Below are 42,543 nucleotides of genomic sequence, written 5' to 3' on the forward strand. Positions count from 1 at the left end.
GCGTTTGCGCATGGAAAAAATAGCGCGCAGCTCGGTCGTTGTGAGTTGTTTGGGATCGATGTGTTCGTTATTGATCACGAGCTGAACATCGTCAGCGAAGACAGGGTACGGTGCGACAAGCCCGAGGGATAGCAACATGCACACGAGTGCAGGGGCGGCGCGTCTTGTCAGCATATGTGCGTCATCCTTATGCGCTCCGTAATCCATGCCCACCATAGCCTTCACTGAAGCCCAATGTTCGGCCGATTGCAACCGCAGTCAAAGCGGGAGGGCAGCCGCATTGCTCCTCACTATAGACGGCATAGCCCTTGTCTGCATGCTAGTTCAGCGATTGCCGGTAGTGTGTCAGGAAGCGCTGGATGCGTCGGGCATTGGCGCCGAGGTCGCCTTTTCCTACGCGGGAGGCCGATCGCAGATCGATGGTGCTCGATTGCGAATCCGCCTCAATGCGAATCACGACGTCGTCAATAAAGCCAAACCAGAAGCTTTGATCCGTTGCCTCGATGTGTCCCGGGCTTGAGGCCGTAACGGTCCAGCCGAGTTCCTCGACGGTGCGAAGGGCAAGCGTCTGAGCCTCTGCCAGTGGACGTGGCACCGTCAGTGACTGCAGAGCCGGGTAGGCCAGGCGCTGTTGTTCTGCGATGGAGTCGGTGTAGGCAAGTATATTGTGGTAATCGCTGCGAAGCTGACGTGCCTGAACAAACTGCGGCGGGTCTTCGGTGTCTGTGCTGATGTCGTGAATCATCGGACTGCCGCTGCCCAGATACAGGCTGAAGGCAAAAAAGCCGATAGCGGGGGTCGACAGCACTGCAGCCCGACTCAATCGTCGGCGGTGGGCGTTGTCTGATTGGCGGCGGGTGAATACGGCGGATATACCGATAGCGATGAGCGCCAGCAAGGCCGAGAGTGCGAAGCAGAGTAGCGCAGCGGAATATTGCGCGGGTGCAAGCCGAACGAATAGCACACTGCCCGGCAGCAGGATCAGGGATAAGTACGCCAGACACTCGGCCAGATAGACGATGCGCAAAATAACGCTCCTGTTGGACACTTGTTTATCGTTAATAGTGTTGCCATAGAAACTATAACAAAGGCCAATCGTCATTACCTGCCATAGATGCGGGCGGGCTTCAGAGTATTGATCGATAACGACAGTTCCGTGATCGGCTGGGCACTTTGTCTTTCTCGTGCGCCGTGATTAACTGCAAGAAGGTTACGGGTTTGTAACTGGGCGGTGTCGGTGAATCGACTTGCCCATCATGCTCTCAAGGCATTTTCTTTAATCATAATGAGGTGTTGAAGCAATGGGCAGAGTTGCCGGAAAGGTTTGTATTGTCACGGGTGCCGCCAGCGGCATGGGGAAAGCGGATGCTATCCGCCTGGCTGCAGAAGGCGCGAGCGTCGTTTTGACCGATCTTAATGAAAAAGACGGGCAGGATGTTGCAGCCCAAATCGGTGAGAAGGCGATATTCCTCAAGCACGATGTGAGCAACGAGGCCGATTGGCAGCGCGTTGTTGATGCCGCAGTGGAAAAGTTCGGTGGTGTCGATGTGCTGGTGAACAACGCGGGCATGATGACCATGGGGAGCGTGGTTGACTGTACGCTGGAAGATTACAAGCGTGTGAATGCGGTGAACAGCGAAGGTGTCTTTCTGGGCTGTAAAGCGGTCATCCCCGTGATGGAAGCGGCCGGTAAGGGAGGTTCTATCATCAACATGTCCTCCGTTGCGGCGCTGCACGGCATGTCATTTGTTGCGGCATACAGTGCCAGTAAGGGGGCCGTGGCGGCATTGACCAAGTCGGTCGCTCTGTACTGTCGCGAGCGAGGTAATGGTATTCGCTGTAACTCGGTACATCCTGATGGTGTGAAGACACCGATGGTCTTCAAGGTGGCGACAGGCGCTGAATCGGCAACGCGCGAGGAGATTGAATCGCTGTCCACGGAAAAGAACCCCATGTGCGAGCCTGAAGATATCGCGGCCTTGATTGTTTACCTGGCCTCGGATGAGTCGCGTTTCGTCAATGCCGCTGAGATGCTGATCGACAATGCTGCGACGGCAACGCCGCCGGTGATCGTTTGATAGAGAGGGTTGGTGAATGCGTAAATTTCAGGTACTCATCTGGGCGCAGGACGCCAGCCCAGCTTTTTTTGCGCGCCTGCGGGAGCAGGCGCTCGCACTTTCTTCGACTGATGGGGTCAGCGCGGTTCAGTTAAACCTGGCGGATAGCGATGTTGAACCGGCTGCGGACAAGCGCATGGCAAATGGCGATTCGCCATTGTTCGACGCACTCTGCAGCTTCTGTTGGCAGGCGCAGTCTCAGCCCGATACCGTCCTCAGTATGTTGGCGTCGGTGGGCGGCCGTCTTGCCTGTTATGAGGTCGATGCCGCAGAGCCGCTGCCGAATTCGGCATGCCCCGCTGCGCCCGGCGAGCGCACCGAGGGCTTCAGTCAGGTTGCGCTGCTGCGTTGTCCGTCGTTTCTCTCTTACGAAGATTGGCTGAGTTACTGGAAAACGACGCACACGGGTGTGGCGATTGAAACCCAGTCGACGTTCCGTTACGTGCAGAATCGCGTTGTGGCCAGACCGGCTGAAGCCCTGCCTTATGATGCGATTGTCGAGGAGTGCTTTCCCACTGCGGCGATGACCAGCGCTGAAGCGTTTTATGACGCAGAAGGGCAGGCGGAATTGTTCCAGCAGCGCTTGCAGGCAATGATGGAGAGCTGTGGGAAGTTTATCGATTTCAGCGAAATCGAGGTGGTCCCCACCAGCGAGTACTGCTTCTGATGAACCGCTGAAGGAGGCTTACTCCTTCGGCAGCTGCTTGAGAATAGATTCCAGCGTATCTGCCAGGAAGCGGTTTGCCGCCTGATCCATGGCGCGCCCTAATTCAGCGTCGACCACGACCTGGGCCATCGGGCGCAAGCGCCACACCAGTTCTGCAATTTTGGGGAACTCCTCTCTGGGGGGCAGCGGCTGCTCTCCATAAGGCTCCAACACATGCTCGGCGACCAGCTTGACGAAGGAATCCGCGACCGGCTGCACCTTGCCGCGCATCATTGCCAGAATATCCAGCAGTTCTTCCAGTGGAATGCCGGTAGCACAGAGCTCCTGTGACACTTTCAGGGTGTTCATGCTGGTGACCCTGAGCTGCGCACCATTGATGGAGAACAGGTCCAGGTCGGCCGCTTTCTTGATCGCTGCGGGGGTCAGCTTTGTGCCGAACATGGCGATCATTTCCGACATCGGCAGATTGATCGGTGCCTCATTGCCCCAGGGGGAGTTGATGGCTGATTCCATGCCCAGCACTTCACTCAAACCGATACCCTGTTCCATGGCGTCCAGCAGTTCACGAATGCTCGACAGGGTGTAGCCGCGTTCCAGCAGATTGCTGACCAGCCTCAGTCGGGACAGGTGCTGGTTGTTGTAAATCCCTTTTCTTCCACGCAGTGTCGGCGGGGGCAGGACGCCGCGATCCTGATACGCCCGGATGTTTCGCACCGTGGTGTTGGCGGCCAGCGCCAACTCTTCAACACTGTACTCCCGCTGCTGCTCTTCAGATGGCGCTGGGGCTTGTTCTCCCCCGTGAGGCAGGAATTGGGCGATGCTGTTGATCGTTTCTTCAGGAAATGGCATGTGTTTTACTGCTTGTTGAGGTCGTTGGGTCCATCGAGGTAAACCGCATTGTAATCAATGCCTTGCCTAATTACAGCAACTGGCGCACGCAACGACTATGACACAAAATTGTATTGCCCGTGTTGACATGTCATTAAACGCCGTTTATGTTTCATCGAATAATGTAACATAATAAATTGAAGCATAAGGGCATGTCACAATGGCTAGTTTTAGCACACTCCGCGTGGGCAGCATAGCGCTGACCTGTGTTCTCCCGCTGTCTTCCTGGGCAGCAAAACTCGAAGAAGTCGTTGTTACCGCACAGCACCGTGAGCAGAGCTTGCAGGATGTGCCGGTGTCGGTGAGCGCCATCAGCGGCGACAAAATGATGGAGGCGGGCATCAACCGCATGGAGGATCTCCAGGCCTATGTTCCCAATCTGACCGTTACCGAGAGCGGCATCAGCACAGATATCTACGTGCGGGGCATTGGCACCGGGATGAACCAGGGCTTTGAACAGTCGGTGGGGATGTATGTCGACGGTATTCACTACGGACGTGCCCAGCTGGCTCGTGCGCCGTTTCTCGATTTGGCGCGTATCGAGGTGCTGCGCGGGCCGCAGAATATTTTGCAGGGCAAGAACAGTATTGCCGGCGCCTTGAATATTATTACGGCTTCTCCGGGCGAAGAAGTTGAGGGCTTGTTCTCGGCGCTGTATGAGCCCGAGTACGACGAAAAGGTGCTCGATCTGATGTTGTCCGGACCGGTAACGGACAATTTCGGACTGCGTTTTGCCGCCCGTCTGCGGGAATACGGTGGCTACATCGAAAACATTCTGCTGGATCAGAATGAGCCGCAATATGACCAGGCGACGTTCCGCATCAAAGGGGTGTGGGATGTGACCGATAATTTGCGGGCGTCGCTGAAGTACGAGCGGGGCAAATTCGACAGCATTGGCCGTCAGGCAGAAATTATTAACGACGAGCCGTCCACTGACCCCAATCCGGTACTCTTTGGCCGTACTCAGGCTGAAATTCTCGACCGCAGTTTTATCCCGCCGGTGCTGGATGTGGACACCGACGAGGCAGTATTGAATAACTATCAGGACTTTAAAAACGCTTCTAATGGCAACTACAGCAACAATGACACCCACAATCTGACGCTCAACCTTAACTGGGTGAGCTCTGGCGGTCACGAGTTCTCGTCGATCACCGGGCTGATGAAATATAAGTACGATGACCTGTGCGATTGCGACGCTACGGCCGCGGAGCTATTCAAGTTTGAGCTGCAGGAAGACTATAAACAGTACAGTCAGGAGTTCCGCTGGGTATCACCGGGCGGGGAGAAGATCGATTACATCGGTGGCGTTTACTTCCAGTACAACGATCTGGAATTCCGCGATCGCCTGGTGCAGGACTCCAACCTTGTGGTCGAACTGCTCAACGCGGCGGACCTGATAGAAGGCGGTGCCAGAGGGGATATTGATCCACTGGGTCTGGCTCTCGATCCCTTTGAATTGCTGGGCATTGGCGATGCTGGTAACGCCGTTCGCGATATTGCCGGTCCGCGCCTGTTCCTGAGCGAAACCAAAATTGCGTCGGCGTTCCTGCAGTCCACCATTAACGTCAGTGACACGCTGCGGCTGACTTTGGGCGGACGTTATACCTACGAGAATAAGGAAGGTAGCCGCGACCTGACGATTACGGATCTGGATGGCAACGAATTGCCTCAGGGCGAGGTGGACACCGTGGCCGCGATCACCTTTGCCATGGAGCGACACAGCCTGCGCGGCGAGCGCAGCGAAAGTCAGTTTTCCCCCTTGGTTAACGTACAGTGGGACTATTCTGCTGATGGCATGGCGTATTTTACCGCCACCAAGGGCTTTAAAGCCGGCGGTTTTGATGCCCGCTCCAACGCGACGCCGGATGATGAGCTGACCTATCGCAATCCGCTGGCCACCGTGCCGAACCAGACCGTATTGGTCGGCACTTTTGAGTACGACGAAGAAGAGGCGATCAGCTACGAGCTGGGGTTGAAGACGGGCCTGCTGGATGGGGCGGCGGAATTCAATATTGCGGCCTTTTACACTGAATACAGTAACCTCCAGATCAGTATTTTTGATGGCAGCATCGGCTTTAAAGTGGGTAACGCCAAAGAAGCGGTGACCATGGGTATTGAGATGGATGGCCGCTGGCAGGTGACTGACTACCTGAGCCTCGGCGGTGCTCTGGCCTTATTGGATTTTGAGTTCACCGACTTTCCCAATGGGCAGTGTCGGCAGGATCAGGTCTCGGACTCTCCGAATGGCCGCGACTGTAACTACACCGGCTGGAGCAATCAGTATGTTGCAGACTGGTCCGGCACTTTCATTATTGGCTACATCCGTCCCATCAGCCACACCCTGGGGATCGGTGCCTCGCTGGACGTGATCTTTACCGATGACTACAACCCATCCAGCAACCTCGATCCCCGTGTAGAGCAGGACGCGTTCTACAAAGTGAACGGCCGCCTGGGTATAGGCGCTATTGATCAAAGCTGGGAGCTGGCGCTGATCGGTAAAAACCTCACAGACGAAGTTATCGTGGTTTACGCCGCAGACACGCCATTGGCGAAAAACCTGTTCGGCACGACCAGCCATACCGGTTTCATCGATGCGCCGCGCTCCGTCGCGCTGCAATTCACTTACCGCATGTAAGGGAGAAGACCAATGCAAGCAGTGTTGAAACGCGCCTGCGCTGTTCTATGTCTGTTGCTGTTGTGGGGGCCGGTGCAGGCCGGGGAGTGGGAGTTAGCCAGGCAGAAAGATGGCATTACGGTGTACACCCGCGAGGTGGCTGATTCGGCTTTTCGCGAGTTTCGCGGTGAGGTGGAAATTGCCGCGAATATCAATTCGCTGATGGCGGTGCTGGATGATACCGCCAACTTTACTCAGTGGATGCATCAGTGCGCGGAAGCCAAGCTGCTCCACAAGGAATCACTGCTGGAGCGCTATCAGTACCTGGTGAATGATTTCCCCTGGCCCGCGGCCGATCGTGTGCTGTTGTTGCGCAATCGCATCAGTCAGGCGTCTGATCGAGTGGTGACCGTCAGTCTTGAAGGGGTAGTGCCAGACGCGCTGCCGGTGCAGGCGAAGAATGCGCTACCGGAGAATAAAAGCGCGAAGTGGGTAAAACATGCGAAGGGCTTTTATCGACTGACGCCAATGGGCGATACGCGCACGGCGGTTGAGTTTCAGCTTCATCTCGACCCGGCTGGCGCCTTGCCTGCCTCCCTGGTCAATAGCCTTATTGTCGACAATCCCTTCGATACGCTGCGACAGTTGCGGGATCAGGTAGTGGACGCAAAATACGCGCATTTCGATCCCTTCTAAGGCGTCGCATGACGCCTAATCTTTAGCGCTCAATTGTACAAAAATAAGACTAAATTTAATTTGACATTGATTTGTGTAACGTTAATTATACATCAAACGGTGTAACATAAATCAGTGAGCTATTTACAGGAGCTTAGACATGAAAACCGAAGTCATGCCCGTACGCCGCAACCTTGAGTTCAATCTGCCCGAGTCCCGGATTGGGGATTGGCACGCAGACGGCGTCCATGTGAGTCACTTCTTTAATGCCATGTCTCTGTTTTTCCCGGATGGCGAGCGCTTCTTCATCGACAGTGTGCGCGCTTACCGGGATGAGATTCACGACCCTGAATTAAAAGAAGCTGTGCGGGGCTTTATCGGCCAGGAAGCCATGCATGGCCGCGAACATGAAGAGTACAACGAAGCACTGGAAAAGCGTGGTATGCCCGCCAACCGTAACAGTCGCATGATTTTGGGGTTGCTCAACTTTACGCGCAAAATTGAAAGCCGGGCAGGGCAGTTGGCCATTACCATTGCACTTGAGCACCTGACTGCGATTCTCGCGGACGTTGTGTTGCGCGAGCCGCGTGTGCTTGAGGGGGCCGAGCCCCGCTTCGCTGCGCTGTGGCGCTGGCATGCGATGGAAGAGACCGAGCACAAAGCCGTAGCCTTTGATGTGTATCAGGCGACTGTCGGCAAAGGGCCGGTGGCGTATTTCCGTCGCTGCTTTGCGTTGCTGATGGCTACCTTGATCTTCTGGATCATGGTGATTCCCATTCATATCGATATGGTGCGTCGCGAAGGCAAGCTGTTCAGCCTTTCTGGTTGGTGGGGAGCCATGAAGTTTCTCTGGGGTAAGCCCGGTGCGCTGCGTCGGGTTATTCCTGACTGGCTGGATTTCTTCAAGCCCGGTTTCCACCCCTGGGATCACGATAACCGCCGCTTCCTCGATGGTGTGGACGACTTGGTACAGGAAGTTGAGGGCTACGGTGAAATGGCGGGAGTTCGCTCGTGAATGTGCCGGTGACGCCTGGCACGGATGCATCTGCAGAGGTGGCAATTGCCACTTTGGAAGCTCGCTTCATGGCGGGGCCGCTGGCAATGATTGATGAGGGCGCGCTTAAACGCTGGCAGCCCAAGCCTATGGGCTGGTTCTTGCGCTTACAGCAGCTGTTGGCGCAGCGCGCAGGGCTGCGAAGCCTTTACTGCGAGGTTGACGGGCACCGGATCAACTATTGGACAGGCGGAAATGTCGATGGCCCGACCATGCTTCTGCTGCATGGTTTTGGCGCCAGTCGCGAGAACTGGCTGACAATCGCACCCCTCCTGGCTAAGCAATTCCACCTGTTGATCCCGGATCTGCCGGGCTTCGGCCGCAGCAGCTTTTGCGCCGACGCCGATTACTCTCTTGCTGCGCAGGCATCGCGCGTTGCCCAGTTGCTGCGCCACTGCGATCGCGGCCCAGCGCTCGTCGTCGGGAGTTCCATGGGGGGCGCGATCTCTGCACAACTTGCTGCCCGGTATCCGGGACGGGTGGCTGCGCTGTGCTTGATGAATGCGGCGGGTGCACCCGCAGAGCGCCTGAGTGTGCTGGAGAGCGGTTTGGCGGCGGGGGTGAACCATTTGGCGCCGTCAAGATTGGAAGACGTATCCAAGGTCTTCGACATCTGCCTGCATCGTCGGCATCGCCTGCTAGGGCGCCTGCTGGCGTTCTTTATGGCCAAAGATATGGTGCACCGTTACCCGGTAAACCGTTTTCTGTTCAAGGGACTGGCGACCTCGCTGTCAGATACTTGGGCCTGTTTGCCCGACATCGCTGCGCCGACCCTGGCCCTTTGGGGGGACAGTGATCGCGTGCTGGATATGAGCTGTGGATCAGCGTTTGTACAGCGCATTGATCAGTGCCAATTGACGGTATTGCCCGGTGTCGGGCACCTGCCAATGATTGAATCGCCCGGCGATACCGCGCAGTTACTGCGGGATTTCTGGGCGAGTAATAAGGAATTTTCGCTATGAACGCAGCAAAAACATCAGGGACCAATAAGACTCGCTGCCTGGATGTTGCCATTGTTGGGGCAGGTTTTGGTGGGCTCGGCTTGGCTATCCGACTCAAGCAGAATGGTATTGATAATTTCCGCATTTTTGAGCAAGCCGAGGACGTAGGGGGAGTCTGGCGGGACAATCGCTACCCCGGTGCGGCCTGCGATGTGCCCTCGCATTTGTATTCGTTTTCCTTCGAGCCCAAGCCGGACTGGGGCCGTGTATTCAGCCCTCAGCAGGAAATTTATGCGTATCTGCGCCATTGTGCAGACAAGTACCTGCTGCGCCCAAAGATTCGTTTTGGCACCCGCGTTACCGAGGCGCGATTCGATGAAACTCGCGGTGAATGGGAGGTGGCGCTGGATACCGGTGAGCGGTGCCGGGCTCGCGCACTCATTATGGCGGTCGGCGCTCTCAACGTGCCTCAATACCCGGATATTGAGGGTATGGATAGCTTTGGCGGCACCGTCATGCACACGGCCGAATGGCAGTCCGATTGCTCGCTGAAAGGAAAGAAAGTTGCCGTTGTGGGCACGGGCGCCAGCGCCATCCAGGTCATACCGAGTATTCAGCCCGATGTTGAGCAGTTGACCGTCTTTCAGCGAACCCCGCCGTGGGTGTTGCCCAAGCACGATCGCTCCCTGAGTATGGCGGAGCACCAGCGCTTCAAGCGTTGGCCCTGGTTGCAGAAAATGCTGAGGCGCCTGCAGTACATCAAAATGGAAAGCGTGCTTCCCGCGTTTATCTGGGACAGCCTGCTCACGAGAATCGGTGAAGCGGCGGCAAGGCGATACATTAATAGTCAGATTCGCGATCCGGAGCTGCGCAATAAATTGACGCCGGATTACTCCATTGGTTGCAAGCGGGTACTGCTCTCTGACGATTACTACCCGGCGCTGCGTCAGCCCAATGTGGAGGTGATTGCCGAGGGTGTCGCGAGGATGGATGAGTCCGGTATTGTCGCCAGCGACGGCGAACGTAGGGATGTAGATGTTGTCGTCTTGGCAACCGGCTTTAAAGTGCCATCGGCCGGTGCGCCGATGCCTATATATGGCTTGGGCGGCCGGAAATTGCAGGATGATTGGGCAGTGGGGGCTGAGGCGTATAAAGGCATCAGCGTGACAGGCTACCCCAACATGCTGTATCTCATGGGGCCTAATACCGGTCCGGGCAATACCTCCGTTATCTTTTATATCGAGTCGCAAATTCGCTATGTCGTTAAGTACCTCAAGCGCCTGCAGGCGTTCTCTGATGGCAGCTTGAACGTGCGGCCCGTCGTGCAGCGCGACTTTAATCAACGCATCGACCGAATGTTCCAGGGCACAACCTGGACCTCGGGTTGCCACAGTTGGTATCTCACGGAGGACGGTCGAAATACCACTCTGTGGCCCGGCTTTTCCTGGCGTTATCGAATGGTGACCCGGCACTTTGCTCTCGGTGATTACGAGCTCGTACCTCACCGCTCTGCAAGTGTGGAAGCCAGCGAGGAGCCGGTGTCCGCTGGTGAAGCCGAGTTAAGTCTCCCCTGATTAGGAAATCTTCGTATGTCGCAAGAACAACGGGTATACGCCATTACCGGTGCTGCGTCGGGTATCGGCCTGGCGCTGGTAAAGCAGTTGCTGGAAGCGGGGCAGTGCGTAGCCGCTTCTGATATTTCCGCTGAGGCCTTGGCCGATATGCGGGCACTGGCGCCTGAGGCGCAGCTTATGCTGAGCCCATTGGATGTCGCGGATCGCGAGGCGTTTAACGCTTGGGCCGATGCCGTGGTCGAGCATTTTGCCGGGGTCGATGTCATTGTTAATAACGCAGGTGTGTCACTGAGCTGTCATGCGGGAGAGCAGCCCCGTGAGCACTTTGAATGGCTGTTTAATATCAATTTCTGGGGGGTGGTAAATGGCTGCGAAGCCTTCTTGCCACATTTAAGCGCCCGCAACGGCACGATCGTTAATATTTCAAGTCTGTTTGGCCTGATGTCGGTGCCCTCCCAGTCGGCCTATAACTCGGCGAAGTTTGCGGTTCGCGGCTATTCAGAATCGCTGCGTCAGGATTTGCGCGGCAGCGGTGTGTCGGTGTTGACGGTCCACCCTGGCGGCATCAAAACCAATATCGCCCGCAATGGCCGCCATTTCCATGATCTGCAAGGCAATGCGCGTGGCTTGGATGCAACCGCTGCCAGTTTCGATCGCGTTGCGCGAACCAGTCCCGAGTCAGCCGCCGCCGCTATACTGCGCGCCTTGCGTAAAGGGCGCCGCCGCTTGTTGATTGGCGGCGATGCTCGCTTGCTGGATGTCATTCAGCGCATGTTTCCCGGGCGATACGACCAACTGTTGGGTCCGCTGCTGCGCTTCGGCTGAGGGGAGTGCTGCCAGCGGCGACGGGCACTGGTATGCTTGGCGCCTTGTTGTGCAGGAGGGCCCCATGGCGAAGGCGATTCAACTGGATGATTCCTGGCTGGCAGAGCTGGCCGGGGAATTTGAGCAGGATTATATGCAGCAGTTGCGCGCGTTCCTGCAGCAGCGTCGCGAGCAGGGGGCGACGATTTACCCAAGACCCTCTGAGTGGTTTGCCGCACTGGATGCAACGCCCTTTGATAAAGTGAAAGTGGTGGTGCTTGGGCAGGACCCCTATCACGGTCCACATCAGGCCCACGGTCTCTGTTTTTCTGTTCAGCCCGGCGTGCCGGCTCCTCCGTCGCTTGTGAATATTTTTCAGGAACTGGAACAGGATGTGGGGATTCCCCGGCCAAGTCATGGCTACCTTCAATCCTGGGCTGAGCAGGGTGTATTGCTGCTGAACAGTGTGCTGACGGTAGAGCAGGGGCAGGCGGGCGCGCATCAGGGGCGCGGTTGGGAGCGTTTTACCGACGCCGTGGTGGACGCGCTGAACCGCGATCGAGAAGGCTTGGTGTTTATGCTGTGGGGGTCGTACGCTCACAAAAAAGGGGCGGCGATAGACGCGCGCCGCCACTTGGTGTTAAAGGCGCCTCACCCCTCTCCGTTGTCGGCTTACCGTGGCTTTTTTGGCTGCCGCCATTTTTCCAAGGCCAACGATTACTTGCAGGGACGTGGTGAGGCGCCGATCAACTGGCAATTGCCCACCTCAGTCTAGTGTTCAGTCTTCGCCGATCTCCGGCAGGGGATAGGGCAGCTCCAGCAGGCTGAGTGGCTGTGTTTCTCCCGCCAGGTGAATGGCTTTGTCCAGCGCGTTGATGCTTAACACCGCAGACACAAGCGCTTGGCCGTTCTCGCTGTACATCGAAACAACGTTACCGATACTCGACGCTTCGTCGTCGGCAAATAACTCGCTGCCCGGCGTGGCTGGGGTGTCGCGGTTCACGGTCGCTGCATAGAGACGGCGCTTCAGCTTTCCACGGTATTGCATCCGGGCGACCACTTCCTGTCCGGTGTAGCAGCCTTTTTTGAAGTTCAGGGCGCCAGTGAGCTGGTAGTTCAGTTGTTGCGGGACAAACATGTCCTGGGTGGCTGCGCAGACGTCGGCAATACCGGCGCGGATATTCTCTGCTTCCCAGCGACCACCCGGCACGACGCTGGCGCCTTCGCTGAGCGCGGGCCAAAGTTCACAGGCACGCTCGTTACTCAGCCAACACTCAAAGCGCTTGCCGTCATGGTCGCTTTGAATGACCAAGGTGTCGGGGGCAGTTGCAACGCTGCTCAGCTCGCCTTGAGGGCATCTGCCGAACACGGCGGAAATTTTAGATTGGGCGTCATCGCCCCAGAGCGCGATGACGTGATGCTGACGGCGCGTTTCGCTGATGCTGGCTTTCGAGAAGACAATATACTTGTTTAAGAGCAGTCGGGTGCTCTCGCAGAGGTCGGCAGACATGCGTAGCAACGCGCAGTCTTCGCTGGGCATGGCGCCTACAAAGCTGCTGACAACTCGCCCCTTGAGGTTGCAATAGGCACCTCGACTGGCCTGCTCGGCAGTGATTTGCTGCCAATCGCAACTGGTTTGGCCCTGAAGAAACTTACGGCTATCCGGGCCGTCCAGTCGCAGGAAGTCGTAGTGCAGCAGCGGACTGATATTCAGTGCTGAACCAGGCTCCTCGGTGCCCGGTTGCCAATAACTTTGCGCGTCTATCTGGCTGTCGGGGTAGTGTGTTGCGAGTTGTGCTTCGAAGGTACTCATAAATCCTGTTGCCGACATTGTGTCGAATTTGGAAGTGGGGGAGGTTCACGTAACGGCCCCCGAACACGGTATACTAGGCCGTCTTTCATGGGCTGGCGAATGATTTGTCTGCCCGTTTTCAGTGCAGTGGAAAATAATGCTTTCAGAAAACGAGATCAAGCGAATTTACTGGGCCTGCCGCCGAGGCATGCTGGAACTTGACCTGGTCATGGTGCCATTTTACGAGCAACGCTTCAGGGCGTTAAGTGAGGTCGATCAACAGCGCTTTGTTAAGCTGCTGGAATGTGAGGATACCGAGCTGTTCCAGTGGTTTCTCGGAAAAGGCTCGCCGGAGGATCCCGAGTTGGCCAGCATCGTCAATGACATCAACGCCTTTTCTAAAGCCGCTAAGGCTTGAGCCGACGTTCTCAAATCGCTTGGCGGCCTCACTGGTGGCCGCCGCGGGGATCGTATGCGTTCTTTTATTCCCTCTCGATACCGGCTTAATACAACGGGGCGTTCCCTCTGCGGCAAGCACCGTTGTACGTCTTTTCCTTCAGCTTACGCTTGCCGTCTATGCCGGCGTTTGGCTCCGCCGGCTGACATCTCGCTCGCGCTGGTGTCCTGCTGAGTTGCTGTTGCGCGACGGGCGGGCGGATATCCGCTGGCAGGAGACCGCTCTTCCGGTGCAGCTGACACCACGTTGGGTGGGGGCGCGATTGATTGTGCTGGTCGTTGACGATGGCCAGTGCCGCTGGCCGTTGCCGTTGTTCTCACACCAGCTTCCCGCTGACGACTTTCGTCGCCTTCGGGGGCTGGTCAATCTCGGTGCTGTCGGGGACAGGGTTCAGCTATCGCGGCGATAGTTGTCGGGGACCAGAACTGTGTCTTTGGCCACATCTAATGTTTCGGGGTAATCGAGCGTGTAGTGCAGGCCGCGACTTTCTTTGCGCTGCATGGCACTGCGAATAATCAGCTCGGCAACCATCGCAAGGTTGCGCAATTCCAACAGGTCGTTGCTGACCTTGTAATTGGAGTAATACTCGCTGATTTCCTGCTGTAGCAGGGCTGCCCGGTTCAGGGCACGCTGCAGGCGCTTGTCGGTGCGTACGATGCCGACGTAGTCCCACATAAAGCGCCGTAACTCATCCCAGTTGTGGGAGATCACCACGTCCTCATCGGAGTCGGTCACCATGGACTCGTCCCATGGCGGGGCAATCACCGGGGCGGGCAGAGTGTCGAGTTGTGCGCTGATATCAGCGGCTGCCGAGCCACCGTACACCAGGCATTCCAGCAATGAGTTGCTGGCCAGCCGATTGGCACCGTGCAAGCCGGTAAATGAGGTTTCGCCGATGGCGTACAGACCGGGAATATCGCTCCGTCCGTGCTGGTCGACCATGACTCCGCCACAGGTGTAATGAGCTGCGGGTACCACCGGAATGGCTTCGCGGCTGATATCAATGCCGAGTTCCAGGCAGCGGGCGCGAATAGTCGGAAAGTGTTCCAACAGGAATTCAGGGGATTTGTGGCTGATATCCAGATAGACGCAATCGCTGCCAAGTCGCTTCATTTCATGGTCAATGGCCCTGGCGACGATGTCCCGGGGAGCCAGTTCACCGCGCTCATCGTAGCGAGGCATGAACCGCTCGCCACGGGAGTTAAACAGCTTTCCGCCTTCACCTCGGATGGCCTCGGTAATCAGAAATGACTTGGCTTTGGGATGATAGAGGCAGGTCGGGTGGAACTGATTAAATTCCATGTTGGCGACTCGGCAACCTGCTCGCCATGCCATGGCGATGCCATCGCCGGAAGCGCCATCCGGGTTGCTGGTGTAAAGGTAAGCCTTATTGGCGCCGCCGGTTGCCAGTACGACGGTTTTGGCGTGGAACAATTCCACGTGGCCGCTGTCTCTGTTGAGGACGTAAGCGCCGTGGCATCGCCCTGACCGGACAATTAAGTCGATAGCGACGTGCCGAGCGAACAACTTGATGTTGTCGTGCTCCTGAGCGCGAGCGCTGAGGGTCGTTGATACTGCGCGGCCTGTGGCATCCGCGGCATGTATAATGCGGCGCTGACTATGCCCTCCCTCGCGAGTGAGGTGCAGGTCGTTATTGTCGTTGTCAAAACGACTGAACTGGACGCCTTGGGCCAATAGCCAGTCAATAGTGGTGCTGGAGTGGCCGACCGTAAATCGGACGGCGTCCTCGTGACACAGTTGGGCGCCCGCTGTCAGTGTGTCGGCAACGTGCGCGTCCACGCTGTCGTTTTTGTGCAGTACGGCGGCGATGCCCCCCTGAGCCCAGTAGGTAGCGCCTTCGTTGAGTTCGCCTTTGCACAACACGGCGATACTGGCGCGCTCTGCCAGTTGCAGTGCGAGGGACAAGCCTGCTGCGCCGCTGCCGATGACCAGCACGTCGTGGGCGTGATAGTGGCTCATGGGAGGGTGTTTGCTCCTAATGCGGTCCGGCGATACTATGCCGTCGGAGATAATGAGGCGCAAAGTATACTGGTAGCTGCGTCGCTAACCAATATGATGGGCTGAGCGCCTGGCGCCGACCACGGGAAAAAGAATGAGAGAACTTCTTCAGCGTATGCTGGTCTATGCAACAGTTGCTGTTGATTCGTTGTTGGCGGGGATTTATGAGTCAGCCTAAAAATACGGATCAACAACTGGTTGAGCGGGTAAAGAAGGGCGATAAACGAGCCTTCGATATGCTCGTCCTCAAATACCAGCACAAGATTTTTGGTTTGATCTCGCGCTATGTCAAAGACAGCGATGAAGTGCAGGATGTTGCTCAGGAAGCCTTTGTCAAAGCCTATCGTGCTTTGCCTAAGTTTCGGGGCGATAGTGCCTTCTATACCTGGCTATACCGTATTGCGATCAACACAGCCAAGAACTATCTGGTGGCACGTAATCGGCGGCCACCGGGCAGTGACGTCGATGTGTCTGATGCCGAGTATTTTGACGGGCCATCGGCACTGAAAGATATCGAATCGCCGGAAAACCAGCTCTACGGTCAGGAGTTGCAGGCGGTTGTGCAGGATGCCATTAAATTATTGCCAGAAGATTTGCGTTCTGCGCTAACTCTTCGCGAATTTGATGGTCTTAGCTATGAAGATATTGCGGCGGTGATGGATTGCCCCGTTGGAACGGTCCGTTCGCGGATATTCCGCGCGCGGGAGGCGGTGGATAGTCGGGTTAAGTCCCAGATGAGTGGCGAAGAGGTGTAATTATGAATGATACCGTCAGAGAATCGTTGTCGGCGCTGATGGATGGGGAAGCCAGCGAGCTGGAGCTGCGGCGTATCCTTAAAGATGAGGATGCGGCACTGCGAAGTGAGTGGGCCTCTCTGAATCGCAATCAGCAATTGATGCATGACGGTGGCTTGCCCTTCGCTGAGCTGGATATTTCGTCTCGGGTGATGGCGGCCATTGACGAGCAGCCGGTAAAAAACAGTGGCAACTGGCGTCAGGCTTTGGCCGGTGTCGCTGTAGCGGCCAGTGTTGCGGCGGTGGTGGTTTTCACTGGTAGCGACCGGATGATGGGCGCGTCGCCGACGGTGGTTGCTCAGCAGGAGACGGTCAGCAATACCAGTGGTCGCGTCTATCCTGCGCAAATGTCGCCGGCAACAGGCGGTGTTGCGGTGAGCGCTAAAGCTGGAGCGATGCCAACCATGACAGCCTCTCCCGCAGGGGAGGATCAGCAGCGCTTCGAAGAGTTGCTGCGTAAACATACAGAGCGCGCATCACTGAATAACGGACAGGGCTTCGTATCTTATGCACGTGTGGTTTCCCAGGAATCCGAATAAGGTGCGTGTTGGCGCCATCCTCGCTTTTGCAGCCATGGCGGCGTGCCACAACGTCATGGCTGATACGTCGGCCGCTGATTGGCTAAAGCGTATGGCAGAAAGTCATCGCACACTGAATTATCAGGGAGTGGTGCGCTACCAGATTGAAGGTAGCACCAACAATTTTAAAATCAGTCATATCGTGAAGGGCGACAGTGAGTATGAATCGCTGGAGTCTCTGGATGATGCCGAGTCCAGTGTGGTTCGCCATGGTCACGATTTGAACTGTGTTCATCCCGGTCCAGAGTTGTTGCGCCTCTTGTCGGCTAACTCCACCGAAAACAGCTTGCTGCACAGCTATTATTCTCTTGCGGTTGCCGAGCCCGGGAGGGTTGCGGGTCGGGAGAGTGTTACCATCGATGTTCGCCCGAAAGATGTCTATCGCTTGGGTTATCGCTTGGGGATTGACGAAGAGTCCGGCCTGTTGTTGAAGTCTGAAATCCTGAATAAGCAGGGCAAGGTGCTCGAGAGTTTCCAGTATCTGGTGCTGGATATGGGCTTGAGTGCGGAGTCAGAGCAGGCTGCCGTCACGCCCGCGGCCCACGATAAAGTGCTGGAAGCATCCTCGCATCTCGACCACCGTTGGAAAGTAGGGTGGTTGCCTGATGGTTTTACGCCGTTGTCGGGCTACCGAGACGTCGAAAGCCTGAGTTATACCGATGGTTTGGCCGTGTTCTCTGTCTTTGTGGAGTCTTTCGCTATCGATCACAGCGTGCCGCCTGATAGCCATATGCGCAGAGGGGCGTCGGTGAGCTACTCCACGATTTATCCTGAACAGGGGCGTCGCGTTACGGTCGTCGGTGAGGTCCCGATGCTGACCGCTCGTCAGGTAGCGCGCTCGATTAAATGGGCGCTGCCGTGATCTGCGAGCGAGGGCGCGTGGTTGCCGCAGACGACAACGCGCTTTGGGTGGAAACGATTCAGCAGAGCAGTTGCTCATCCTGCGCCGCAAAAAAAGGCTGCGGGCAGGGGCTGATGAACAGTTTGCACGACGGTCGGAGAAACCAGATCCGGGTTGCCCTTGACGGGCAATCCGCTGGCGATTACCCCATCGGCAGCGATGTCGATATTGCGATACCTGAATCGGCGCTGTTGGGCGGTGCTTTTGTCGTGTATTTGCTGCCGCTGCTGAGCATGCTCGGTATTATGGCACTGGTTGCCCAGCGGTATGAAAGTGACGGCCTGGCTGCGCTGGGGGCGGTCTTGGGCTTCTTGCTTGGTTTGATGGCTGTGCGCCTGCACGCCTGGACTAGTCGCAACAACCCCCGTTTTCAGCCGAGGGTGATCGGGCTGCACAAGGCGGTCGCCAGCGATGTTATGACCTTTGTTGACCCCCGCTAAGTCCTTGTCTTTGTCACAATAAACGCTGGGCTGCGTAGCCGAGTGGTCGGGCTTTGCGCTACAATCGCGGGCTTATTTTTCCGCTAATGGCCTTGTCCTGGGGTTTTGCCAATCGTGCCTAGTCTCGACCGAATTCGTAACTTTTCTATCATTGCCCATATCGACCACGGTAAGTCGACACTGGCCGATCGCTTTATTCAACATTGCGGCGGCTTGACCGAGCGTGAAATGGCGGAGCAAGTGCTCGATTCGATGGATATTGAGCGAGAGCGCGGTATCACGATCAAGGCGCAGAGTGTCACGCTCAACTACACCGCCAAAGACGGGAATACCTACCAGCTTAATTTCATCGACACCCCCGGGCACGTAGACTTTTCCTACGAAGTGTCCCGTTCGCTGGCTGCCTGCGAAGGCGCGCTGCTGGTAGTTGATGCTGCCCAGGGGGTGGAAGCGCAATCCGTGGCGAACTGCTACACCGCCATCGAGCAGGGGCTCGAAGTCCTGCCGATTCTGAACAAGATGGATTTGCCGCAGGCAGACCCGGACCGGGTCAAGCAGGAAATTGAAGAAATCATTGGTGTGGATGCCTCCGATGCCGTGCCTGTGAGTGCCAAGTCGGGCATGGGGATTGAGGACGCTCTGGAGCACCTTGTTGCCACGATCCCGCCGCCGGAAGGTGATCCGGATGAACCACTGCAAGCGCTGATTATCGATTCGTGGTTCGATAATTATCAGGGCGTTGTCTCTCTGGTTCGGGTTAAGAATGGCACGCTGAAAAAGGGCGATAAAATCATCTCCAAGTCCCTTGGCAAGGCGCACTCGGTGGATGTAGTCGGAATATTTACGCCGAAGCAGACCAGTACCGGAGTGCTCAAGGCCGGTGAAGTCGGCTTTGTAATCGCCGGAATCAAGGATATTCTCGGCGCGCCGGTCGGCGATACCTTCACCCACTCGGCAACACCAGAGGTGGCGGCATTACCGGGTTTTCAAAAGGTGAAACCGCAGGTATATGCAGGGATGTTCACCGTTTCCACCGACGACTACGAGGATTTCCGCGATGCGCTGGGCAAGCTGACGCTGAATGATGCGTCGCTTTTCTACGAGCCGGAAACCTCAGATGCTTTGGGTTTTGGGTTCCGTTGTGGCTTCCTCGGTACGCTGCACATGGAAATTATCCAGGAGCGCCTGGAGCGAGAGTATGACCTCGATCTGATTACGACAGCCCCCACGGTTATCTATCAGGTGCTGAAGAAGAATGGCGAAGAGATCATGGTGGACAATCCGTCTGCCATGCCGGATCCCGGTGAACTCGAAGAAACGCGAGAGCCGATTGCCCGTGTGAATATTCTGGTGCCACAGGAACACCTGGGCAACGTGATGAGCCTGTGTTCCGAAAAACGTGGGGTTCAGATCGATATGCAATTCCTCGGGCAGCAAGTGTCGCTGACTTGGGATATCCCAATGAGCGAAGTGGTACTGGACTTCTTTGATCGTTTGAAATCCGTCAGCCGAGGTTTCGCTTCGTTGGATTACAGCTTCGAGCGCTTTGAAGCGGCCAACCTTGTCAAACTCGATGTGTTGATTAATGGCGATCGCGTCGACGCTCTGGCGATGATTGTGCACCGGGATTTCGCTCAGTCTCGTGGACGACTGCTGGTAGAAAAAATGAAGGAACTGATTCCTCGTCAAATGTTTGACGTGGCGATTCAGGCGGCGATCGGCGGACACGTGATTGCGCGGCAAACCGTGAAGGCGCTGCGTAAAAATGTGACGGCAAAGTGCTATGGTGGCGATGTTTCCCGTAAGCGCAAGCTGTTGGAAAAGCAAAAAGCAGGGAAAAAGCGCATGAAGCAGGTCGGCAATGTCGAGATTCCACAGTCTGCTTTCCTCGCGGTTCTCAAGGTCGATGGATAAGGGACAGATCGCATGGTCAATCTGATATTGCTGGTGGCAGTGGTAGCGTCGCTGCTGGTTTGGCTGGTTCAGGAGCTGAAAGGTCGCCGTCAAATGCAGACGGCGCTGCAGTGGTGTGCTGAGCGCAAGACCGCCAGTGATGCTGATTCACTGCGCGAACAGGTGATACCAGCATGGTTGGAGTGGAGTTATCGCCTGGTATTGGCCTTGTGGCTTGTCTGGCTGGCCAGCGTTGTACTGATAAAGGATGGTGATTTCGCGCTGGCACTGGTGATGCTGACCCTGTTGGCGGGTGTCATTGCCGGTCTGGACCGCTTTGTTTTCCAGAAGGCGAGGGAAGCGTTTGTCAGTGCCGGCAATGTCGCGGTCTATATCACCTATTTCGTAAAGCAGGAGCAGGACAGCCTCAAAAACGAGTTTGGTGGGACACTGCCGATTGCCGAAAATGCCCGGTCATTTTTCCCGGTATTGCTGGTGGTACTGGTTCTTCGCTCGTTTGTCGTCGAACCTTTTCAGATTCCTTCCGCGTCAATGGTGCCAAGCCTTGAAGTCGGTGACTATATTCTGGTCAACAAGTTTAACTATGGCTTACGCCTGCCGGTGACCGGCACCAAATTGATGGAAGTCGGTGAGCCCAAACGCGGCGATGTGATGGTGTTCTTCCCGCCGGGGGACAGTCGCTACTTCATCAAGCGCGTGGTCGGTCTGCCGGGCGATAAACTCCAGTACATCAACAAGAAGTTATATGTGAACGGTAAGCTGATGCCGCAGACGCTGGTGGCCGAGGTACCCCCATTGCAGCCGGTGACTCAAGTCATTCGTGAGCAGCTGGGGGATGTTGCGCACCTGATACATCATGATAAGCGGATATATCGCGGCGACTTTGAAACGACGGTAGCGCCTGGGCACTACTTCATGATGGGCGATAATCGCGATAACAGCAGCGATAGCCGGGTGTGGGGAGAAGTCCCGGAAGAGAATATTGTCGGCCAGGCCTTTGCTATCTGGATGCACTGGCGGTCATTTTCGGAATTGCCCAGCTTTGATCGCGTGGGACGCATTCGCTGAGAGGAAATGAGCATGAGACAACAGCAACGTGGAATGAGTATGCTGTCATTCGTGATGCTTGCGGGCGTTGCGGTGGTTTTGGGTACCATGGTGGTAAAGCTGGCGCCGATATATATCGACTACTGGTCACTGAGCAAGGTGATTGAAGACGTGGTTGAAGAGAATTCCAGCGGTGACACCTCGCCTGCTCAGGTCAGGCAGGCCTTGCAGCGCCGATTTACTACCAACCGCATAGAGGCGGTGTCACTGCGCGATATCACCATCAAAAACAATGACAAGGGAATTCTGATCGACGCGAGCTACGAAAAACGCGTGCCTTTGTTTATTAATATTGATGCGGTAGTCAAATTCGAAGAAGCCCAGTTCCAGATTCTTCGTTGAATATGAGCCGCTATGCCGCCCTCTATGCCCGTCTGGGCTATGTATTTAGTGATGAAGCATTATTGCAGCATGCACTGACGCATCGCAGCTACGGCCCTGAACACAACGAGCGCCTGGAGTTTCTCGGCGATTCCCTGCTGAACATGATTGTTACGGATGTGCTGTTTAGCCGCTACCCTGGTCTCGACGAGGGTGAGCTCAGCCGTATGCGCGCGGCACTGGTCAGCGGTAAAACGCTGGCTCAGGTCGCGACCGAATTGCAGTTGGGCGACAGTCTGCGGCTCGGTGCCGGAGAGCGTAACAGCGGTGGGCACCGCCGAAGTTCAACCCTGGCAGATGCCGTAGAAGCCTTGTTGGGAGCCGTCTATCGTGAGGCGGGCATGCAGGCCTGTCGAGACTGTGTCATGCGCTGGTTTGCCAGTCGATTGGATCAACTGGACCCCACGGCCAGCCATAAAGATGCTAAAACCCGTTTGCAGGAGTTGCTGCAGGCCCGCAAGCAACCGTTGCCGGACTACCAGCTTTGTGGCACTGAAGGTAAAGCCCACCAGCAGGCATTCACCGTGTCCTGTGTTGTTTCATTATTGAGTGACCCAGTGGTTGCGACGGGAACCAGTCGCCGCAAAGCGGAGCAGGCCGCCGCTGAAGCCGTGTTGGCGCGTTTGGAGAAATGACTATGAGCCAAGAGGCAATGCCCATGCGTTGTGGCTATATTGCGATTGTGGGGCGTCCCAATGTGGGTAAGTCGACCCTGCTCAACCACATTCTGGGTCAGAAACTCAGCATTACTTCCAGAAAGCCCCAGACAACCCGGCACCAGGTGCTGGGAATTAAAACGGAAGGTGATATCCAGGCGATCTATGTCGATACGCCGGGGCTGCATCTGCGTGATGAAAAGGCCATTAATCGCTATATGAACCGGGCGGCCAGCGCGGCGCTGGCAGATGTGGATCTGGCGTTGTTTGTGGTCGATCGCGATCGCTGGACGGATGAGGACGACTTGGTCCTTGAGAAATTGCGCCATGCCGAGTGCCCCGTGGTATTGGTGGTGAATAAAATTGATCGCCTGGCCGACAAGGCAGAGCTGTTGCCGCTGATTGAATCCTTGAGCACGCGCTTTGAGTTTGCCGACATTGTGCCGGTGTCGGCGCTGCGGGGACACAATCGGGATGATCTTGAAACGCTGATTCACGGCTATTTGCCCGAGGGCATTCATCTGTTTCCCGAAGACCAGATTACTAATCGCAGTGAGCGCTTCCTGGCCGCTGAACTGGTGCGCGAAAAGATTATGCGGCAGCTTGGTGAAGAGGTCCCTTACGCCATGACTGTGGAGATCGAGGAATTCAAAGCCTCTCCCAGGCTCATAGAAATTTCCGCACTGATCCTCGTTGAACGCCAAGGACAGAAGAAAATCCTCATTGGTGAAGGGGGGAGTCGCTTGCGGCAGATTGGTACAGAAGCCCGCAAAGACATGGAAAAGGCGTTTGACAGCAAGGTCATGCTGCGGCTATGGGTCAAGGTGAAGTCGGGCTGGTCCGATGACGAGCGTGCTCTGCGCAGCTTGGGATATACCGATCTCGACTGATGAGTACGGCGCGCGTTGAGGCAGAGCCGGGCTATGTTCTACATGTTCGCGCGTATCGCGATACCAGCGCCATTATCGATGTTTTCAGTCGCCATCACGGTCGCGTTAGTGCTGTTGCCAAGGGGCTGAAGGCCAATACTAAAGGCAGGCAGCGCTGGCGCGCAGATCTACAGCCGGGCAATTTATTGTTCCTGTCTTGGTCTGGAAGAGGGGAGCTGAAAACGCTCTCGGATGTGCAGCTCAACAGCCGCTTTCCCCTTAAGGGTGATGCGTTGTATTGCGCTTTCTACGTCAATGAGTTGTTGCAGCGCCTGTTACATCCACTCGACCCCCAACCAGATATTTTCTCTCTTTACGGCCAATGCCTGCTGGGCTTGTCTCGCGACCCTGAGCCGGAATTGGCGCTTCGACATTTTGAGTTTGCCCTGCTCAACCAACTGGGCTACGGGGTGGATTTTTCGACGCTTGATGATTGCCCGGCCGCGAGTGTGGGGTTTCATCCCGAGCAAGGGTTCCTGCTGCCTGAGCTGTTGCCGCCTGATAGCCCCCGGTTCCCAGTAGCTGATCTTCAGCGAATAGCCAGCTACGATTTCGACGCAGACAGCCTGAAGGTCGCCAAACAGTTGTCACGACTTGCGCTGGCGCCGCTATTGGGTGGGCGACCGCTGAACAGCCGAAAGCTGTTTATGCAGGCGCGAAAGCGGTCTTACGAGCAGAAATAGTTAGTCGAACATCACGTCAAGGTCATGTTCTTCATGCCAGGTCTGGAGCTCATCAATGCATCGGAGAACCGCCTGGGCAGCATTCGTTGTGTCGGCAGCGCCGTTATTCAATGCCGCTTCCAACGCAGTGGTTGAGGCCTGGAGATGGGGGACGCCGGTATAACAACAGCTACCTTTCAGGCCGTGATTCAGTTGATCCAGCAGCTTCCAGTCACCAATGTGCAAACTCTGCTCAATGTCACGGCGTTGCGCCGGGAGCTGGTTCAGCAGCATTTTCAACATATCCTTTGCCAGCTCTGGCCTGTTTTTGGACAGCGACAGGCACTGCTTGATGTCTACGGGGCGAGGCACGGTATCGTTATCAATAGGCTCGATGATGTTCGGTAGCGCACATGATGGCGACAGGTGGCGAGCGAGAATTTTTTCCAATTGCGCCTCGTTGACGGGCTTGCTGAGGTAATCATTGATCCCTGCCTCTCGAAGTTGGGACGGGTTGTCAGGGGCAAGATAGGCAGAGATGGCCGCAATAGGGGTGTGGATATTGAGGCCCGTTTCGCGAATTTGGCGACTGGCCTCTATCCCGTCCATTTGCGGCATTTGTATATCGATGAAAATTAATTCAAAGCGCTGGTCCTGGCAGTAGGCAACAGCTTCTATCCCGTTCTGCGCGGTTACCGGCTTAATGCCGAAATCTCCCAAAAAGCTCGACAGAATGTGGAGGTTCGATGGGTTGTCGTCGACGATTAATACGGCACTGCCGCTGTATGCAGTTGATCGCTGATAGGGCTTGGTGCTGTATCCGCTGCGCAGGGCATCAAACAAACGCACATGCGAGACGGGTTTGCTCATCCAAATTCGGCCATCGTTATGCTCGATATCTTCGGCATGTGCACTGAGTACCACCGTCGGATGTTGGCTGTTGTTGGGTGGCAAGTCGCCGGGATCTTCGTCCTTGTCCAGGCTGATCAATGTGTATTCGCATTGGCTGTCAAGCTCACTGAGTTCGCGGCAGCTATGCACCTCCATGCCCCAGCCCTGCAGCAGCGCTTTCAGTGACTCGGCATAGTATTGGCTGCGGTCATAGACGGCGATCCGCTGGCCATTCAGCGCTGTAAAGTTGCGCATTTCGACTGCGCTGTGGTCTATCGGCAGTCGCAGCGTGAACCAGAAGGTAGAGCCACGTCCCGGCTCACTTTCCAGGCCGACTTCACCGCCCATTTCTTTCACGAGACCTTGTACGATGACCAGGCCGAGGCCGGTTCCGCCATACTGCCGGGTGACCGAGGCATCCGCCTGGGTGAAGTTGCCGAAGATCAGTTTCCGTTGTTCGGCGCTGATGCCGATACCGCTGTCACTGACTTTAAACTCCAGAAGAGCACTTTCCTCGTCGGATTCCTTGCAATGTAAGTCGATGCGAATATGGCCGCAGGGCGTGAATTTGATGGCGTTATTGATCAGATTTGTAAGGATTTGTCGCAGCCTCAGGGAGTCGCTCAGTACACTTTCGGGGCAGTCCGGCTCGATAAACAGCGCGAGATCCAATCCTTTGTCGGCGGCGCCAGGCGCCAGCATAATCAGCGTATCTTCCATCATTTCCCGCAATTGTACGGGGGCGTTGTCGAAAACGAGCTTCCCTGCTTCCAGCTTCGAGAAGTCCAGGATGTCGTTGATGATCGTCAGCAGGTTAGTGGCGCTGTTGCGTATGGTTTCGACGGCTTCGCGCTGACGGCCCTTGATATCGGCTTTGAGTAGAATATTACTGAAGCCCAGTATGCTGTTCAGCGGGGTTCGAATTTCGTGGCTGGTATTGGCGAGAAACTCGGACTTCATCCGGTTGGCGGTAATGGCCTCTCGACGGGCCAGGTCGAGCTCGATATTTTGGACTTCCAGGGTTTCCAGCGTTTCCCTCAGGTCGCTGTTGGATTGCTCCAGGTTCTGCTGAAGCTCCTTCAGCGCCTGAATCTGCGAGGCGTTGAGGTGGTTCAACTCCTCCGCAATGCTGGTGAATTCGTCATTGCCGGGCATAAAAAAGTGGATGTCCCGTTCGCCGCTGCTCAGGCGGCGGGCAGCATCTCTAAGTCCTTTTAAGTCACGGCTGATATTGTGGTTGATGTAGCTGAAAATGATGACACAGAACAGCACCGTCAGGCCGAGAAACATCGAGCCGGACAGCAGAGACTGATATTTCATCAGCTCATATTGATGCCAGCTGTAACTCATTTTTGCCCAGCCGAGAACATCGTTGCTGTTCGCAGCGGAGGGCTGATTATTTGGGGGAGTTATCGTCCATACCACGTCAAGCTGTTTGCCATTGTCGACCAGCTGGTAGGGAGTGGAGAGGCTTAAACCTGAAATGTCCGGTGTTTCCGTCGCCGGCCCGGAGTGGCTCAGCAACTCCAGATTTCGGTCGTAGACGCTCACAGCTCGCACACCGTTTTCTTCGAGTGCCGATTGGGTCAGTTCATCAAGCAGGTCATAGTGGCGGTCCTCCAAGGTATGGGCGACGACCACACTGAGCTGGCGCGCAGCGGCCAGTGCCCGGTCCGACATGATGTCCCGGGTGGTCGACAGCTGATTGTGGATGACGTAAATACTGAAGCTCAGGCAAACCGCAAGAACCGGCAGTAGTCCCAGGAAAATGATGAGCCGTTTGAATCCGTAACGCCTGCGCATGGTGAACTGGAGCCTTTCACTGCGGCAATGGTATTATCCCTGCCATTATGTAATGTGTGGTTGCCAAAGTTAGGCAGTATACCAGCGCCTACGATGTCGCAAGTACCGCGCCCACCCGCAACAGAGGCCGGCCCCGAGGTTCCATCTCCATGACAGAATTCCCCACCATAGAGCAGTACATTGGCAATACACCTCTGGTGCGATTGCAGCGGCTGGATAACAGCAGCAACACGATTCTGCTAAAACTTGAGGGCAATAATCCGGCCGGTTCGGTCAAGGATCGCCCCGCGATGAGCATGATAGCGCGCGCGGAGGCCCGCGGCGACATTCAGCCTGGAGATACCCTGATTGAGGCGACCAGTGGCAATACCGGTATTGCGCTGGCGATGGCTGCGGCTATTCGCGGCTATAAAATGATACTGATCATGCCGAGCCACATGAGTGCAGAGCGCAAACTGGCCATGGCCGCTTACGGCGCGACCTTGCTTGAAGTCAGTCAGGAAGAGGGGATGGAAGGCGCGCGAGACTTGGCACTTGCTATGCAAGAGCGCGGAGAGGGTAAGGTGCTGGACCAGTTCGCCAATGCGGATAACCCCTTGGCACACTACGAGGGAACCGGCCCCGAAATCTGGGAGCAGTCCGGAGGACGTATTACCCACTTCGTCAGTTCCATGGGAACCACCGGCACCATTATGGGCGTGTCGCGCTACTTGAAAGAGCAAAACCCCGCCATTCAAGTGGTGGGGCTTCAACCTCAGGATGGTTCAAGCATTCCGGGGATTCGTCGTTGGCCCGAGGCTTACTTGCCCAGCATCTTCGATGCGCAGCGTGTTGACCAGGTTATGGATATTGATCAGCAGACGGCGGAGGAGACCATGCGAGCGTTAGCGGCTCAAGAGGGTATTTTCTGTGGTGTCTCGTCTGGCGGTGCAGTGGCCGGGGCCTTACGCCTCAGTCAGACTGTCGAAAATGCTGTGATCGTTGCGATTATCTGTGATCGCGGTGATCGCTACTTGTCGACCGGCGTGTTCGACAGCACATTGAATTAAGTTGCATCGCGCTGTGAGGCGCCCAGGGTTAGCGTCATGGTAAAAGTCCGCGAGGATTATCCCCAATTGCAGAATGGCCGCGTGGACTTGCCACGTTGGATCGACCGTCTGCCCATTGACCGCAATATCGTCAATAGCGAGGAACTGCTGCGTGCGTTCCAGCTCGCCGAGCACTGTGCCGAGTTACCGGATGCCGGTCCCAGTAGTGTGGTCGATGAAGACGGCAGCAGCCTGTTTACCGCACTGGAAATGGTGGAAATCCTGGCGGACCTGCATCTTGATCAGGACAGCTTGGTTGCTGCGGCGCTTTACCGCGCGGTGCGTGAGGAACGACTGCCATTAGAGCAATTGCAGCGAGACTTTGGTCAGTCTGTGGCTAAGTTAGTCGAGGGGGTGCTCGGCATGGCGGCGATTTCCAGGGTTAATGCCGAGCTGGATTTGCCTGTGCTGGGACAGTCTGAGGCCCAGAGCGAAACCATACGCAAAATGCTGGTGGCGCTTGTCGATGATGTACGCGTGGCGTTGATCAAGCTGGCGGAGCGGACCTCGGCGATTCGCGCGGTGAAGGATCGGCCCGACAAGCGGTATCGGGTTGCCCGTGAAGTCTTTGATATATATGCCCCTCTGGCACATCGCTTGGGGATAGGTCACATCAAGTGGGAGCTGGAAGACCTCAGTTTCCGCTACCTGCAACCCTCCGCCTATAAAAAAATCGCAAAGTTACTCGACGAAAAGCGCCTGGATCGCCAGCGCTATATCGACGACGTTATCAGCCGACTATTTGCAGCACTGGAAGTTGAAGGTATTGATGCGGATATTGCCGGCAGGGCGAAGCACATATACAGCATTTGGCGGAAAATGCAGCGCAAGGGCATTGGTTTCTCGCAGGTCTACGATATTCGCGCAGTGCGGGTGCTCGTGGACGATGTGAAGTCCTGCTATACCGTGCTGGGTCTGGTTCACGGCCTGTGGCGCAATGTACCGAATGAGTTTGACGACTACATCGCCAACCCCAAGGAAAATGGCTATCGCTCGCTACATACGGCAGTGATCGGCCCTGAAGGGAAGGTGTTGGAAATACAGATTCGCACCCGTTCCATGCATGAAGAAGCGGAGTTCGGTGTCTGCTCGCACTGGATGTACAAAGGCGCAGACAAGACGGCGAAGAACAACAACAGTTACGACGAAAAAATTGCCTGGTTGCGGCAAGTACTGGATTGGCACGAGGAGAGCGGCAGCAGCAGTGACGTGGCCGAGCAGTTTACCCGAGCCCAGGACCGCGTGTATGTCTTCACGCCTGACGGGCATGTGGTCAATCTGCAAAACGGCGCGACTCCCCTGGATTTCGCCTATCACATTCACACCGAAGTCGGTAACCGTTGTCGGGGTGCGAAGGTGAACGGCAGAATTGTGCCGCTGACCTATACACTGAATACCGGCGAGCGCGTTGAAATTCTCACGGGTAAAGACAGCGAGCCTCGTCGAGACTGGTTGCAGAGTAACCTGGGTTATCTCAAAACCAGCCGGGCCCGGACCAAAGTGCAGCACTGGTTTCGTCAGCAGGCGAAAGAGGACAATATCACCGCCGGTCGTGCCTTGCTGGAGAAAGAATTTCGGCGTTTGGCGCTCAATAGCGTCGACTACAAGTACATCGCCGATCAGGCGCATTGCGCCAGTGTCGAAGATATGTATGCGGCGGTCGGCTCGGGTGAAATCAGCACATTACAACTTGTGCGTATTGCCCACCAGCTTGCCGGGCAGAACGATTCGCAAAGCGAAGAGCAGTTGCTGCGTTTGCGGGCGCCTACCCGCAAGGGCAAAGACAGCAACAAAGTACGCATCAGCGGTGTGGGCAATCTGCTCACCCATTTTGCGCGGTGCTGCAAGCCGCTGCCTGGCGAGGCGATTGCCGGTTACATTACGGTTGGGCGCGGAGTCAGTGTGCACCGACAGGATTGCAGCAAGCTGCTCCAGCTCCAGAGCGTAGAGCCGCACCGGATTATTGCTGTGGACTGGGAGCAGGAGCAGATCGACACCTATCCCGTCGATATCGAATTGCAGGCTTTCGACCGTCAGGGGCTGCTGCGGGATATCACCTTGCAGCTGGCCACCGAGAAAGTGAATGTCGTGTCTCTGAATACGGTAACCGATACCGCGCAGCATATGGCGACAATGCGCATCCGCTTGGAAATCAGTGATGTGGCTGCGTTGTCAGGATTGCTGAATCGCCTGAATGGGCTGCCCAACGTGGTGTCTGTTGAGCGGGTTCGGGAGGGCGGATGACTGCTGCACGCTTCAGTCTTGATGACCTCCGTTACCTGATGGCGCGCCTGCGCGACCCTGAAGACGGCTGCCCCTGGGATTTGAAGCAGGACTTTCAGAGCATCGTGCCTCACACGCTGGAAGAAACGTATGAGTTGGCGGATGCCATTGCCTCTGAAGACCTCGACCAGATTCGCCAGGAAATGGGCGATGTACTATTCCAGCTGATTTTCTACAGTCGTTTGGCGGAAGAGCAGTCTGCATTTGATTTCGATGACGTCGTAGACGGTATCACCTGCAAGCTGCTCAGACGTCACCCCCATGTGTTTCCGGCTGGCACCCTTGAGAGCCGTCGGAGCAGTGATGCCCCGGAAGAGGCGCAGATCAAGCAGCGTTGGGAAGAAATCAAAGCCGAAGAGCGAGGCGAGAAAGCCCAGCACAGTGCGCTGGACGATATTCCCCAGGCGCTGCCTGCCGCCAGTCGCGCCAGTAAACTGCAAAAGCGCGCAAGCCAGCTTGGGTTTGACTGGGAAAATATTGAGGGCGTTGTAGACGCACTGCACGATGAGCTGGCAGAGCTGCGCGAGGCCATGCAGGCCGGAGAGCAGGCTGCTATCGAGGATGAATTGGGGGATGTGCTGTTTTCCGTCGTTAACCTCAGTAGACATCTCGGTCTGGATGCCGAAGCGACGCTCCGCAAAGCGGGTCAGAAGTTTGAACGCCGGTTTCGTTTTGTTGAGGCGCGGGCGGAAGAAGGTGAGGGCGTCAGTGCCACGCCCCGCAGCCAGCTAGAAGATTTCTGGCGCGAGGCGAAGGAAGCTGGGCTGTAAGCTGGCCCGGCAAGTCCCGTTTCAGTGCTTGTTCTGCTCCTGACTGAGGTGTTTTTCCGCGAGACTTAGATACCGCGGAGTGGGCCCCACGTCCTCATACATTGGATCACCCAGCTCATCCGTGGCAACGATTTTGTCCCCGCGAACGTAGGGCATCATGCTTTCCACCTCATTCAGCGATGCGCTGAGCAGGTCCGTAATCAGCTCTTCAATATCCCGGCGGGGATACAGCTCAGCCAGTGCTTTCAGCTTGGCAGCATCCTCTACCGGTAGTCTGACCCGGTACTCTTCCTGGGTTAGTGTGCCGCTGGCCGTTTTTTCCCAGAGCGATAACAGTTCACGCAGTTTCATTGCTACTCCCGTGCTTGCTGGCTTAGTCACTCTAATACTAGGCCTGTTGCCGGAAAAAGCACCAGCAACAGGGCTGTGAATTCTACGTCTGTTGGGTATGAAAGGGCCGTGTTAGAGTGGTTGAGTTAGCTATCCTCGACTTTCGTAGACTTGTGCCTCGCCCCATAGCTGTGTATCGTTGCAGCCATTAAATGCTGCTCGAAACTGCACTACACCGTGCGTTTGCACCGATAATCTGTACACCGGATATTCCCGCGAGCTTTGACTGAAAGCGCACTCGCGGCGTTAAGCTATCACCTTGATCTGGCAGTGACTCGTGCGGCTCATTCCGCTTTTACCATGCTTTGGGAGTTAGACCATGCGCGTAATTTTGTTAGGGCCTCCGGGGGCCGGAAAAGGGACTCAGGCCCAATTCATTACCGAGAAATTCGGTATCCCCCAGATCTCTACCGGTGACATGCTTCGTGCCGCAGTAAAAGCGGGTTCGGAACTGGGTTTGAAAGTGAAGGACATTATGGCCTCAGGCGGCCTGGTGTCTGATGACATTATTATCGCGTTGGTCAAAGAGCGCATTACGCAGGAAGACTGCGTCAATGGTTTCCTGTTCGACGGCTTCCCCCGCACGATTCCTCAGGCAGAAGCGCTGCAGAGTGCCGGTGTGACGATCGATCATGTGCTCGAAATTGCAGTGGCTGACGAAGAAATCGTTACTCGCATGAGTGGACGTCGGACCCATGAGTCATCGGGTCGGACTTACCATGTTGTCTACAATCCGCCCAAAGAAGAGGGCAAGGATGATTTGACCGGTGAGCCGCTGATTCAGCGCGAAGACGATAAAGAAGAAACCGTCCGCAATCGTTTGAATGTCTATCACGAGCAAACCAAGCCGCTGGTCAATTTCTACAGCGAGCTGGGTGGCGACGATGCGCCGAAGTACGCTCGCATTGACGGCGTAGGCAGTGTCGATGAAATTACCCGCCGCGTGCTGGAGGCCCTGCAGGGCTGACGTTTACGCAGTATCAAAACGGCGCCTAAATGGCGCCGTTTTTGTATCTGTTGAGAAAGACTAAAAACGGATTGTCTGGATTTTCGTATAATCCCCGCAATAGTTTTTTATCTGTGGATATATAGCATATGAAGTCTGCGCTGGTTTTCATCAATCTCGGTACGCCCGACAGCCCATCGACCCGCGATGTACGGCGCTTTCTCAAGGAGTTTCTCTCTGACCGCCGGGTTGTTGAGGTGCCATGGCTTATTTGGCAGCTTATCCTCCGCCTGATTATCCTGCCCTTTCGCTCGCCGCGTGTATCGAAGGCTTACCGACAAATCTGGTTTGGCGATACCTCCCCGCTCAAGCATTTTTCTTCAAGCCTGGTTGAAGGGGTGCGAGAAAAAGTTACTCAGAGTTACCCGGATGCGGATATCGACGTGCGCTTGGCGATGACGTATTGCGCGCCGAGTCTAGATAGCCAAATCAAAGCTCTTTGCGATGCCGGTGTGGAAAATATTTTGTTTGTGCCGTTGTATCCGCAGTATTCCGCAACCACAACCGCCGCTGCATTGGATGCCATTGCCCGCAGTTTTAGCAACATCCGTAATATTCCTCAGTGGTCCTGGGTCAGAAACTACCACCATCACCCAGATTACATTGCGGCCTTAGGAGAGAGTGTCAGAGCGCATTGGCAGCAGCATGGGCGTGCCGAGAAGCTGCTGATGTCATTTCATGGGATCCCAAAGCGGAATATTGAATTGGGTGACCCGTATGAGCAGCATTGCGAGGAAACTGCTGGCGCCGTCGCGAAATATCTTGGCTTAAGCGATGAACAATGGCTGCTGACTTATCAGTCCAGGCTGGGTAAGGCAGAGTGGTTGACGCCCTACACGGACAAAACGGTAGAGTCGTTGCCGGGGCAGGGTTGCAAGAGCCTCGACGTCATGTGCCCGGCGTTCGCAGTGGAATGCCTGGAAACATTGGAAGAGATTGATGGCGAAGCCAAGGAAATTTTTACGCATCATGGCGGTGAAGCGTTCAACTACATTCCTTGCTTGAATGATTCTGATGCCCACCAGCAGTTTATGCTGGAGCTGTGTCGCCCTTTCCTGGATAGCGTCACAGGCAAAGGCGTCCACTAAGTAACATTTGTTTGTTTGTGTGTTATTTTGTCGATGCACCCTGCATAACTAATTAGGAGAATAACAATGCCAGGCAAAACGCAACTCTCTGATCTTGTTAAGAAGGCCGAGGATGGTTTGCGCAGGGTTGAGGGGATGATTGACCGAGAGCGCAAGACACTGAGCGAGGCGAAGAAAAAATGGGAGAGCGCACAGGCAAAAGCCAAAGCGTCCACTCGTGCCGCTGAACAAAATGCGGTTAAACGGACAAAAGCCGCTGTAGATAAGGCGAATCAGCGACTAAAGACGCTTCGTGGGCAAATGGACGAGGGGCGCGCGAATCTCTCCGACTCGCGTGTTCTCGCTAAGATCAAAGCTTCTGAGGTTGCGGTTCGACAGAAGCTTGAAGAGCGGGCCAGTGCCTTGGCGAGTCGAACCGAGGCAGATCTTGCCAAAGCGGTGAAAGCTTTCGAACAGCGGTTTATGAAAAAGCGTGCAATAGAAGATAAAAACAAACTTGCTGATATTGAGAAAAGCTTGCAGGCCAAGCATCGTCAGGCCGTGAAGCAATTGGCCTCGAAATTAAATGACCCGGAGGTTTTGCAGGAATCCGCGGCGCCTGGCGGCAGAAAACAAAAGGCCGTCGTAAAAAAGACAACTGCAGGCAAGAAGAAAGCGCCGGGCAAACAGGCCACTGCCAAAAAGGCGGTCGCGCCTAAAGGCGCGATGAAGAAAAAGGCCGCTAAAAAGACGACTGCCAAGTAAAGCCGTTGTAAAAAAGAAAGCAGATGCCCCCAAACGCGTGGCAAAAAAGGCCTCTGCGAAGAAAGCTGCGGCCAAAGCCAAGACAGCAAATTAAAATCACTCCCGCCGCCCATTTTATCGCGGGCCTGCCTTGCGGCCCGCTGCTTCAGTGCTCATAATAGCCGCCCTCATTTGCGCCTCCGCGCCGACAATTTCACGTGGCCTATCGTAGGGGTCACCACTGACAAGGATTCAGGCAATGCCCGTTATTACCCTCCCAGACAACAGTATCCGAGAATTTGATGCGCCGATCAGTGTTGAAGGCGTTGCAGCAGACATCGGTCCCGGTTTGGCCAAAGCTGCCCTGGCTGGGCGCGTCGATGGTCGACTGGTCGATACCAGCTATGTGATTGAGCACGACGCTGAGCTGGCAATTATCACTGATCGTGACGAAGATGGCCTGGAGGTCATTCGTCATTCCACCGCCCACCTGATGGCGATGGCTGTACAGGACCTGTTTCCCGGTGCCCAGGTAACGATCGGGCCGACCGTCGAGGACGGTTTTTACTACGATTTTGCTTTTGAGCGAGCATTCACACCGGAAGATCTCGAGAAAATCGAGGCGCGCATGGAAGAAATTGCCGCACAAGACTTGCCGGTCGATCGTGTCGTGATGCCGCGTGATGACGCTGCCGCGCTGTTTGCTGGTATGGGTGAAGAATACAAGGTTCAAATCATCAAGGAATTGCCGGAAGGCGAGGAGATCTCACTTTACCGTCAGGGTGAGTGGATGGATCTCTGTCGCGGGCCACATGTTCCCAGTACCGGTAAGCTCAAAGCGTTCAAATTGACGAAGGTCGCGGGAGCATACTGGCGTGGTGACCATAATAACGCCATGCTTCAGCGGATTTACGGCACGGCCTGGCCGAACAAGAAAGCACTGAAAGCTTATCTCAATCGTATTGCCGAGGCGGAAAAGCGTGACCACCGCAAAGTAGGTAAGAAATTAGACCTCTTCCATATGCAGGAAGAAGCGCCGGGTATGGTGTTCTGGCACCCCAAAGGTTGGAGTATCTATCAGGCCGTAGAGCAGTACATGCGTGAGCAGCAGCGTCGCCAGGGTTATCAGGAGATCAAGACGCCGCAGGTCGTGGACATTTCATTGTGGGAAAAATCTGGCCACGCTGACAAATTCAGCGATGGTATGTTCCGGCTGAGTGCTGATGAGCGGGAGTTCGCGGTTAAGCCGATGAACTGCCCCTGCCATGTCCAGGTATTTAATCAGGGCTTGCGCAGCTACCGTGACCTGCCGCTTAGATTGGCCGAATTTGGGTCCTGTCACCGCAATGAACCGTCGGGCTCCTTGCACGGTATTATGCGTGTGCGCGGCTTTACCCAGGATGATGCCCATATTTTCTGTGCAGAAGAATCGATTCAGGTCGAAGTGGCGCAGTTCATCGACTTTCTGCACGATGTCTATGATGACTTCGGTTTTACCGAGGTGATTTACCGTCTGTCGACGCGTCCCGAGCAGCGGGTCGGTAGTGACGAAGACTGGGATCGTGCTGAACAGGCACTTGCTCTGGCGCTGGACAGCAAGTCGCTGCCTTGGGAGGAGCTGCCGGGTGAGGGTGCGTTCTATGGGCCAAAAATTGAGTTCTCGCTCAAGGACTGCATTGGCCGGGTATGGCAGTTGGGAACGATTCAGGTCGATTTTTCAATGCCGGGTCGTCTCGGTGCCCAGTATGTGGATGAGTCAGGACAGCGTCGCACGCCAGTTATGTTGCACCGGGCGATCCTCGGTTCCTTTGAGCGCTTTATCGGTATTTTGATCGAGCATTACGAAGGCGCATTCCCTCTGTGGTTGGCGCCAGTGCAGGCGGTCATCTGTAATATTACCGATGCCCAGGCAGAATATGTCACTGAAGTAGAAGAATTCCTGCAAGATCGAGGGTTTAGAGCCGAGTCGGACTTGAGAAATGAGAAGATCGGCTTTAAAATCCGCGAGCACACCATACAGAAGGTGCCGTATATCCTTGTCGTGGGCGACAAGGAAGTTGAAAACCGAACTGTAGCGGTGCGCGCAAGAGGTGGTGAAGACTTGGGTTCCTTGTCATTTGACGAGCTGAATCAGGTTCTCACTGACGGCGTGACTGCTCGCAGTCGTGCAAATTCGGAGAGTTAGCAATTAAACGCGATAACGGAAAAGGGCGCAGTAAACGCGCACTGATAAACCAAGATATCGAAGCCAGCGAAGTCAGACTGATTGACGCTGAAGGCAACCAGGTTGGAATCGTTCCCCTTTCTCAGGCATTGACTGCCGCACAGGAAGCGGAGTTGGATCTGGTGCAGATTGCGGACTCTGATCCGGTAGTCTGTAAAATCATGGACTACGGCAAACATGTTTTCGAGGCCAAAAAGCAGCAAGCAGCGGCCCGAAAAAACCAGGTTCGTACTCAGGTTAAGGAAATCAAATTCCGACCTGGGACGGATGACGGGGATTATCAGGTAAAACTGCGCAACCTGATACGTTTCCTCGAGCACGGGGACAAGGCCAAAGTAACGCTACGTTACCGCGGTCGTGAGATGGCCCACCAGGAACTAGGCATGCAGTTGCTGCAGCGAGTGGAAGCAGACCTCGCTGAGTACGGCGCTGTAGAGCAATATCCGAAGATGGAAGGCCGTCAATTGACAATGGTTATCGCCCCCAAAAAGAAAAAGCAGTGAGCTCATAGGGCCTGCTTGAACGATTGATACAAATGCGGAGTATCTAACGATGCCAAAAGTAAAAGTACACAGTGGGGCGGCTAAGCGCTTCAAGAAAACCGGAAGCGGCTACAAGCGTAAAAGCGCTCACAAAAGTCACATCCTGACCAAGATGACCACCAAGCGTAAGCGTCAGCTGCGTGGCACCAGTGCTGTCCATAAGTCGGACAAGGTTCTGGTCGACCGCATGCTTCGCGCTATCTGATTACCGTCATCATTTTAAGAAGGAATAGACTATGCCCCGCGTAAAACGTGGTGTGACTGCACACCGTCGTCACAAAAAAATTCTGAAACAAGCCAAGGGTTACTATGGTGCGCGCTCGCGTATCTACCGTGTTGCCAAGCAGGCGGTAATCAAAGCAGGTCAATACGCTTACCGTGACCGTCGCGTTAAGAAGCGTACTTTCCGCGCTCTGTGGATCACCCGCATCAATGCCGCCTCTCGTGCCAACGGCTTGACCTACAGCCGCCTGATCGCTGGCCTGAAAAAGGCGGAAATCGGTCTGGACCGTCGCGTACTGGCCGATCTGGCTGTGCACGACAAAGAAGCCTTTGCTGCCGTGGTAGAACGCGCGAAAACAGCTCTGGCCTAATTTCAGCCTTCCGTTTCGCGGAAGCTGAAATCGCAATCAGATAGGGAAAGGGCGTCGCTCTTTCCCTATTTTTTTTCCGGGCGGGTAACGCCCAATGATGATAACGCCTGGTACCTGAGTCGGGAGTGGGTAATGGAGAATCTTGAAGCCTTGGCCGCCGAGGCCGCAGCAAAAATTGCCGCTGCGGAGGAAGGACGAGCGCTGGAGCAACTGCGGGTTGATTACCTCGGTAAGAAGGGGCAGATCACCGAGCTGCTGAAAGGGCTGGGGAAGCTGTCTGCTGAAGAGCGGCCCGCTGCCGGTGCAGAAATAAACCGCGTTAAACAGACGCTGGCCGAGCAGATCGCCGAAAGAAAAGCGGCTCTGGAATCTGCTGCGATTGCCGCCAAACTCGCGGCAGAGACCATCGATGTCACTCTGCCGGGCAGAGGGCAGCAATTGGGCGGCTTGCACCCGGTGACGCTAACAATCGCCCGTATCAGCGAATTTTTTGGCGGTATTGGCTTCGATGTGGCTGAAGGGCCTGAGATCGAAGATGACTACCACAACTTTGAAGCGCTCAATATTCCTGCTCACCATCCGGCGCGGGCAATGCACGATACCTTCTACGTGAGTGAGGGCACCGTGCTACGTACACATACGTCGCCGGTACAGGTGCGAGTGATGGAAAGTAGCGAACCGCCGCTGAAGCTGATTTGCCCCGGTCGTGTGTATCGTTGTGACTCCGACCTGACTCATACGCCGATGTTTCATCAGGTTGAGGGGCTGTTGGTAGACAAAGAAAGCAGTTTTGCCGACCTGAAGGGTATGCTCGAATCGTTTCTGCGCGCCTTCTTTGAAAAGGACCTGGCCGTCCGCTTTCGGCCCTCGTATTTCCCTTTTACTGAACCTTCAGCGGAAGTCGATATTCAGTGCGTAATGTGTGGTGGAGACGGTTGCCGGGTATGTAGCCACACTGGCTGGATTGAAATTTTGGGCTGCGGAATGGTCCACCCCAAAGTCTTTGAATACTCCAAAATCGATCCGGAACAATACTCAGGCTTTGCCTTTGGTATCGGCGTAGAGCGCTTGGCAATGTTGCGTTATGGGGTGAATGACCTGCGATTATTTTTCGAGAACGACCTGCAGTTCCTCGGGCAGTTTAACTAGCGATTTCTCTGGCGCGCAGGCTGTAGCCTGCAACGGTAGACAGTGATAACGGATAGAGCATGAAATTCAGTGAGCAGTGGTTACGGGAATGGGTGAATCCGGGCATCGACAGCGATGACCTGTCGGCGCAGCTGACAATGGCTGGGCTTGAGGTTGACGCTATGGAGCCCGTTGCCGGCGCGTTTACCGGCGTGGTAGTCGCAGAAATTGTTGATGCGCAGCAACACCCTGATGCCGATAAGTTGCGTGTTTGTCAGGTCAGCGACGGTGAGCAGCGATATCAAATTGTTTGTGGGGCATCCAACGCCCGCCCGGGAATAAAAATTCCCATGGCGAAGGTTGGGGCTGTGCTGCCTGGCGATTTCAAAATCAAGAAAGCCAAGCTGCGCGGTGTGGAGTCCTTCGGCATGCTGTGCGCTGAGCAAGAGCTGGGTATGGCTGAACAGTCCGATGGCCTTATGGAGCTGCCCAGTGATGCGCCTCTGGGTGACGACATGCGTCATTACCTTGGCCTAGATGATCGGCTGTTTGAGCTGGGGTTGACCCCAAACCGGGCAGACTGCCTCAGTATTCGTGGGGTGGCCCGCGAAGTGGCTGCTCTGAATACCATGCCGTTTGCCGAGCCCGCACAGGCGGCAGCGCCTGTTGCGATTGCCGACGTGCCGTCGGTCTCTATTGCTGCGCCAGCGGATTGTGCGCGCTATGCGGCACGTATTGTACGCGGGATTCGTCCCGGCGTGGAAAGCCCGCTATGGTTGCAAGAGAAACTGCGCCGCAGTGGCGTGCGCAGCATTGACGCGGTAGTGGATATCACCAATTTTGTCATGCTGGAGCTGGGGCAGCCCATGCATGCTTTCGATTTGTCTACGCTGTCCGGTGGCATTTGTGTGCGTCATGCCGTCGAAGGGGAGTCGCTGGAGCTGCTGGATGGCCAGACCCTCAGCTTAAACGGCGACAGTCTGGTGATCGCCGACGATGAAAAAGCCTTGGCTTTGGCCGGTATTATGGGCGGCGAGCAAAGTGCAGTCAGCAGCAATACCACCGACTTGCTGCTGGAGTCGGCGTTCTTTACCCCAGAGAAATTGGCGGGGCGTGCTCGCAGTTACGGCTTGCATACGGATTCCTCGCACCGCTTTGAGCGCGGAGTGGACTACGAGTTAGTCGAGCGCGCGATGGAGCGGGCCACTAACCTTATCCTCGAGATTTGTGGAGGAGAAGCCGGTCCGATTGTGGTGGAAGAAAGCGAGGCGCTTCCTGTGCGAGGCGACGTTTCATTGCGGGAATCGCGCATCGAAAAAATGCTGGGGCTGGCTCTGTTGCCGAAGGATGTAGAGCAAATCCTGACCGGATTGGGAATGGCAGTGGTGCGCACCGAGCAGGGGTGGACGGTAACGCCGCCCAGCTGGCGCTTTGATATCGCGATTGAAGTCGATCTGTTGGAAGAGCTCGCGCGCATTTACGGTTACAACCGGCTGCCTGTGAAGCCGGTGTATTCGGCATTGGATATTTCGCCATCGAATGAAGCGGATCGCTCACCCATGGAGCTGCGCCAGCAACTGGTTTCCCGTGGTTATCAGGAAGTGATCAGTTACAGCTTTGTTGATCCGGTTCTGAATGCGGAGCTGTCTGAGCGTGAAGATTGCGTCACGCTATTGAACCCAATCAGTGCCGATATGGCGCAAATGCGTGATTCATTGTTGCCGGGGTTGCTGAAAACGGCGGAGTACAACAGCAAGCGCCAACAGTCGCGGCTGCGTTTCTTTGAAATCGGACAACGCTTTGAGCCGGGTGAAACGCTCGCACAGGTTCCGACGCTCGCAGCTTTGCTCTCCGGCCGTCGAGAGCCGGAAAGCTGGTGCGGTTCTGGTGACTTGCTGGATTTCTTCGATCTGAAAGGCGACCTGGAAGCCCTGATGGCGCCCGCAGCGGCACCGCTGAGTTTCAAGGCGGCGCAGCACAAAGCGCTGCATCCCGGGCAGACCGCAAATATCTGGAATGGCGACAAGCGGGTAGGGCGTATCGGTGCACTCCATCCCAGCCTGCAGGCGAAGCTTGATCTGCCCAACCCGGTGTATTTCTTTGAAATCGATCTGGATGTGCTGCTTGCGCGAACGGTGCCTGCGTTTGCGCCGGTATCTCGCTATCCCGAAGTGCGTCGCGATATTGCCGTTATTCTTCCGCGCGATATGGCGGCGAGCGATGTACTCTCGGCCGTGGAAAATGCGGCTGGAGAGGCTCTGGTCAACTTGAAGCTCTTTGATATTTATGAGGGTAAAGGTATTGATCCAGAAAGAAAAAGCATGGGGCTGGGCTTGACGTACCGGGATTCATCACGCACTCTTACCGAGGAAGAAGTCACCCAGTCTGTCGAAGCGGTTGTGCGGTCTTTGCAGGAACGCTTCGGTGCCAGTCTAAGGAACTGAATGCGATGACGTCCCTCACCAAGGCAGAAATGGCCGAGCGTCTCTATGAAGAGCTCGGTCTCAACAAGCGTGAGGCGAAAGAACTGGTCGAGTTGTTTTTTGAGCAGATTCGCCACTGTTTAGAGAATAATGAACAGGTCAAAATTTCCGGTTTTGGCAATTTTGATCTGCGCGACAAAAGTCAGCGCCCTGGGCGCAACCCGAAGACCGGCGAAGAAATTCCGATATCCGCACGGCGCGTGGTGACATTCCGGCCAGGCCAGAAATTAAAATCCAGGGTAGAGGACTATGCTGGAACCAAGTCATAACGACGAACTGCCACCGATTCCCGGTAAGCGCTATTTCACTATCGGTGAAGTCAGCGAACTGTGCTCTGTAAAGCCACATGTGTTGCGGTATTGGGAGCAGGAATTCCCGCAGTTAGCGCCGGTAAAGCGGAGAGGGAATCGTCGCTATTACCAGCATCAGGACGTGCTGATGATTCGGCAGATCCGCAGTTTGCTGTATGAGCAAGGGTACACCATTGGTGGCGCGCGTCAGCGCATGTCCGGTGATGAAGCCAAAGAGGATTCATTGCAGTCTAAACAGCTTATTCGTCAAATGCTTACAGAGCTGGAAGAATTAGCAAAACTTCTGAAAAGATAGTTCACAGAACCGTATTCTTGGGGTATGATTCGTGCCCTCATTTCGGGGCGTAGCGCAGTCTGGTAGCGCACCACACTGGGGGTGTGGGGGTCGCAGGTTCGAATCCTGCCGTTCCGACCATTACATGAAAGGGTCGCCATAAGGCGGCCCTTTTTTGTTTGCCTCTCTTTTGTTCTTCTTCACTCCCCACTCCCTGCCTGACAGTTGGCGAATCCAGGCGTCTGGGGCTTAGTCCTGCATGACGGTTTGCCGTTACGGTGGGCCGGCTTTTTGTTGGTAGAAAAAAACTTAACGCTAACGAAATTGGTATAACGCTTTTCCGGGGCGCTTTATTGCTAAGCCACTGAATGAATTTAAAAAATATCTTTCCCTCGTCGTCAGTATGGCGCCCCTATGTTACATGTGTTAGAAAAAAGAGGCTTTTGTGAATCTAGTCACTATATTCAATACGTAGTTACGCGTATTATCGCTACGTATAACGAGAAAAAGTCGGTCTGAGAACCGATAAAGACAAGAATAAGCCGGCTATTGAGTTGGTGATTGGATCACGTCTGGAGGACTTACCGTGAAATTAATATCTATAAAAAAACTGTCGTTGGCGGCTGCTGTCGCATCGGCGTCTTCATTTTCTACAGCGGGTCCGCTCGCTCCTATCCTTGACCCCCTGGCATCAAGCCTGGCGGGAACTCCGCTAGAAGCTCTGGTTGGCCCCTTGGGCGAGTTGGATGCGCAGTTGTCTGCGCTGGACTCCGGTAGCAATCCGCTGCAGCCGGTGCTGGATCAACTGGGAAGTGCGGGTGGTGACAACCCCCTCCAGCCGATTCTGGACCAATTGCAGGGCGCTGCTGGTGGCGGTGATAACCCGCTGCAACCGCTGCTTGACCAACTGCAAGGTGCCGGTGGTGGCGACAACCCGCTGCAACCCTTGCTGGATCAACTGGCCGGCCTGAGTGGCGGCGCT

Annotated in this window: 43 protein-coding genes and 1 tRNA gene (1 of these 44 running past the window's edge); 37 read left to right on the forward strand and 7 right to left on the reverse strand. The window is 55.5% G+C overall.

Going from position 1 to position 42,543, the window contains the following annotated elements:
* Positions 1 to 174 carry the 5' portion of a substrate-binding domain-containing protein gene (locus G411_RS21055; protein WP_169530734.1) on the reverse strand. The gene continues 285 nt to the left of window position 1, outside the view, so the window shows 174 of its 459 coding nt (coding positions 1-174); it begins with the start codon at positions 172 to 174; the stop codon falls past the left edge of the window.
* Between the two features lie 145 nt (positions 175 to 319).
* Positions 320 to 1,027, reverse strand: a complete 708-nt coding sequence (locus G411_RS0117355; protein ID WP_022960481.1) for a DUF1499 domain-containing protein — start codon at positions 1,025 to 1,027, stop codon at positions 320 to 322.
* 274 nt (positions 1,028 to 1,301) lie between these two features.
* Here G411_RS0117355 and G411_RS0117360 point away from each other — a divergent pair, with 274 nt between their 5' ends.
* Together G411_RS0117360 and G411_RS0117365 are read left to right on the forward strand one after the other, a co-directional pair.
* Complete coding sequence (locus G411_RS0117360) at positions 1,302 to 2,078, forward strand: SDR family oxidoreductase (RefSeq protein ID WP_022960482.1); 777 nt, start codon at positions 1,302 to 1,304, stop codon at positions 2,076 to 2,078.
* A gap of 16 nt (positions 2,079 to 2,094) precedes the next feature.
* A complete protein-coding gene (locus tag G411_RS0117365; protein WP_022960483.1) occupies positions 2,095 to 2,784 on the forward strand; it encodes an EthD domain-containing protein in 690 nt (229 codons plus the stop codon).
* Between the two features lie 18 nt (positions 2,785 to 2,802).
* On the opposite strand, the gene G411_RS0117370 is transcribed toward G411_RS0117365, so the two are convergent.
* Entirely contained in the window at positions 2,803 to 3,633 is an 831-nt protein-coding gene (locus G411_RS0117370; protein WP_022960484.1) for a MerR family transcriptional regulator, read from the reverse strand.
* Positions 3,634 to 3,832: 199 nt separating this feature from the next.
* On the opposite strand from G411_RS0117370, the gene G411_RS0117375 reads away from it, so the two are divergent.
* The 7 genes from G411_RS0117375 to ung all read left to right on the forward strand — a co-directional run bounded on the left by G411_RS0117375 (position 3,833) and on the right by ung (position 12,109).
* Positions 3,833 to 6,307 carry a TonB-dependent receptor gene (locus G411_RS0117375; protein ID WP_037509861.1) on the forward strand — a complete coding sequence of 825 codons (2,475 nt, stop codon included), beginning with the start codon at positions 3,833 to 3,835 and terminating at the stop codon, positions 6,305 to 6,307.
* Positions 6,308 to 6,319: 12 nt separating this feature from the next.
* Positions 6,320 to 6,982 (forward strand): START domain-containing protein, encoded by a 663-nt coding sequence (locus tag G411_RS0117380; RefSeq protein ID WP_022960486.1) that lies wholly within the window; start codon positions 6,320 to 6,322, stop codon positions 6,980 to 6,982.
* A gap of 139 nt (positions 6,983 to 7,121) precedes the next feature.
* Positions 7,122 to 7,976, forward strand: a complete 855-nt coding sequence (locus tag G411_RS0117385) for a metal-dependent hydrolase (protein ID WP_022960487.1) — start codon at positions 7,122 to 7,124, stop codon at positions 7,974 to 7,976.
* Positions 7,973 to 8,977: an alpha/beta fold hydrolase gene (locus G411_RS0117390; protein WP_022960488.1), complete on the forward strand. Its 1,005-nt coding sequence runs from the start codon at positions 7,973 to 7,975 to the stop codon at positions 8,975 to 8,977. Before G411_RS0117385 ends, G411_RS0117390 begins: the two co-directional genes overlap by 4 nt.
* Positions 8,974 to 10,530 carry a flavin-containing monooxygenase gene (locus tag G411_RS21060; RefSeq protein WP_022960489.1) on the forward strand — a complete coding sequence of 519 codons (1,557 nt, stop codon included), beginning with the start codon at positions 8,974 to 8,976 and terminating at the stop codon, positions 10,528 to 10,530. Before G411_RS0117390 ends, G411_RS21060 begins: the two co-directional genes overlap by 4 nt.
* A gap of 15 nt (positions 10,531 to 10,545) precedes the next feature.
* A complete protein-coding gene (locus tag G411_RS0117400) occupies positions 10,546 to 11,355 on the forward strand; it encodes an SDR family NAD(P)-dependent oxidoreductase (RefSeq protein WP_022960490.1) in 810 nt (269 codons plus the stop codon).
* A 64-nt stretch (positions 11,356 to 11,419) separates the two neighbouring features.
* The gene (gene ung / locus G411_RS0117405; protein WP_022960491.1) at positions 11,420 to 12,109 is read left to right on the forward strand and encodes a uracil-DNA glycosylase; all 690 of its coding nucleotides are present in this window, start codon (positions 11,420 to 11,422) and stop codon (positions 12,107 to 12,109) included.
* Positions 12,110 to 12,112: 3 nt separating this feature from the next.
* Here the strand turns inward: ung and ygfZ are convergent, their stop codons facing one another.
* Positions 12,113 to 13,147, reverse strand: a complete 1,035-nt coding sequence (gene ygfZ, locus G411_RS0117410) for a CAF17-like 4Fe-4S cluster assembly/insertion protein YgfZ (protein WP_022960492.1) — start codon at positions 13,145 to 13,147, stop codon at positions 12,113 to 12,115.
* A gap of 136 nt (positions 13,148 to 13,283) precedes the next feature.
* On the opposite strand from ygfZ, the gene G411_RS0117415 reads away from it, so the two are divergent.
* Both G411_RS0117415 and G411_RS22600 read left to right on the forward strand, forming a co-directional pair.
* Positions 13,284 to 13,544 (forward strand): FAD assembly factor SdhE, encoded by a 261-nt coding sequence (locus G411_RS0117415; RefSeq protein WP_022960493.1) that lies wholly within the window; start codon positions 13,284 to 13,286, stop codon positions 13,542 to 13,544.
* A 268-nt stretch (positions 13,545 to 13,812) separates the two neighbouring features.
* Positions 13,813 to 13,992 (forward strand): hypothetical protein, encoded by a 180-nt coding sequence (locus tag G411_RS22600; protein ID WP_157581397.1) that lies wholly within the window; start codon positions 13,813 to 13,815, stop codon positions 13,990 to 13,992.
* On the opposite strand, the gene nadB is transcribed toward G411_RS22600, so the two are convergent.
* Positions 13,974 to 15,563: an L-aspartate oxidase gene (nadB, locus tag G411_RS0117425; RefSeq protein ID WP_022960495.1), complete on the reverse strand. Its 1,590-nt coding sequence runs from the start codon at positions 15,561 to 15,563 to the stop codon at positions 13,974 to 13,976. The genes G411_RS22600 and nadB overlap by 19 nt on opposite strands.
* A gap of 203 nt (positions 15,564 to 15,766) precedes the next feature.
* On the opposite strand from nadB, the gene rpoE reads away from it, so the two are divergent.
* The 10 genes from rpoE to recO all read left to right on the forward strand — a co-directional run bounded on the left by rpoE (position 15,767) and on the right by recO (position 23,985).
* Positions 15,767 to 16,357, forward strand: a complete 591-nt coding sequence (gene rpoE, locus G411_RS0117430; protein ID WP_022960496.1) for an RNA polymerase sigma factor RpoE — start codon at positions 15,767 to 15,769, stop codon at positions 16,355 to 16,357.
* Between the two features lie 2 nt (positions 16,358 to 16,359).
* Positions 16,360 to 16,935, forward strand: a complete 576-nt coding sequence (locus tag G411_RS21685) for a sigma-E factor negative regulatory protein (protein WP_022960497.1) — start codon at positions 16,360 to 16,362, stop codon at positions 16,933 to 16,935.
* Positions 16,936 to 16,990: 55 nt separating this feature from the next.
* Entirely contained in the window at positions 16,991 to 17,836 is an 846-nt protein-coding gene (locus tag G411_RS0117440) for a MucB/RseB C-terminal domain-containing protein (protein ID WP_281168409.1), read from the forward strand.
* Positions 17,833 to 18,315 (forward strand): SoxR reducing system RseC family protein, encoded by a 483-nt coding sequence (locus tag G411_RS0117445; RefSeq protein ID WP_028968569.1) that lies wholly within the window; start codon positions 17,833 to 17,835, stop codon positions 18,313 to 18,315. The genes G411_RS0117440 and G411_RS0117445 overlap by 4 nt, the downstream gene beginning before the upstream one ends.
* Before the next feature lie 114 nt (positions 18,316 to 18,429).
* A complete protein-coding gene (gene lepA / locus G411_RS0117450; protein WP_022960500.1) occupies positions 18,430 to 20,229 on the forward strand; it encodes a translation elongation factor 4 in 1,800 nt (599 codons plus the stop codon).
* Positions 20,230 to 20,241: 12 nt separating this feature from the next.
* Positions 20,242 to 21,297, forward strand: coding sequence for a signal peptidase I (gene lepB, locus G411_RS0117455; RefSeq protein ID WP_022960501.1), 1,056 nt, complete (start codon positions 20,242 to 20,244; stop codon positions 21,295 to 21,297).
* 12 nt (positions 21,298 to 21,309) lie between these two features.
* The gene (locus G411_RS0117460) at positions 21,310 to 21,678 is read left to right on the forward strand and encodes a DUF4845 domain-containing protein (protein ID WP_169530738.1); all 369 of its coding nucleotides are present in this window, start codon (positions 21,310 to 21,312) and stop codon (positions 21,676 to 21,678) included.
* 2 nt (positions 21,679 to 21,680) lie between these two features.
* Positions 21,681 to 22,352, forward strand: a complete 672-nt coding sequence (gene rnc / locus G411_RS0117465; RefSeq protein ID WP_022960503.1) for a ribonuclease III — start codon at positions 21,681 to 21,683, stop codon at positions 22,350 to 22,352.
* A gap of 2 nt (positions 22,353 to 22,354) precedes the next feature.
* Positions 22,355 to 23,263, forward strand: a complete 909-nt coding sequence (era, locus tag G411_RS0117470; RefSeq protein ID WP_022960504.1) for a GTPase Era — start codon at positions 22,355 to 22,357, stop codon at positions 23,261 to 23,263.
* Positions 23,263 to 23,985, forward strand: coding sequence for a DNA repair protein RecO (gene recO, locus G411_RS0117475; RefSeq protein WP_022960505.1), 723 nt, complete (start codon positions 23,263 to 23,265; stop codon positions 23,983 to 23,985). The genes era and recO overlap by 1 nt, the downstream gene beginning before the upstream one ends.
* Here the strand turns inward: recO and G411_RS0117480 are convergent, their stop codons facing one another.
* Positions 23,986 to 26,658 (reverse strand): ATP-binding protein, encoded by a 2,673-nt coding sequence (locus G411_RS0117480; RefSeq protein WP_022960506.1) that lies wholly within the window; start codon positions 26,656 to 26,658, stop codon positions 23,986 to 23,988.
* A gap of 149 nt (positions 26,659 to 26,807) precedes the next feature.
* Here G411_RS0117480 and cysM point away from each other — a divergent pair, with 149 nt between their 5' ends.
* From cysM to mazG, 3 genes are read left to right on the forward strand one after another with little or no spacing between them, the layout of a single operon-like run.
* Complete coding sequence (gene cysM, locus G411_RS0117485) at positions 26,808 to 27,707, forward strand: cysteine synthase CysM (RefSeq protein WP_022960507.1); 900 nt, start codon at positions 26,808 to 26,810, stop codon at positions 27,705 to 27,707.
* Between the two features lie 36 nt (positions 27,708 to 27,743).
* Positions 27,744 to 29,990 (forward strand): GTP diphosphokinase, encoded by a 2,247-nt coding sequence (gene relA, locus G411_RS0117490; protein WP_022960508.1) that lies wholly within the window; start codon positions 27,744 to 27,746, stop codon positions 29,988 to 29,990.
* Positions 29,987 to 30,799, forward strand: coding sequence for a nucleoside triphosphate pyrophosphohydrolase (gene mazG / locus G411_RS0117495; RefSeq protein WP_022960509.1), 813 nt, complete (start codon positions 29,987 to 29,989; stop codon positions 30,797 to 30,799). The genes relA and mazG overlap by 4 nt, the downstream gene beginning before the upstream one ends.
* Positions 30,800 to 30,820: 21 nt before the next feature.
* Here mazG and G411_RS0117500 read toward each other — a convergent pair whose 3' ends face one another.
* A complete protein-coding gene (locus G411_RS0117500) occupies positions 30,821 to 31,150 on the reverse strand; it encodes a hypothetical protein (RefSeq protein ID WP_022960510.1) in 330 nt (109 codons plus the stop codon).
* A gap of 358 nt (positions 31,151 to 31,508) precedes the next feature.
* Here G411_RS0117500 and adk point away from each other — a divergent pair, with 358 nt between their 5' ends.
* The 13 genes from adk to G411_RS22225 all read left to right on the forward strand — a co-directional run.
* The gene (adk, locus tag G411_RS0117505) at positions 31,509 to 32,156 is read left to right on the forward strand and encodes an adenylate kinase (RefSeq protein ID WP_022960511.1); all 648 of its coding nucleotides are present in this window, start codon (positions 31,509 to 31,511) and stop codon (positions 32,154 to 32,156) included.
* Between the two features lie 128 nt (positions 32,157 to 32,284).
* Positions 32,285 to 33,283 carry a ferrochelatase gene (gene hemH, locus G411_RS0117510; protein ID WP_022960512.1) on the forward strand — a complete coding sequence of 333 codons (999 nt, stop codon included), beginning with the start codon at positions 32,285 to 32,287 and terminating at the stop codon, positions 33,281 to 33,283.
* A gap of 66 nt (positions 33,284 to 33,349) precedes the next feature.
* Positions 33,350 to 34,027 (forward strand): hypothetical protein, encoded by a 678-nt coding sequence (locus G411_RS21690; protein WP_051151383.1) that lies wholly within the window; start codon positions 33,350 to 33,352, stop codon positions 34,025 to 34,027.
* A 238-nt stretch (positions 34,028 to 34,265) separates the two neighbouring features.
* Positions 34,266 to 36,191: a threonine--tRNA ligase gene (thrS, locus tag G411_RS0117520; RefSeq protein WP_022960513.1), complete on the forward strand. Its 1,926-nt coding sequence runs from the start codon at positions 34,266 to 34,268 to the stop codon at positions 36,189 to 36,191.
* Between the two features lie 41 nt (positions 36,192 to 36,232).
* Positions 36,233 to 36,733: a translation initiation factor IF-3 gene (gene infC, locus G411_RS0117525; protein WP_281168410.1), complete on the forward strand. Its 501-nt coding sequence runs from the start codon at positions 36,233 to 36,235 to the stop codon at positions 36,731 to 36,733.
* Between the two features lie 49 nt (positions 36,734 to 36,782).
* Positions 36,783 to 36,977: a 50S ribosomal protein L35 gene (gene rpmI, locus G411_RS0117530; protein WP_022960515.1), complete on the forward strand. Its 195-nt coding sequence runs from the start codon at positions 36,783 to 36,785 to the stop codon at positions 36,975 to 36,977.
* Positions 36,978 to 37,008: 31 nt separating this feature from the next.
* Positions 37,009 to 37,365 carry a 50S ribosomal protein L20 gene (rplT, locus tag G411_RS0117535; protein WP_022960516.1) on the forward strand — a complete coding sequence of 119 codons (357 nt, stop codon included), beginning with the start codon at positions 37,009 to 37,011 and terminating at the stop codon, positions 37,363 to 37,365.
* A gap of 132 nt (positions 37,366 to 37,497) precedes the next feature.
* Positions 37,498 to 38,514 (forward strand): phenylalanine--tRNA ligase subunit alpha, encoded by a 1,017-nt coding sequence (gene pheS, locus G411_RS0117540; RefSeq protein WP_022960517.1) that lies wholly within the window; start codon positions 37,498 to 37,500, stop codon positions 38,512 to 38,514.
* 59 nt (positions 38,515 to 38,573) lie between these two features.
* A complete protein-coding gene (pheT, locus tag G411_RS0117545) occupies positions 38,574 to 40,937 on the forward strand; it encodes a phenylalanine--tRNA ligase subunit beta (RefSeq protein WP_022960518.1) in 2,364 nt (787 codons plus the stop codon).
* A gap of 5 nt (positions 40,938 to 40,942) precedes the next feature.
* Positions 40,943 to 41,245 carry an integration host factor subunit alpha gene (ihfA, locus tag G411_RS0117550; RefSeq protein WP_022960519.1) on the forward strand — a complete coding sequence of 101 codons (303 nt, stop codon included), beginning with the start codon at positions 40,943 to 40,945 and terminating at the stop codon, positions 41,243 to 41,245.
* On the forward strand, positions 41,226 to 41,582 hold the full coding sequence (locus tag G411_RS0117555) for a MerR family transcriptional regulator (protein WP_022960520.1): 357 nt from the start codon (positions 41,226 to 41,228) through the stop codon (positions 41,580 to 41,582). The genes ihfA and G411_RS0117555 overlap by 20 nt, the downstream gene beginning before the upstream one ends.
* A 43-nt stretch (positions 41,583 to 41,625) precedes the next feature.
* Positions 41,626 to 41,702 (forward strand) — tRNA-Pro (locus G411_RS0117560).
* 445 nt (positions 41,703 to 42,147) lie between these two features.
* On the forward strand, positions 42,148 to 42,543 hold a 396-nt coding region (locus G411_RS22225), incomplete at its 3' end, for a hypothetical protein (protein WP_211218371.1).

Source organism: Spongiibacter tropicus DSM 19543, from assembly GCF_000420325.1.
GTDB classification, from domain to species: domain Bacteria; phylum Pseudomonadota; class Gammaproteobacteria; order Pseudomonadales; family Spongiibacteraceae; genus Spongiibacter; species Spongiibacter tropicus.

What these genes read in the sequence shown, in the direction of transcription:
- G411_RS0117360 (WP_022960482.1), top strand. Translation starts at nt 1,302, where the DNA reads ATGGGCAGAGTTGCCGGAAAGGTTTGTATTGTCACGGGTGCCGCCAGC.
- G411_RS0117365 (WP_022960483.1), top strand. Translation starts at nt 2,095, where the DNA reads ATGCGTAAATTTCAGGTACTCATCTGGGCGCAGGACGCCAGCCCAGCT.
- G411_RS0117370 (WP_022960484.1), bottom strand. Translation starts at nt 3,633, where the DNA reads ATGCCATTTCCTGAAGAAACGATCAACAGCATCGCCCAATTCCTGCCT.
- G411_RS0117375 (WP_037509861.1), top strand. Translation starts at nt 3,833, where the DNA reads ATGGCTAGTTTTAGCACACTCCGCGTGGGCAGCATAGCGCTGACCTGT.
- G411_RS0117380 (WP_022960486.1), top strand. Translation starts at nt 6,320, where the DNA reads ATGCAAGCAGTGTTGAAACGCGCCTGCGCTGTTCTATGTCTGTTGCTG.
- G411_RS0117385 (WP_022960487.1), top strand. Translation starts at nt 7,122, where the DNA reads ATGAAAACCGAAGTCATGCCCGTACGCCGCAACCTTGAGTTCAATCTG.
- G411_RS21060 (WP_022960489.1), top strand. Translation starts at nt 8,974, where the DNA reads ATGAACGCAGCAAAAACATCAGGGACCAATAAGACTCGCTGCCTGGAT.
- G411_RS0117400 (WP_022960490.1), top strand. Translation starts at nt 10,546, where the DNA reads ATGTCGCAAGAACAACGGGTATACGCCATTACCGGTGCTGCGTCGGGT.
- ung (WP_022960491.1), top strand. Translation starts at nt 11,420, where the DNA reads ATGGCGAAGGCGATTCAACTGGATGATTCCTGGCTGGCAGAGCTGGCC.
- ygfZ (WP_022960492.1), bottom strand. Translation starts at nt 13,147, where the DNA reads ATGAGTACCTTCGAAGCACAACTCGCAACACACTACCCCGACAGCCAG.
- G411_RS0117415 (WP_022960493.1), top strand. Translation starts at nt 13,284, where the DNA reads ATGCTTTCAGAAAACGAGATCAAGCGAATTTACTGGGCCTGCCGCCGA.
- nadB (WP_022960495.1), bottom strand. Translation starts at nt 15,563, where the DNA reads ATGAGCCACTATCACGCCCACGACGTGCTGGTCATCGGCAGCGGCGCA.
- rpoE (WP_022960496.1), top strand. Translation starts at nt 15,767, where the DNA reads ATGAGTCAGCCTAAAAATACGGATCAACAACTGGTTGAGCGGGTAAAG.
- G411_RS21685 (WP_022960497.1), top strand. Translation starts at nt 16,360, where the DNA reads ATGAATGATACCGTCAGAGAATCGTTGTCGGCGCTGATGGATGGGGAA.
- G411_RS0117440 (WP_281168409.1), top strand. Translation starts at nt 16,991, where the DNA reads ATGGCTGATACGTCGGCCGCTGATTGGCTAAAGCGTATGGCAGAAAGT.
- lepB (WP_022960501.1), top strand. Translation starts at nt 20,242, where the DNA reads ATGGTCAATCTGATATTGCTGGTGGCAGTGGTAGCGTCGCTGCTGGTT.
- G411_RS0117460 (WP_169530738.1), top strand. Translation starts at nt 21,310, where the DNA reads ATGAGACAACAGCAACGTGGAATGAGTATGCTGTCATTCGTGATGCTT.
- rnc (WP_022960503.1), top strand. Translation starts at nt 21,681, where the DNA reads ATGAGCCGCTATGCCGCCCTCTATGCCCGTCTGGGCTATGTATTTAGT.
- era (WP_022960504.1), top strand. Translation starts at nt 22,355, where the DNA reads ATGAGCCAAGAGGCAATGCCCATGCGTTGTGGCTATATTGCGATTGTG.
- recO (WP_022960505.1), top strand. Translation starts at nt 23,263, where the DNA reads ATGAGTACGGCGCGCGTTGAGGCAGAGCCGGGCTATGTTCTACATGTT.
- G411_RS0117480 (WP_022960506.1), bottom strand. Translation starts at nt 26,658, where the DNA reads ATGCGCAGGCGTTACGGATTCAAACGGCTCATCATTTTCCTGGGACTA.
- cysM (WP_022960507.1), top strand. Translation starts at nt 26,808, where the DNA reads ATGACAGAATTCCCCACCATAGAGCAGTACATTGGCAATACACCTCTG.
- relA (WP_022960508.1), top strand. Translation starts at nt 27,744, where the DNA reads ATGGTAAAAGTCCGCGAGGATTATCCCCAATTGCAGAATGGCCGCGTG.
- mazG (WP_022960509.1), top strand. Translation starts at nt 29,987, where the DNA reads ATGACTGCTGCACGCTTCAGTCTTGATGACCTCCGTTACCTGATGGCG.
- G411_RS0117500 (WP_022960510.1), bottom strand. Translation starts at nt 31,150, where the DNA reads ATGAAACTGCGTGAACTGTTATCGCTCTGGGAAAAAACGGCCAGCGGC.
- adk (WP_022960511.1), top strand. Translation starts at nt 31,509, where the DNA reads ATGCGCGTAATTTTGTTAGGGCCTCCGGGGGCCGGAAAAGGGACTCAG.
- hemH (WP_022960512.1), top strand. Translation starts at nt 32,285, where the DNA reads ATGAAGTCTGCGCTGGTTTTCATCAATCTCGGTACGCCCGACAGCCCA.
- G411_RS21690 (WP_051151383.1), top strand. Translation starts at nt 33,350, where the DNA reads ATGCCAGGCAAAACGCAACTCTCTGATCTTGTTAAGAAGGCCGAGGAT.
- thrS (WP_022960513.1), top strand. Translation starts at nt 34,266, where the DNA reads ATGCCCGTTATTACCCTCCCAGACAACAGTATCCGAGAATTTGATGCG.
- rpmI (WP_022960515.1), top strand. Translation starts at nt 36,783, where the DNA reads ATGCCAAAAGTAAAAGTACACAGTGGGGCGGCTAAGCGCTTCAAGAAA.
- rplT (WP_022960516.1), top strand. Translation starts at nt 37,009, where the DNA reads ATGCCCCGCGTAAAACGTGGTGTGACTGCACACCGTCGTCACAAAAAA.
- pheS (WP_022960517.1), top strand. Translation starts at nt 37,498, where the DNA reads ATGGAGAATCTTGAAGCCTTGGCCGCCGAGGCCGCAGCAAAAATTGCC.
- pheT (WP_022960518.1), top strand. Translation starts at nt 38,574, where the DNA reads ATGAAATTCAGTGAGCAGTGGTTACGGGAATGGGTGAATCCGGGCATC.
- ihfA (WP_022960519.1), top strand. Translation starts at nt 40,943, where the DNA reads ATGACGTCCCTCACCAAGGCAGAAATGGCCGAGCGTCTCTATGAAGAG.
- G411_RS0117555 (WP_022960520.1), top strand. Translation starts at nt 41,226, where the DNA reads ATGCTGGAACCAAGTCATAACGACGAACTGCCACCGATTCCCGGTAAG.